The organism is Haloarcula amylolytica JCM 13557 (assembly GCF_000336615.1).
Classification (GTDB): Archaea; Halobacteriota; Halobacteria; order Halobacteriales; family Haloarculaceae; genus Haloarcula; species Haloarcula amylolytica.
The window spans coordinates 55288-108869 of record NZ_AOLW01000010.1 but is presented as its reverse complement, the minus strand read 5'-3'; the positions used below and the strand labels follow the sequence as shown (position 1 = coordinate 108869).

Here is a 53582-nt window from a genome sequence, read left to right as displayed (position 1 = left end):
GATGGCCCAGACGACTCGGGAGGGCAACAGGATGGCTAAGACGGCCGATAGCCCGATCCTGGAGGTCGAGAACCTCACGAAATACTACGAGTCTGGCGGGACCATCGTTGACACCCTGCTGGGCCGGAGTCAGGAGGTGAAAGCCCTGGACGGCGTCGACCTGGAACTCTACCCCGGTGAGACGCTAGGTATCGTCGGCGAGTCCGGCTGTGGCAAGACGACGCTCGCCCAGACGCTGCTGCGGCTCATCGAACCCACGGCCGGCTCAGTCCGCTACAAGGGCGAGGACTTGACGGGGGCTTCTGACGACCGCCTGCGGGCGCTCCGGAAGGACATCCAGTACATCTTCCAGGACCCCTTCGCCAGCCTCAATCCGCGGCTGACGGTCGGCGACATCGTCGGCGAGCCGCTGGACATCCACGGGATCGCGGACGGTGAGGAGCGAACCGAGCGTGTCAAAGAGTTGCTTGAGACCGTCGGGCTGAGCCCGCGTCACACACACCGCTACCCCCACGAGTTCTCCGGTGGCCAGCGCCAGCGTATCGGCATCGCCCGCGCGCTCGCCGTCGAACCCGAGGTCATCGTCTGTGACGAACCCGTCTCGGCGCTGGACGTGAGCGTGCAGGCCCAGATTCTGAACCTGCTTGCGGACCTGCAGTCGGAGTTCGGCCTCTCCTACGTCGTCATCGCCCACGACCTCTCTGTCGTCGAGCATATCTCCGACCGCGTGGGCGTCCTGTATCTCGGGGAGTTCGCCGAAGTCGGCCCAACCGAGGACGTGTTCCAGCCGCCGTATCACCCCTACGCCGAGGCGCTGCTGTCGGCCATTCCGGAGCCGGACCCCGGCTGGGAAGGGGACCGTATTTTCCTCTCCGGCGACGTTCCGTCGCCGCTGAACCCCCCGTCGGGCTGTCGGTTCCACACCCGCTGTCCGAAGGTCATCCAGCCCGAAGGCACCGACATGGCCCAGTCCGAGTGGCGGTCACTGATGGACCTGAAACAGCGGCTCCGCAAAGCCGACTCGCTCGAGGCCGTCACCGCCGTACAAGAGGGCGTCGAAGACGAAGACCTGAGTCAGCTCTCGCGGTCCGCACTCGAGACCCGGGTCCGCGCCGAGTTCGGCCTCCCGGACACGGTCGGCGACCGGGAGGCCGAGGACGTGCTCGCGGCGGTGCTCGACCACCTTCACGACGAGGCCTTCGAGGACGCGCTGGCGGCGATGAACGACGCCTTCAGCTCCCCCTGTGAGCGGACTGACCCCACGCTGTTCGGTGTCGGTGACGACCACCGCATCGCCTGCCTGTTGCACGACGACGAGCGGCCGGACACGCCGACGCGGACGGGGTAGCACCGAGCAACGCTTTTGCGCACGCCAGCCCACAATCCGACAATGCGTCGCATCTACGACTCGGGGGCGCTCCACCGCGACGACGAGGAGCCACAGGCACCCACCGAGCGCGGGGCGCAGCCACAGGCCGCACGCAGTATCGACGGCGGGGCCTGGAGCGACCGTCTGGTGCCGACGTGGCTCCGCTATCGCGCCGTCTCGGTCGACATCGAGGTGCCACAGACGGAGTATCCGCCGGGAACCGAGGTGCCGTTCGTCGTGACGATACAGAACGCGCTTCCGGTGCCGATAACGCTCCCGACGGACTCGCCGCGGCCGTGGACGTGGTACGTCAACGGAGTGCCCGAGGCATCTCACGTCGACAGCGTGCCCAGCGGGAACGGCAGTCTCCGGTTCGACCGCGGCGAGCGGAAGCAGTTCAGACGTCGGTGGGACCGGATGTTCCGGGTCAGCGACGACGAGTGGGAGCCTGCATCGGCCGGGGAGTACACTATCGGCGCCGGGCTGAGCGTGGCCGACGCTGGCGAGCGTGGCCTGTACAGCGAGACGACAGTCAGCATTCGCGATCAGTAACGACGCGAGCAATCGCGCACCGGACGACGCGGATCAGGATTCGGCAGGGATCGGCGCAGGTGTGGGAGTCGGCTCTGCCGGTGTTTCAGTCGGGGTTACAGCTTCCTCGTCTGTCCCGAAGCCGCCACCGAAGGCACCCCCGGCATTCGGGTCGGGTGCTTCACCGTCGAGCAGGAACGAAAGCAGGTTCCCGATGAACACCTCGTTGTCGGCGTCGTATATCTCGGAACTCCGGATGAACGTCGAGTCGGTGACAAACACCATGTTGTCGTTGCGGACGACTGTCGCGTACGTGCCGGTGCGGCGCGTCTCCAGCGTTCGGGTGCCCTCGGCAGCGGTGAACTTCGTCTCGGCATCGCCGTTCACCACCGCGTAGCCGGCGGTGTCGAACGTGATCGTCTCGACACCGTCGGTCAGTTCGCCGTCGTCGCTCGGCGACGCGTAGATGGCCTTGAAGTTGTTGTCGTTGGCCTCGTCGTCGACGTTGTACAGCTGTTCGGCACCCATCCGGACGCCGTATCGCTCGGTGGCGTTGTTGGCCCCGAACGACACCGTCGTCGTCGACTGGGTGAACCCGGTCGACAGGCGCGTCTGTGTCGGTTCGGCCAGGACGACGACACGCCCGCCGTCGTCCGTGTACTCCTGTAGCGCTTCGCGTTCCGCTTGCGAGTAGCTCCCGAGCGGTTGGACGATGAGCACACCGTCGTACTGGCCCAGTGAATCGGCGAACGAGGCGGTGCCGGACGTGCCGTACTCGATGCTGTGGCCCGCCTCGAACACCGCCTCGGTGATCGGTTCGAGTTCCGATTCGGACACCTGATTGCCGTGGCTCGTGTCGACGAGTATTCGCTTGTCACTCGCCTCGGAGTCGACCGATATTTCCCCGTCTTCGGGGTCGACAGGCGCGTTGACGGCGTCGGGCTGGTACTGCGACGGCGACTGGCCGTCGATCGACTGCCCGTCCGGCGGACCGGACGACCCCGGGTTAGCGACTGCGAGGAGGAACGTCCCGCCCAGTATCGCCACGAGAACGACGATAAACACGGCGAGCGGCTTGACGATACGGCCCTCAGTCATTGCGGATCACCGTTGCGTTGTTGTCCTCTTCAGGGATTCCCCAGACGGCGTAGTACTTCACCGGCTCCCGGAACGTCGTCTCGCTGTCGTCGGGATGGACGAGATAGGTCACGTTGTTCGCGCCCTGTACGGTTTCAGCGCCGGCAGGGACGATGATGGCGTTGAATTGGGCACCGCCGCTTCCCAGATACGCCACGTCGTACCCGTCGCCCTCGATGTCGTTCGAGAGCGCGGCGGCCCGCTCGATGGCCAGTTCGGAGTCACCGATGCGGTCGGCGAAGCCGTTCTCGGTCGCCTGTGCGCCGAGGTACGTGCCCCCGTTGGCGACTTCCTCGCGGGAGACCGCCAGTTGCTCGCCGCGGTGGCGCATGACCGTCCCGACGAAGGACCGCTGGAGCACCTCGATGTCCTCGCGGAGACCGTCCTTGCTTATCTGGGCCTTGTCCGGACCCGAGCGGACGAACGTCTCGCCCTGCTGTTCGGTCTGCTCGATGAGGCTCAGCGGGGCCTGGACGATGACGCCGATACTGCCGACGTTCGAACTCGGCTTGACCACGATCTCGTCGGCCGGAGCGATGCCGTAGTAGCCGCCCGAGGCGGCCGTGCCCTCGACGTAGGCGACGACGGGCATCTCGCTGGCGGTCCGGTTCACGGCGAGGTAGAACTCCTCGCTCGAGTCGACCGGCCCGCCGGGGCTGTCGACCCGGAGGACGACTGCCTCGATTGATCCGTTGTTCCGTGCTTCGCGGAGGTCCTGCGTGACGGCGTTGACGTTAGCGTCGGTTGTGCCGCCGCGAAGGGTGACGACGGCGACGCTCGGGTCGTCGTCGCCACCGCTTGGCACGCCGTTCCAGATGACCGGCGCGAATATCGCGGCGACGACGAGGGCGAGCGTGACTGCGATCACGTACGACGCCGTCATCGCCGAGAACAGTTGTTCTCTCCCAAACATCTATACATCCCGTTCGGACTGCGGGAGTAATAAACCCCGGTCGGCGTCCCCTGTCGCGGTCTGCCGCACTGGACAGGCTGAGAGAGCAGCGACCAACGGTTATTGGGCTCCGGGTCGTGCAACCGGTATGGAAACCCGAGCACTGGGCGACACTGGGCAGGAGAGCACGGTGCTGACGTTCGGCTCGATAGCACTCAACTGGCTCGAACAGGCGGGGGCGAACCAGCTGGTCGAACTTGTACTCGACCACGGCGTCAACCACTTCGACGTGGCACCGACCTACGGCGACGCGGAGCTGAAACTGGGGCCGAAGCTCCGTCAGTACCGCGAGGAGGTCTTCCTGGGCTGCAAGACCCAGGAGCGCGAGTACGAGGGGGCAGCCCGGAAGATCGACCGCTCGCTGAACCGCCTCGGCATCGACACCATCGACCTCTACCAGATTCACGGCCTGGAGTACGAGGAGGAACTGGACACGATCACCGCCGACGGCGGCGCGCTGGACGCGATACGCGAGGCGAAAGACGACGGGAAAATCGACCACATCGGGCTGACGAGCCACGGTGATCCCGAACTCATCCTCGACGCCATCGACCGCATCGACGACCTGGAGACGGTGATGTTCCCGCTGAATCCCGTCGTCGCCGGCAAGGACGGCGACGAGTACGACTACGAGGCCGTGCTGGAACGCTGCGAGGCGGAAGGCATCGGCACGCTGGGCATCAAGGCGTTCGCGAAGGGGTCGTGGCCGCCGACCGACGAACTGGCCGAGGCCGACCGCCCGTACGCGAACTGGTACGAGCCGGTCGACACGCCGGAGGGCATCCGCGAGCGGTTTGACTTCGCCGCCGCCCAGGGCCTCGATACCGTCGTCAGCCCCGGCGACCCGAAGCTCGTGGCGATGGTGCTCGACGCCGCCAGCCGCTCGGAGGGGATGGACGAGGCCCGCCAGCGCGCGCTCATCGAGGAGGCGCGCCACGACGACAGCCCGGTGCCCGAGCAACTGCACCACTGAGCGTGGACGGCGTTCCGGAGACGGTGACGGCCGCCCTCGCCGACCGGCAGGTCGAAGGCCAGGTCTGTCTTGAGGCGGGGGCCGGCGTCGGGAACACGACGGCCGGACTGCTGGCCGCGGGCGCGAAGCGGGTGTACGCGGTGACGAACGACGCCGACCACGCCGCAACGGTCCGCGAGCGCGTCGGGGACGGGAACGCCGACCGCCTCGTGGTCATCGAGGCCGACCTCCGGGCGACGCCGCTTGGGACCGGCAGCGTCGACCTCGTCACCGCCCACGGGCTCTGTAACGTCCTGCCGCCTGCCGACCTGGACGCCGTCGCGGCCGAACTGGCACGGGTGGCGAAACCCGGTGGGCGTCTCGTCGTCGACGACTACGCGGTGCCACCCACCGACGGGGCTGTCAACCGGCTGTTCGCGCTTGAGAACGCCGCCGCGCGGGTGGTCGACGGCCGGCCGGCGCTGACGTTCTACCCCGTCGCCGTGCTGGCTGCGGTGTTTGCCGATCACGGCTGGACTGTCGAACACCGAAAGACGCTGCTCGACCCCGTTCCCTGGACCGAGGCGCATCTGGACGCCCACGCCGACGTGGTGCGTGGATACGCAGACGAGCTTCCGGACGTGATTGGGGAACCGCTGGCCGCGATAGCTGCTGACCTCGTGTCTGCTATCGGCTCCGAGCGAACCGGGACGATGTACAGTCTCGCCTTCCGGCTAGTAGATGTGTGAGACGTTTGGAGACACTGCAGCGCGAGTGCGTAGTCTAACAGCCAGAAAGCCCCGGCTGGCTGAACTCGGGGGACTCGCTGCGGTCCTCGCTCGCTCCGCTCACTGTGGTCCTTACGTCGTCCGCCGTCGTTCAGCCAGCCGCCCCTTTCAGTCCCACCTCGTAGCTGTTTGGCCAGCCGGCAGGGATGGGACTGAAAGGGGCCGCGTTCTCAGCGAACCCCGACGACGCAAGCACCTACTGGAGCGCAGCGAGTCGCGGGAGCTGAGAACGCGGGGGCTTTCTGGTTGTTCAATCACGCAACCACACAAACAGATGCAACTTTTCCTAGCAACCGAACGGCTAAGGACGCCCCGGCCCACGGGCAAATATGACGCTCGACCGCTTGTCCGAGTTCGACGCCGAACCGGAAGAGGGCGAAGTCATCGACGGGGAACTGGCAGTGACCGACGACGTACTGGTGAAGGCGTTCGCGCTGGGGCCGGACGCGACAATCGACCCGCACGAACACGATGACGCGACGAACGTGTTCCACGTCGTCCGCGGCGAGGTGACGGTCCAGCAGGAGGAGAGAGAGGAAGCCATCGCCGCGCCGGGGGTCGTGCTGAACGAGCGGGGGCAGGCCCACGGCGCGCACAATCACACCGATGGCGTCGTCGTGCTGACCGCGAGCCTCTGTCCGCTGCCGGGACAGTAAGGGGCCGCTGTCGGGATACCAGAACTGACCGGCCGTTTCCGCACCACGCTTATCGGTGTTGCAGTTCACTGACAAGACATGGCCGAACCACTGCCGACGAACGGACTCCGCAAGACAGTCGATAGCGGCGGCGTCGCGCTGGGCGTCCTCGATAACACATACAGCCCGACACTGGTAGAGTTCTACGGCGACCTCGGGGTCGATTTCATCTGGCTCGACTTCGAGCACGGCGGGCCGGACCCGTGGGACGCGGCGACAGTCGAGAACCTCCTGCGGGCGGCCGACGGCACCGGGACGGAGCTACTGGTCCGCCTGCCGGATACATCCCCGACGCTGGTGCGGAAGGCGCTGGACCTGGGGGTCAAGAACGTCTTCCTGCCGCGGGTCGAAACTGCCGAGGAGGTGCGCGAAGCGGTTAAATCCGGCCGGTTCCGGTACGACGGCGACCCGGGCGACCGGGGACTGGCAGCGCCCCGAGCGCGCCGCTGGGGCCTGGGCGAGAACTACATCGAGGCCTCGGACGAGGAGACGCTGGTCGGGACCACAATCGAGACGAAGGAGGCCGTCGACAATATTGACGCGATTCTGGACGTACCTGAACTCGGTTTCGTGTTCATCGGGCCGTTCGACCTGTCGGTGTCGCTCGGTTATCCCGGCGAAATCGAGCATCCGGAGGTGCAGGAGGCGGTGGAGACGGTCCGCTCGGCGGCAGTGGAAGCGGACGTCACCGTCGGCGGTCTCGGGTTCGGGATGGACGACGTGAACGAGAAGGCCGAGTCGGGGTACCAGATACTGCACGTCGGGAGCACGACCGGCGCGATAGAGAGCGTCGTCCGCGGATGGCTGGACGATTTCGAGGGACAGCGGGGCTAAGAGAAGATTGGGGTTCCGTGACGGCTTAGGCGCTTGCGCCGGACTCGGCACCGCTCGTCGCGTCGACGGCGCTGTCGTCGAGTTCCGCCTCGGCTTCCAGCAGTTCGCGGTAGCGCTCGCGGATGGTCACGGTGCTGATGTCGGTGGCCTCGCTGACGGTTTCCTGGGTCATCTCCTCGCCCAGTAGCAGGCCGGCGGCGTAGATGGCCGCGGCGGCGAGGCCGACGGGGCTCTTGCCGCTGTGGACGTTCGCTTCCTTCCCCGCCTCGATGAGGGCGCGGGCCTGGCGTTCGAGGGCGTCGTCGGCGTCGAGTTCCGAGATGAACTTGCTGAGGTAGGTCGCGGGGTCCGGCGGGCCGACCTGCAAGGAGAGTTCCCGGTTGAGATAGCGGTACGCACGGGTGAACTCCATCTCATCGACGCGGCTGACGACGGCCATATCGTCGAGCGTCTGCGGGAGGTTCGACTGTCTGATTGCGGCGTACAGCGCGGCAGTCGCCATCCCTTCGATGGAGCGGCCGGGAAGCATCCCCTCATCGAGGGCGCGGCGGTAGATGACGCTGGCCGTCTCGCGGGCGCTCTCGGGGACGCCGAGGGCGCTCCCCATCCGGTCGATCTCGCCCAGCGCCTGCTTGAGGTTTCGCTCGGCGTGGTCGCGGGTTCGGAACCGCTCGTCCCAGGTCCGCAGGCGCTGCATCTTCTCGCGCTGGCGCGTCGACAGGGAGTTGCCGTAGGCGTCCTTGTTCTGCCAGCCGATGTTGGTCGAGAGGCCCTTGTCGTGTTTCATCTCCGTCGTCGGGGCACCGACGCGGCGCTTGTTGTCGCGCTCCTGGCTGTCGAAGGCGCGCCACTCCGGTCCGTGGTCAATCTCGTCCTCGTCGACGACGAGGCCGCAGGATTCACAGACCGTCTCGCCGCGACTGTCGTCGGTGACGAGGCTCCCGCCACAGTCCGGGCAGGCGTGGCCGGTGCTCGCCTCGGACTCGGCCTGTTCGTCCACACTGTCACCGCGTTCGTCGGGGGAATAGATGCTGCGTGTCGTCATAGTGTGCCTCTGCGAGCGCGTGGGACGCCCGCGGTCGTACCCAATTATAGGGGTGCATCCCCCATGACGACTCGTTTGGCACACGCCGAACTTTGGACAGTCGGTGAGTATGTGTGAGATGTTCTACTGCAGTCCGGGACTCTGTTCCCGCTCTGAACCGCTGTGGACGGGGTGATACGCCCCGGTCCGATTCAGGAGCCAGAATGTGACGGCGACGACTACACGCCGGAGCGACCGATGCGGAGCCGTCCGCCCTCGGCGACGTCTTCGTCGGCCTGAACCGGCCCCATCGACCGCGTGACGAACGACCGGACGATCCACGCTTCGGCCCGCTGGAGGCGGTACTGGAGCGTCGACCGCGACACGTCGAGCGTCTCGGCGAGGTCGGTGAGCGAAGTGTCCCGCGGCGTCCGGTAGTAGCCGTGTTCGACGGCAGCCTCGACGGCGGCCTGTTGCTCCGGCGGGAGCTCCGCCAGTGTCACGGCCTCGTCGACCCAGTACGAGGGCGAGCTAAGCTGCCGGAACTCGACGGTGAGCCCCTCGCGGAGCTCGGATTCCATCTCCTCGAACAGCCCGTCGACGCCGGCGTCGCTGCACAGGAGCAGCCGCCACTCACACCGGCTCCCACGGCGTTCGGTCTCGACGAGGACGCCGCGGCCGACGTGGTCGATGGCCAGCCGCGGAATCGAGTGACAGTCACCCGCTTCGGACCGGTAGCTGTACACCGTCCGGGCCCCGGGGTCCGAGCCGATGACCTCGTACGTCCAGTCGGTCTTGCAGTTGCGGGTCCCGATGCACTCGGTACACTGGACCGGGTCGTCGTACACGTCGTCAAGCTGTTCGAGGGCGGTCTCCGGGCCGGCGACCCGTTCGAGCCGCCACATCCCGTCTCGCGTGACGTTGCACGCGATAGTCCGGGAGTGGGTCTCCGGGTAGTCGATGAACACGTCCATCACGGGGTCGACGTTCCGCTCGTAGTCGATAGTGAAGATGAACTCTCGCATATACGTCCCGTTGCGCGTCGAGCGGCTTATACGCACTGTCTCATTCGGCGTATGCCAAACAAGCCGTGATTAACACGCAAGGCCACCGATAGAGTATGTCGTGTCCTCTCTCCTCATCTACTGGCGAGTCGCCCGGTGGCCCGGTCACCGGCGGCACGCCGGACGACTCTTCGTCACGCATTCGCGGATACGAACTGCCGGCACACAACTGGCGACACACCGTCCTCTACGGGGTGGTGTCTTGGGCGGTCGTGGCCGCTGCGTGGCTCGCCGTCCCGGCCGGCCACCCCTTCCAGTTGGGCGTCACGCTTTCGGGACTGTTTGCGGCCCCGCTATTGCCGGTCGCGCTCTGCTGTGATTACCGGCAGGCCAGGCGCGTCGGGACGTGTGACCCCGGGCTTCGCGCGTATCTCTCGAACCTCGTCCGAGATATCAAGACAGCAGTCACGGGTCAGAGCGCCCTCGGCGACCAGCGTCGGGAGTTCATCCGCTGCTGAGCGCGGTCACGCCACTCGCCGACAACCGTTTCGACGGTGTTAGCGGTCAACCCTGGCCGTATATTTACAGCCAGTCCGTCTCGGGGTCGATCCGGTTCGGTGGCGTCTCACCGGCCAGCGCGGCCTCGACGTTCGCAGCGACGGCGGCGTTGAGGTCGTCGCGAGCTTCCTCGGAGTACCACGCCGCGTGTGGCGTGACGATACAGTTGTCGAGGCCGACCAGCGGATGGGCAGCCGTCGGCGGCTCTTCGCCCAGTACGTCGAGGCCGGCGGCCGCAATCGTCCCGTCGTCCAACGCCGCCCGAAGCGCTCTCTCGTCGACGAGGCCGCCGCGGCCGGTGTTGACGAGGACGGCGTGGTCGCGCATCGCCGCGAGCGCGTCAGCGTCTATCATCTCCGCCGTGCTCTCGGTCAACGGCGCGTGGAGGGAGACGTAGTCGGCCCGCTCGTATAGCGTCCCCAGCGTGACTTTCTCGACATCGGCTTCGGCCATCTCCTCGGCGTCGACGTACGGGTCGTACGCGATGACGTCGATGTCGAACCCTCGCAGTTGGTCGCGCACTCGCCGCGCGATGGGGCCGAAGGAGACGAGGCCGAGCGTCCGGTCGCGGACGCGATGGACCGGGCGGGTCCGCTCCCAGCCCCACCCGCCGTCGCGAACATCGCGGTCGTAGGCCGTGAGCGTCCGAACGCAGTCGAGCAGGAGCGTCACCGTGTGGGTCGCGACCTCGTCCGTGCAGTACTCAGGGACGTTCGTGACGGTCACGCCGTTGTCCGCCGCCGCGGACACGTCGATGTTGTCGATACCGACACCCGCTCGCGCGACGATCTGAAGGTCGTCCAGCGCGTCGAGCACCGCGGCGGTGACCGGCGTGTTCACGTCCACGACGAGCGCCGCTGCACCGGCGGCAGCGTCCCGGACCGCGTCCTCGTCATCTGTCTCCGCGACGACGACATCGGCGTCGAGTTCCGCCCGCAGTCGGTCGACAGCTATCATCGGGTCATCGCTTGCGACCACACGTTCCATACGCGGAGTCATGGGCTGGGACGCTAAAACGGGTCGAAGTCGTTCCCATCGGATAGGAATTCGAGGTCCATGATCGATTGAATACAACGAATAAATCAGTTGCTCGTTCGATTCACGCGGTCCGAGCGCTGTGATTTAAGCCACTCGACCGCCAACCCAGCGGTATGCAAATCGAGCTGCGGTTTTTCGCCAACTTCCGGGAAGCCGTGGGGCAGAAAACGGTTCAGCGTGAGTACGAGAGCGGCCTCCAGGCGGGTGACGTGCTCCGGCAGCTCTCCGAGGAGTACACCGAGATGGACCTGTTCGAGGACGGCGAACTGCGGGAGTACCTGACGATTCTCCGGAACGGAACGGATATTGCCCATCTCGACGGGCTGGAGACCGCGCTGGAGGACGGGGACGAGCTCAGCGTGTTCCCGCCAGTCGCCGGGGGGTAGCTCGGTCCGGCGGAGCAGGCGGGACTCGAATCAGCAGCAGAAGATGAACGGGAACATCAGCCCGACGCGGTCGCCGGCTTCCAGTTCCGTATCCAGTCCGTCGAGGTGTTCGTTGAACTCGCCGTTGACCGTCACTCGCGCGTAGCATCTGGTCTGCTCGCCTTCGGGGTTTTTCGCCCAGTCGCCCGGCAGGTCCGCCATCTCCGGGGCCCAGCCCTCGGTGGTGGCGTCAGCTTCGGTTTCCGCGATGAGCATGTCGCTCACGTCGTACTCCCGGAAGAACGCGTCGAGGAAGTCACGCAGCGTGTCCCCTTCGAACGTGTACGACAGCGACGGTTCGCCGACGACCCGGCGAACGTGGCCGGTACACCTGACCTCGACAGTGGTCAGGTCCGGTGCCGACGACTGTCGCTCTACTGTCTCACTGCTCATATGTATTCTACAGCCCGCCGACACAAAGCAGTAGATGCGAACATGTTCGCCTATCGCTGGGATTTATTGGCCGCGAACTCTGTGTGGCGATATGGACGACATCGAACTGGGGATTCCGTCCGGGATTGTCGACTCGCTGCCGCCGGACAGCGAGGACACGAAACGCGACATGGAGCAGGCCGTCGGTGGCTGGGAGCGGGAACTCAACGCGGCCCTCGATTCCGAGGAGCCGGCCAGCGCCGTCGTCGACCACATCGAGCAGTTCGAGAGTCGGTGGGAGGCCTACGACGAGTACGTCGTCGAACTCCGGGCCTGGGGCCAGTCCCCCATCTACGCGATGGCCTGGCGCGACCTCCACGCCGCCGTCATCGCTCAGATTTACGACCACGCCGACCTAGACGAGCGCATCAACCGCGAGCGAAACGCCCGCATCGTCGACGACGGCATCCGGCCAGGATAGAGGGTATCCGTCCGGGAGAGGTGGAGCCATCCGGGATAGCGCTGTTGTGGCAAACGAGCGCCGGACCGCCGATAGGTTTAGACGACCGCACCCGTAACGACCACGTAATGGAGCGTGAACGGAGTTTTCGCGGCATCTCGGTGCGGGCTGCTATCGGCTATCTGGAGAACCTCGGCGGCGAGCAACGCGGCGAAGCGACCGTCGAAGGCGACGGCTGGGCGGCGACACTCTCGGAGGAGAAAGTCGCTATCGGGCCGAGCCTCCAGCTCAACGAGGTGACGATCCAGTTCGACGGCGACCCGGAGACGCTAGAGCCGCTCATCGAGAAGTTCGCACAGAAAGCGATGCGGGCGGGCGGCTGACCGGGGCGCGATGGCCGACCCGTCGTATCCCATCGAGGGGCAGATCGTCCTGCTGGCCGGTACGCAGGCCAGCGTCCCGCTCGATCGACTCCCCGACCTGCTCGGAAAGGTACAGACGTATCTCCGGGCGAACCGGGCGACCTACGACAGGGAGTACGAGCGCATCAGCGGCCCCAGAGAGGCCGATTACGTCTGCGCCGAGTCGGGCCACTGGGACAGTATCGGCACGGAACTCGGACTGAGCGACCGCGAGCGGGACGCGGTTCGGCGGGCCCACGCCACCCAGTTCGAGCGCGACGGCCGGCGGCTGGACAGAAGCGAGGAGTTCGAGACGACGCTGGAAATTAGAGACGTGCTAGCGGTCAGTTCCGAACCGTAATCGTCTCCAGCACGCGCTGGGAGAAGTCCGTCTCCGAGAGGTCGCCGTTTTCGAGGTCGTCGATCCATTCGCTGTCGACCGACCACTCGCCGAGTACGGTGTCGTCGAGGTCCGTCACGGTCGCCTCGATGTCGACCCCGGACCAGTCATCGGCGTGCAGATCCCGGAAGACGTTGATGACGCGGCCGATTTCCCGGTGGGGGATGACAGCCGCCTCGTCGGCCGAAATCGATTCGTAGGTGAGCCGGTACGTCTCGCCCTCGTCGTCGAACTCGGTGACGTAGACGCCGTGGCTGGTCAGTCGGGACTCTACCTGGAATTCGAAGTCGTCGATATCTTCCTTGCGCATTAGAGAACTGAAGTGTGTTCGGCGGTCAGTGCGAATTCAGTCGTCGCTCGGGGCCGCCGCGCCGCCGGAGCTGACGCCGGTTCCGGGGCCGATGTCGATGCCAAGTTCGTCGAGTTTCTCGTCGGGCACGACGCCGTCCTCCCAGTCACGCACCTCGTAGTACTCGTCTTTCATCTTCGAGAGCTCCGCGAGTTCCCCCTCGGAGCCGCCCTGTGCCGGCATCGCGTGCTCGTCGCCCTCGACGAACCGGTTGGGCAGGTCGTCGTCGGCTCCGTCGAAGCCGGCGAGGTTGTTGTAGTACCGTTCGAGGTTGTAGATGCGCTCGCCGGCTTCCATCAGTTCCTCCTCGCTCACGTCCAGCCCGGTCATGCCGTTGTACTGCAGGACGTACTCCTCGATACCTTCCGCGAAGGCGTTGAACTTGCAGATGTCGAAGGAGTCGCTGATGGCGTGGAGGTCCTGGAAGGTGGCACACAGTTCGCCTTTGCCCTCCCACTCTCGCGGATTGACCTTCTCTGGGATACCCAGGATTTCGGCTGCCGGCGTGTAGCCGCGCAGGTGACACGCCCCGCGGTTCGAGGTCGCGTACCCGATTGCCATTCCCTTCATGCACCGCGGGTCGTAGGCGGCCATGGTCTGGCCCTTGACAGCGAGAGAGTTGGTGTGGGCGTCGAACTCCTCGGCGAGGTGGTCCGGCCCCTCGGCGAGGTGGTCCGCGAGTTCCGTCTCGCGGTTGGCGATCATCTCGATCATGTCGATCATCGTGTCGGCGTCGCCCCAGTCCAGGCCGTCGCCGAGCTCGTCGAGCTTGCCCTCCTCGGTCATCTCCATCGCCATCGCCATGGTGTTGCCAACGTCGATGGTGTCGACGCCGACGTCGTTACACCGTTCGAGCATCACGGCGATCTTGTCGCGCTCGACGTGGCCGGAGTTCGGACCGAGCGCCCACGCGGACTCGTACTCGTAGGACTCCGTGCGGACGTTCATCTCCTCGCCCTTGTGCATCGCCTGCACCTCGACTTCCTTCTTGCAGGCGACCGGACAGGAGTGACAGGTCGGCTCGTCGACCAGGATGTTCTCCCGGACGTTTTCGCCGCTCACCTTCTCGGAGTCGATGATGCGTTCGCCGTCGCCCTCCGACTCGGACATCGATCGCGTCGAGGAGTACTTCGCGTTTTTCGTCGGGAGGCCGTCCATCTCCTCGGTGAGGTTCATCAGGACGTTCGTGCCGTACATCGAGAGGCCGCCCTCGTTGGGCGCGGTCACGTCGGACTCCTGAATGACCTGCATCGCCTGCTTGTGACCCTCCTGGAACGTCTCCTGGTCCTTCGGCTTGGGCATCCGGGTGCTGGACTTGACGACGACAGCCTTGAGGTTCTTGTTGCCCATCACGCAGCCGGTGCCGCCGCGGCCCGACGCGCGGTCGTCCTCGTTGATGATACAGGCGTACTTGACCTCGTTTTCACCGCCCTGTCCGATGGCCATCACCGAGAGGTTCTTGCCCAGCGAGCCGCCCTCGATTTCGCCTTCGAGGTCGTCGATGGTGTCGTGGACGCCCTGCCCCCAGAGGTGCGAGGCGTCGCGCAGTTCCACTTCGCCGTCTTCGACGAGCGCATACACCGGCTCGTCGGCCTGGCCCTCGAACAGCAGTCCGTCGAAGCCCGACCATTTCAGCCGCGCTCCGGACCAGCCGCCGTGGTGGGAGTCAGTGACCGTCCCCGTCAGCGGCGACTTCGTACAGATGGCGATCCGGCCGCTCATCGTCACCTGTGTCCCCGTCAGCGGCCCGTTCATGAACGCCAGCAGGTTATCCGGACCCAGCGGGTCCACGTCCGGTCCCTGATCGAAGACGTACTTCACGCCGAGCCCGCGTGCACCGATGTACTTTTTCGCGTCTTCCTCGTCGATACCTTCGTAGGCTACGTCCCCGTCCCCGAGGTCGATTCGCGCCACATGGTCCTGAAAGCCACCAAGGTCTGTCATGGTAATACATGACTCTCCGGCTGGGAACAACTTAACGATTTGTGTTGCTAAACCACAGATATCCGACGTTTTCAGCGGTCGCGTCCCTGCGTGAGCGGGTCACATCCGCGAGTCTGGTCCGAACCGTTTAAGGCTCCGAACGGCAAACTCCGGGTAACTCGCTGGACGACGGGCACCAGCGGGCACCTGCGTGTGCAGGTCGGGATGTGAGTCGCGTCGAGCGCGACTTGAACCACGCAACGCCCGTGGTGAATACATATGGCACGAAGCGCATATTCGTACATTCGAGACGCCTGGAAGAACCCGGGCGACGGACAGCTCGCAGAACTACAGTGGCAGCGCCAGCAGGAGTGGCGCGACGAGGGGGCCGTCGAGCGCATCGAGCGCCCGACCCGCCTCGACAAGGCCCGCTCGCAGGGCTACAAGGCGAAACAGGGCGTCGTCGTCGCCCGCGTCTCCGTCCGCAAGGGCGGCGCACGCAAGCGCCGACACAAGGCCGGCCGTCGGTCCAAGCGCCAGGGCGTCACGCGCATCACCCGCCGGAAGGACATCCAGCGCGTCGCCGAGGAACGCGCCTCCCGCACCTTCCCGAACCTGCGCGTGCTCAACAGCTACTCCGTCGGCCAGGACGGCCGCCAGAAGTGGCACGAAGTCATCCTCATCGACCCGAACCACCCGGCCATCCAGAACGACGACGACCTGTCGTGGATCTGCGCCGACGACCAGGCCGACCGCGTCTTCCGCGGTCTGACCGGTGCCGGCCGCCGCAACCGCGGCCTCAGCGGCAAGGGCAAGGGGAGCGAGAAGACCCGCCCGTCGCTGCGCAGCAACCGCGGCAAGGGCAAGTAACCCACCTTTTTCCGCCTCGGGTGCGCGAAGCGCACCACTCGGCGCAAAAACGTGGTCCTCGTGAGCGAAGCGAGCGAGGTGGTTCGAGACGGCATTGCCGTCTCGTCATGCCGGAAATCTTCGATTTCCGAGCAGCTCGAAAGACGAGCGAGCAACGCGAGTCTTTCGGTGGCGAAAAAGGCCGAACGCTCGCTCCACTCGCGTTCGGTGAACCGCGCTTGCTTCGCTCGCGCGGATGCCCCTCCGTGATTTTCGACTTCAATTCTTCCAGACATCCGGCCCTAGCGCCATCTATAGAGGTAGCCGACTACACCCAGACGCCCTGTTGGCGGTCCATGATACTGACAACGACGACGTGTGGCAGCGTGACGACGGCGATGAACACCAGATACAGCGCGACCCATTCCGGAACCGACCCGGGCGGGTTCGGGACCAGGAAGTACAGCCCGCCGAGCAGGGCGAGCGAGGCGACGGTCAGGGGTGCGGCGTCGCGGGCGAACCGCGCCAGGGCGGCCGTCGGATCGCGGTTTTCGAGCGCGGCGGTAGCGTCGTCGTCGACCAGCAGCAGGCGGGCGACGTGGCGCAGCGAGTGCCAGAGACAGAAGTAGACGCCGATGGCAAGCACCGGCGGCACGAGGGCGAAGTAGGCAAGGAGTCCCAGCGTCTCACCGGCGTCGAGCAGCCACGGGCGTCGGGCGTCGGCGCGGGTGAACCCGACCGCCAGCGTTGCCACGACGAGCGCGCCGTAGGCGATTGCGAGCGCGGTTCGAACGTCCGTCCGGAACGCCCAGCCGATAGCGGCCACGGCGTCGGGCGCGAACAGCGATACCAGATCCGTCGCCACGCGGCGGTACCAGTCGGGGAAGGCGAGCAACGGGACCAGCATCGGCAGGCCGCCGCGGACGAGGACGGTCCCGACCCGCTGTGGGAGCGACCGGAGGTGATCGGCGTCGGCCAGCGCGCGCAGCGCGTACAGGTCGCCCTGGCCCCAGTGGAACCACGTCACGGCGATGAAGAGGACAAACGCCGCCGCGGGCGCGAGGAACCAGGCGGCTGCGTAGGCTCCGCCGACGACGCCGTAGAGCGCGAACACGCGGGCGATAGCCCGCCAGTCCGGGCGCTCGCCGCGGGTGCGTGCGACCGCGAGGTGGTCGACCGCGCCGTGGGGGAGGCCGAGCAGAACGGCACTGACGACCAGCGGGGCGTACTGGAGCGCGGGCGGTATCGAGACCCCGGCGAGGAACGGAGCAACGACGGCGAGGCTGGCAACCCAGCCGGGGACCAGCGCGACCCGGTAGAGAACCGACGGCTCGACGGTGGTGCGGCGGCTCATTCCCATCTGTCCCGAAGCCAGACGTAGAGCACGACCCCCTGCACGACGAACAGCGTCGTCAGGAAGAAGAACACCGCCTCCTCGATGGGCAGGTCGAGCAGGGGAATCGTGTAGCCGGTCGTGTACTGTTTCGAGAGGGTCCAGACGCCGAGTCGGATGGCGACGCTGTCGATACCACAGAGATAGGCCGTCGGGACCAGTGTCGCGCCGCCGACGGTCCGCCACTTGCCGACGAGGAAGTGCCACCCGAACAGCCACTGGATGGCGAGAATCGGCCCGCTCCAGACCAGCAGGGACCCGAGGTACAGTCCCGAGTCGGAGCGCAGGAGCGCGAGGCCGGACAGAACGACGACGAGCGCGGCGGCGAGTCCGACGAGTCGCGTTCGCATCGGCGTGGTCAGTGGGCGCTCCGTGTCCACCCGAAACCGGGCCACCCACAGCCCGACCATCGCGGTCTGCAGGACGAAAAAGAGGTACTCGCCGAGGGGTATCGACCAGAACCGCGCCAGCACGGTGCCGTCGCCGTACCACCAGACGCCGCGCCGGATGAGCGCGCCGTCCCACGGCGTCGTGTAGACGAGGGCCAGTCCTGCGAGGATTGCCGTCCCCGTGAGTACGTCCCGGCGGCTCCCGAGGCGGTAGGTAGCTGTCAGTGCCAATCCAGCCACGACCGGCACCACGAACAGGGCGTGGAACTGGAGATACGTGAGCGTGGGCAACATTAGTTCAGGTACAACAGGGAGCCAGAAACGATACCCGGTGCGTGGCTGTCATCCACGCCACGCGGGTTGCCCGTGGCCGTGGGCGTCCGTCGGCGTCTCGCCGGGGCCGCGCTCGGAGACAGCGCTCACGGTGTAGAACGTCGCTTCGGGGTCGCCGTTGCGCCGCCAGTGCCACCACGTACGGGCGAGCAACCACAGCCGGCGGCGGCGAGTGAGGTCCGGCGTCTCCGTCAGCACGTCGTAGCCACGGTCACGGATGAGTCGGTGGTGGTCAGCGTACAGGACCGCAGCCAGCAGCACGCCGAACTGGCAGTCCTCCGGGAGGTATCGGATGCCGGCCACGCCCTCGCGGTACAGTTCGTCGGTCCGGGCCAGTTCCTCCTGCATCACGGCACGGAAGGCGTCGTCGACCTCGGCGTCGGCCAGTTGCTCCTCGGTGACGCCGTGACGGTCGAGCGTCTCCTGTGGGAGGTACACCCGGCCGTAGTCGTGGATGTCCTCGCGGACGTCCCGCAGGAAGTTCGAGAGCTGGAACGCTTCGGCCAGCGCCGTCGCGTGGGGCAGGGCCTCCGCCTTCTGTGGCGGGTCCATCACCTCCGTCATCATGTGGCCGACAGCGACGGCAGAGCCGCCCATGTACTCACGGAGGTCCTCGAACGTCTCGTAGCGGGCCTGTGCGATGTCCATCTCCATCGCGTCGATGAAGACGTTGATCGTCTCCTCGGAGATGTCGTGACGCTCGGCCAGGTCCTGAAACGCCGCCATGACCGCCTCGTGGTCGGTTTCGGCCGGGTCGACGTTCCCGAGCGCGGCCTCGCGGATTACCTCCAGTTGCTCGTGCTGGACGGTCGGGGGCGGCCCGTCCGTCTGGTCGACGACCTCGTCCGCGACCCGGAAGAACGCGTACATGACGTAGGTCGGGTGGCGGATACGCTCCGGAAGCAGACGCGTCGCGAGGTGAAACGTCCGTCCGGTCTCCTGCTGTATCGATTTGCTGGTCTGGATGTTATCGGAGTGCATTGAAAGCTATCGGGCGGTCATTCGGCGGGCGATGCGTCGCGCGCTTGTCGGCAGGCTGTCCGTAATAGTTCGGTCGATCCGTGAGTGTGCCGCTGTCACGGGGGACTGTGTCCCGTCGGTTCGCCGGAGACAAACAGGACACTGGTTCTGTATCACTACATGTATATACGGTTGTTATCGGTATAAGCGGACTACCAAACTGCTTCGGGGATCGTGCCAGGAGTCCGCCGCAGGCGTAGGGATTCGCAAGCACTGGTTACCAGTTTTCGAACACTTCTTCCAGTAGCTTTCGCTCACCCGCACGGAGGTGCTGGTGGAACGTCGACGGGCAGATGTCCATCGACTCGGCCAGTTGCTCGCCGGAGACGTCGCGTGGCCAGTCGAAGAAGCCGCCGAGAAACCCCTTCCGAAGCGCCGTTAGCTGGCGGTTGGTCAACCGCTCTTCGACGTTTGCGATGAACGCCTGCCGGGAGACCGGCGGTTCGTCCCGTTCTCGCACGGAGAGCAGTTCCGTCTCCGGATACTGGCTGCGGACCTGCTCGACCACGCTTCGGGTCTCCATCGACGCCGGGAGCGTGACGGTGACTGTCGCCTTCCCTGGTTCGACCAGAATGTCGCCCGTCTGGGCCCCGCGGTCGGCGACGACCGAGACGACCGGCGGGTCCGACACGGTGAATTCGAACAGCGCCGACGAGTCCGCCATCGAGACGTGTGAGACGCCCGATACCTGCGGGTGGTCGGCGGCGACGGCACAGACAGCCGAGGGGTCGTCCGTCTCGACGAGGAAGAACATCACCGTCTCCTCGCCGTCGGGGACGCTCCCGCCGTACTCCATCGAGCAGCCGAGTTCGCTCGCCACGTCGATGTAGAACACGTCGGGGTCGGTGACCTGCAGTTCGAGTTCGGTGACGTTGTCGGCGGTCAACAGCCGGCTGGTCTCGCGGGCGTCGATGGCCGCCGCAGTCGCCCGGCCGATGGTCCCGAGCACGGCCTGTTCTCGGGGATCAAACACGTCGTCGCTGTCGGCGTAGACGGTGAGGACGCCGTACAGCGACTCGCCGGAGACGAGCGGGACTGCCGCGACCGACGCGACGTCGGAGTCGGCGAGTCGGCTGTGTTGCTCGTCGATGTCACCGGTCACGACCTGCATCTCCTCGGTTCGGGCCGCCTCCGCAACCGGGTCGTCGGCGTTAAGCGGGATGGACAGCGTTGTCGGGTGGTCGGCTGAGAGTGCCGTCGACGACAGCGTCTCGTCGCGTAGATCCAGTTCGGACACCCAGGCGAACTGGTAGGAGTCGACCTCGGCCAGCCGGTCACAGACGGTCTGCTGGATGGCCTCGCGCGAGTCGACGGTCAGTACGTCGCCCATCACCGCTTTCAGCAGCCCGTCGACCCGGTCGACGAGCTGTTTGAGGTTCTGGCGCTCGGCTTTGAGCTCCTCGCTGCGGCGCTCGGCCGCCAGTTCGGCGAGCTTCCGCTGGGTGATGTCGATGTGTGCGACGACCGCGCTCCCGGCCTCGTCGTCGGGGAGCGGTGCGACCCGCATCAGAAACCACTGCTTCTCCTCCGGGGAGTGACACGGGTACTCCATCGTGAACAGGTCCTGCTCACCGTCGATGACCGACTCGATGCCGCCGAGTGCCTGCCCGGCGTACTCGTCGGCGTCGATGTCGGTCGTCGCGAAGTAGTTCGTCCCCTCCATCTCCCCATCCTCGTCGCCCGCGAACTCCCGCCAGGCGCGGTTGGTAAACAGAATCGTCCCCTCGTCGTCGAGGACAGCGATATTGATGGGTAGCGTGTCCAACGTCGAGTGAGCGAGTGTCTCTGGTGGCTTCATTCAGTGTCCCTGGCTCCGAATAGCCGATACCCTGTGTAGTGGCGGCGGGTGAATAAACGTGTGGCCCGGAACGGGGAACTGTTGCCTGTGCGGAAAACTCTAAGCGCTGTCAGTCGCAACTGGTTCGTATGTTCGGGTCCCGGAACTCCCGGGCGGAGTCGGTCACCTGTATCGCGTGTGGGGAGTCCGTCTCGCGGTCCGAGGCCCGCGAGTACGACAAACACGGCGACCGGTGGGACCGCCGGAACAAGACGTTCGAACACCTCTGTAAAGCCTGTTTTGCCGACCTGTGCCAGCAGCCGCGGGACGGCCTCGAAACGACGCTCGACGCCGCCGGGGCCGGCGAGGCCGACCAAGAGACCTTCCTGAGACGGTTCCGAGAACTCTCCGAGGGCGACACGCACAGGGAATGAGACGGGGAAGTCACGGCCCAGTCCCACCCCGACAGCCCTAACTACGCCCTGTTCGTACCGGGTGACATGACTACAGAGGACGCGCAAGCGGCCGCCGGGACCGCCGAGGGGCAAGGCCCCGTCGAGATCGACCCGGAGATGGCCCGCCATCTGGAGAACAAGCGCGAGGAACTGTTCGAGAAGTTCGGCATCCCCGACGAATTCCCGCCCGAGGTACTGGAGGAGGCCAAAGAGCGCACGCAGGACGTGCAGGCCGAAATCGAGGACGAGGTCGACGAACGCGAAGACCTCCGTGAGATGACCACCTGGACGACCGACCCTATCGACGCCCAGGACTTCGACGACGCCATCTCCATCGAGGAGCGCGAGGACGAAATCGTCCTCTGGGTCCACATCGCCGACGTGACTCACTACGTCAACCCCGACACGAAGATGTGGGAGCAGGCCGTCGAGCGCGGGAACACTGTCTATCTCCCGGCCTACACCGTCCACATGCTGCCGCCCGTCCTCGCCGAGACCGTCTGCTCGCTGGTCCCCAACGAGGACCGGCTGGCCCACACCGTTGAGATGCACCTCGACAAGGAGAACCTCGGCTACGAGGAGATCAACATCTACAAGTCCGTCATCCGCAGCGACGCCCGGCTGACCTACACCGAGGCCGAGCGCCTGCTGGACGAGCCGGAGACCGCAGAAGACGTGCTGGAAGACCAGAGCGTCGACCTCGCGGAGAAAACCGAGCGCGTCTGGGAACTGGCCGACCGGATGCACGAGCAGCGCAAGGAGGAGGGCTCGCTCGTCCTCAACCCCGCCCGGGACCGCGCCCACACCATCATCGAGGAGTGTATGCTGAAGGCTAACAAGGCCGTCACGCACGAGCTGATGTGGAACCGCGGCGTCGAGGCGATGTACCGCGTCCACCCGCAGCCCAGCCCCGACGAGTGGGACGAGGCGCTGGTCGAGATTCAGGAACTCGACGGCGTCTCTATCCCCGGCGACGCCTGGGACGACCCGCGGAAGGCCGTCAACGCGACACTCGAACAGGCCCCCGGTCGCCAGCTCGACAAGATTCAGTGGGCCGTGATGAAGGTGATGCCGCGCGCGAAGTACATGAACGACCCCTTCGGCGGCCACCACGCCCTGAACTTCGAGATTTACGGTCACTTCACCTCGCCGATTCGCCGCCTCTCGGACCTCATCAACCACTGGATTGTCTACACTAACGACGTGCCCGAGGACCTCATCGCGCTGTGTGACCGCGCCAGCGACCGCCAGAAGGACGCCGAGCAGTGCGAGCGCGAGTACAAGAACTTCCTGCAGGAGGTCGGGCTCGACCCGTCGGCGGTGAACAACCGCGGCATCGAAGTGGTGGAGAATCCTGACGACGATGGCGAGGATGAAGACGCTGAAGCCGATGCCGCCGACGCAGCCGTTGAAGAGTAACGGCTAGCTAAAGTATCGGGTTCTGTTGTGCATGGTTCTGCAGCTACGGCCGTCGGGAGCCAGAAAGCCCCGGCTGGGTGGGACTGAAAGGGGCCGTGCTATCGGCGAACTCCGACGACGCAAGCACGCGAAGCGCGCGCAGCGAGGCGCAGGAGCCGATAGCGCGGGGGCTTTCTGGCTGTTCAAATACCACCACAAAGCCGTAGCAGCACCAAACAACCATCCCAGAGAGTCGCGCATAGCAACAGCAAGACCTTTTCACAATCGGTGCGGCACTGCCCGTATGTGCCCTCCAGCACCCGCAATCGTCACCGAGGGATTGACGAAGCGCTACAGCGGCGTCTCGGCGATAGCGGACCTCGACCTCACAGTCCCGCGCGGGACGGTCTTCGGCTTCCTCGGCCCTAACGGCGCGGGCAAGACCTCGACGATTCGCATCCTGACGACGTTGACGAACCCGACAAGCGGCACCGCCCGAGTCGCGGGCGAGTCGGTCGCCGACCGCGCCGCGGTGGTCGAACACATCGGCTTCCTCCCCGAGGAACCGCCGCTGTACGACGAACTCACCGGCCGGGAGCAACTGGAGTACGTCGCCGGCCTGCGCGGCCACGAGGACTGGGACCGTGTGGAATCGCTGCTCGACCGGTTCGACCTCGACGGGGACGCCGACCGGCGCGTCGAGACGTACTCGAAGGGAATGAAACAGAAGCTCGGCCTCGTCCAGGCGCTGTTGCACGAGCCGGAGGTTCTCTTTCTGGACGAACCCACCTCAGGGCTGGACCCGCGGGCCGCCCGGACAGTGCGTGACACCATCAGCGAAGTCGCGGCCGCTGACACGACGGTCTTTCTCTCGACGCATATCCTGCCCGTCGTCGAGGAGCTGGCCGACACCGTCGGCGTCCTGTACGACGGGGACCTCGTCGCGGAAGGGGCTCCCGACGACCTGACCGGCAGCGTCGAGTCCGGAAGCACGCTCGAAGACGTGTTCCTCGACGTAACCAGCGAGCGCCCGGGAGAGCGATGAGACGGCCGGACGGACGGCGGACGCGGCTGATAGCGCGGACGGAGCTGCGGCGCACCTGGCGCAAGCTCATGGGCACGACGCGCGGGACGCTCCTACTGCTCGGCGGCGGGTTGGGCATCCTCATATACAGTCTCGCTATCGGCGCAGGGGCGTTCTTTCTCGGCGGCTTCCTCGCCGACAGCGACCCCCACACCGTCAGGCTTGCGACGACGGCGGGTATCGTCGGACTGCTCGGCCTCGTCGGCTTCTTCACGCTTCAGCATACGGTGAAGTCGGCCGGCGAGCCCGACGCCGCTGACGGCCTGCTGACGACGGTCCCCTACGAGGACGCGGCGGCCGGGCTGTTGGCCGCTGAGGCTGGTCGCGTGTCGCTCGCGCTCGCCATCCCGATTCTGGCGCTGGTGGGCGGGCTCGCGGCCGGTGATGCCGGGGTGCTCGTCGCAGCCGTGGCCCTCGTCGGGTCGGTCGCGGTCGCCTTGCTGGGGACGGTTCTCGGCTTCGGCCTGGGGCTGGTGACGAAACTGGTGGCGAACCGCTCGGCCTTCGTCGCCAGTCACCGTGCGAGCGTCGGAGCTGCTGTCTCGCTCATCCTGCCGCTTGGCTGGGTCGCAATGACGGCCGTCCCGACAGTACAGCTTCGCGTGCTCCAGTTGGCGACCCAGTCCCCGCTCTCGTGGCCCGCCGATGTCGTCCTGCTCGTACTGGGAACCGGCGGCAATCCGGTCACTGCCGCCGTCGCCACAGCGGGGATTTTCGGCGCGCTCCCGGTCGGCGCGGTTGCGTGTCTGTGGCTGGCCGGGCGGGCCTGGTATACCGATCCGGTCCAGCCCGACCACGAGTTCGACGCCGACGAACGAACGCTTTCAGACCGCCTGCTGGCGGGGCGGGTCCCAACCGCGACCCGTGTAGTCGCACAGAAGTCGTGGCTCCGAGCCAAGCGAGCCCCCGTCACCGTCCAGTTCGCAGTCATGCCGTTCTTCTTTCTGGTGTATCACCTCCAGATTGTCATTCTGGAACGGGTAGTGCCGCCGACGCTCCCGCTCAGCGCCGGCCTCGCCAGCGCGGCGGCGTTCGGGGCCGCGTTCTCGCTCAACCCGCTCGGCGGCGAGGAGGGCGTGCTGCCGCTGACACTGACCGCCAACGTCTCCGGCCGGGCCTTCGTCACCGGACTCGTCCTCGCGGGCGCACTCCCCGGCGTCGTGGTGACGACGCTACTGGTCGTCGGCCTCGGCGTCGCGGCCGGGACACCGCCAGTCACGCTCGCCGCCGGACTCACACTCGCACTCGTGGCAACCCTCGCCGCGCCGGCCATCGCCGTCGGAACCGGCGTCGTGTTTCCGAAGTTCGAGTCGTCGTCAGTACAGGGCCGGGAAGTGGTGGTTCCGAGCGGCTGGGCGTTCGGGCTGTACTTCCTCGTCCTCGGCGTGGCCGTCGTGCCAGGAAGCCTGGCGTACCTGCTCGCCGTTCGCGGCCTGTTCGCGATACCATTCGGTGTGACGTGGCTCCTCAGCGGGGGACTGGTGGCGAGCGTCGGGATCGCCGTCGCTGGCGCTGTCGCCGGGTTCCTCTATGCCGCCAACCGCGTGGCGACCTACCGACTCGACTAGCAGATGGGCTTCGGGTCCAGTCCCATCGCCTCCAGCGTTTCCGCGTAGTCGGCGTACGCCGCGTCGATGGCTTCGGTCGCAGCCGCCGCTGCCGTCTCGCGCTCGGATTCCGGGAGGTTTCCGAGAGCGGCCTCCCCGTCATCGAGCGCTGCCGCTTCCTGTCGAACCTCGCGGAACGTATCGGCCCGCTGTTCGGCCGCCTCGTTGATGAAGAAGCTCACTACCTGCAGGTAGAACCGGTCGGCGACCAGCGGCGCGGCGACGAGGCCGGCCCCGACGCGCCGCGCAGTCCCACTGACGGTTTCGAGGTGATCAATGAACCCATCGGAGTTCCCAGCGTCTGCGTCGATACGGTCCGCCCGCTCGGCCGCGGCCTCGGCGGCTGCCTCGAACTGCGTCGCCACGTCGCTATCAGTCTCGGCAGCCCACCGGTCGAGGATATCTGCGAGTCCTGACTCGCGGGTCGCCGCTGCTGTGAGCACCGCCTCCGTCTCCAGCGTCGCATCTGTCGCTGCGATAAGCACCTTGTCCGAGCCCAGCCTGTCTCGCTCTGTCTCGGTCTGGTCACGGACGGCGTCGATAGTGGCTCCAGCGTCCATACGTCCGCTGGGCGCGGCAGGGGCTTGAAATCCCCGCCCGATTTATCCGCCGGGCAGCGCTACAGTCGGTATGGCCGAGGACTACCCTGACCCGCCGACGGACCCGCCGTCACTATCGGCAGCGGCGTTGCAGGCGAAACTGGACGCCGGCAAGTCGCTCCGGTTGCTCGACGTTCGCAACCGCGACGAGTACGAGCAGTGGCGGATTCGCGGCGCGTCGGTGACGGCGACACAGCTCCCCTTTACGAAGTTCCTCCAGGCGAAGGTGACCGGCGAAGTAGACGACGTCGTCGGCGACGTGGCCGGCACCGGCCCGATAACGGTCGTCTGTGGCCGCGGCGAGGCCAGCGCCTTCGTCGCCGGACTGCTGACTGAACACGGCGTGGAGGCGCAGAACCTCAGCGACGGCATGGAGGGGTGGGCACGGCTCTACGAGGCCCGCGAGATTCCCTGCGACGCCGCAACCGTCCTCCAGTACCGCCGGCCGTCGTCCGGCTGTCTCGGCTACATGGTCGTCAGCGACGGCTCGGCCGCTGTCGTCGACCCGCTGCGGGCGTTCACCGACCGGTACGTCGCCGACGCCGCCGACCACGACGCCTCGCTCACCCACGCTATCGACACGCACGTCCACGCCGACCACGTCAGCGGCGTCCGCCGCCTCGCCGCAGAGACCGGTGCGGAACCGGTTCTCTCCGAGCGGGCAGTCGCCCGCGGCGTCGAGGACGTGACTGCACTGGCCGACGACGAAACGCTCGATGTCGGGTCGGCCACACTGGAGCCTCGCCCCCTGCCTGGCCACACGACCGGCATGACCGGCTTCACTATCGGCGACGTGCTCCTGGCCGGCGACAGCGTCTTCCTCGACAGCGTCGCCCGCCCGGACCTCGAAGCCGGGGCCGACGGCGCTCGCGACCTCGCCCGCGACCTCCATCGCACGCTGACCGACCGACTTGCGGCGCTACCCGATGAGACGCTCGTCGCCCCGGGCCACTACAGCGGACCGACGACACCGGCTGACGACGGTACGTTCACGGCTACCCTGGGTACTCTCCGCGACCGGCTCCCGGGGTTCGCGATGGACCGCGAGTCGTTCGTCGAGTACGTCTGTGACGACATCCCGCCGCGCCCCGCCAACTTCGAGCGGATTATCGCCATCAATCTCGGAACGGAGACGGCCGACGACGACACCGCGTTCGAACTCGAACTCGGCCCGAACAACTGCGCGGCCGCGCCGTCGGACGCGGTGTGACACCGCCGCGAGACAGCAGCTACAACGGGAGTCGCTTGCGGATCTGATCGAGAATCGATTCGTCTTCGTCCGGCTGTGATTCCCCCACCACGCCCTCGCCCGGGAGAATGACGGTTCGCTCCCCGTTGTCCTCGACCTCGATGAGGCCGTCCGCCTTGAGAGCCGCGAGCGCGTCCTCGATACGGTCGATATTCTCTTCCGTCCGCGACCGAAGCTCGAAGACGGTCATCCCCTCATCGCGGCGGTCCGCGAGCGCATCGAGCACCGCAACCTCTGTGTCGTCCCGGTCGCGATACTCCGGCTTCGCTCTCATATGTCCCTCTAAAACCGGCTGGGTCTAATCTTTGTCCCTCGTGAATCTAATCTGGGAACCTGATCCGACGTGTTATAAACTTCTGAACCGGTAAGGTAGACCCCTGATCGAAGCGGTCGTCAGCGACAAACTCGCTGTGACTTATGATTCCGAACCGAGTGATTCGCTACCGTCCCTTTTCATGGTAAGCTGGCCCCTCTTCAGTGGTAGAGCCATACTTTGCCATGAAGACTTGGAGCGACCATTCGTCGGTATAGTACTTGTACGCCCAAATATATTTGATGTGAGTTGTTTCAAACACCCCGCCGTCTTCCGTAACAAACGTTACATTGACCGTATCAGGAATGTACGTGTGGTCCCGGTCTGGAAGGTGGTCATCATTATTGTTATAGTCTTCTACAATGGCATAATACTTCCAGAGCGGGTTTAGCCGGTCATTTCGGGTCTTAGTGAAGTTTGTGGTGTCACGCATTTCAACCGTTATGTGGTATGAGTCATTGTCAGGGAAGGCCTCCATCTCGACAGAACGGTTCTCCTCATCTGCATCGTATAGATACTGCATGTTCTCATCGAATTCCTCAAACTTCTCTGCCTTGCTGAGATCGCCTTCAGTAGTAGATTCGGTTTCCGTTTCAGTTCCTTTGGTAGCTACTGGCGTACTCTCGGTTTCCGTTGGCTCAGGTGTTTGGGTCTCAATACTCTCTGGCGTGGGTTCTGGCGTCTCCGTCGGCGAAACTGTCTCTTCGGCTGGCCCGCTGCCTCCCGCGAACGCAGAGCAGCCGGCAGAGATAATTAAGAGAGCAATGGCGACAGAGCTAACGATAGTTCTAGTCTCACTCATCGTTTTGGGTCTCATTGTTGAGGTCTGTTTCCTTGTTTTCTTTTTCAGTAGGTGGGAGATTCAGAGTTGCAGTCAGGTTTGGCGTTGGTTCTGGTAACGTGCCAGTTGCTGATCCGTCGCCGTCCACTCCCGCAGATGGTGAATCATGTACAGTCTCGCCACCGGCGCTCAAAAATGTGATTCCGCGGACAAGGACGGTGAAGACAGCCACGTAGGCGAACGCAGTCAAGATGCTAACGTACCCCTCTCCGGACTGGATTCCGGGCATCGGTGATTCCTTATTTGCATACCAATGGGCGTCCGTCCACATCATAAGCGGAGTGGTGACTGTGGGTAAGAGAGTGCCTGCAACCGTCGCTAACAGGCAGGCGACTACCTCTTGTGTACTATTCTTTACATAAATCATATTTAGAATTTATTTATTGTCATCTATAAGTTTTAATTCCGAAGTCAGATCTGAAATCTGTTACCAAAAACTCCACCCTCCGCTACCGTCGCCGCCACTGTCATCGTCATCGTCGCTACCGCCTCCGAACCAACTCCCGGTGTCACCGTCGTCATCACCACCGCTGTCCTCATCATCGTCATCACCGCCACCGATTATGCCGTCAAGGAGACCTCCCTGATCATCGTTATCACTGCCACCACTACCATCATCGTTACCGTTGCTATCATCATCGTCACTACTACTGCCGTCATCGTCATCGTATGACCAGTCATATCCACCGTTGTCATCGTCGCCACCGTCCTCATCGTCGTCATCGTCTCCGCTATCTGGGTTCATCAGGTTATTTGGCACGCTGGATGCTGGACGAGTACTACGACTCTCATCGCTGGAATCGTCGTCATTGTAACTGCCGCCATTATCAACATCAATGAAACCGTCCTGATTCTCTTCCTGTTCCTTTATATCGTCTTTTCGTTCATCGACAGTCTCCTTACTGAACGTGCCTCCGTAACCGTCCTCGGAGTACTTGTTCATGTTCTCTTCATCGATGATCTTGGTGAGTTCATTATCCACGTACACCCACAGGCCGTCCCGGCCGTCAGTGTCGACGATGGTGTCGCCGATAGTCATCGCGGCCGAAGTACAGCCCTTGTTCTGCCCGTCGACGTAGTAGCTTCCGCTACCACCCGGGCAATTACTGCCGCCGCCACCGTTGCCGGACGAGTCGGCGACCTGAACCGTTCGATTGGCGACGCCACGCCGTCCAGCGGCATCGTAGGCGACCGCACGGACGGACACGGAGCCGGACTGGTTGAATGTGTGCGTAATGGTCGCGGTCCCGTTCTCACCGGCGAGTCGCGTCTGGTTTTGGGCGGTGCCGTTGACGACCCAGGCGAGCGTTCGGAGGTCGGCATCACCGGCGGTCGCGTTTGCAGTTAGATTCCGCTGGAGGCCAACGGGAACCGCGGGCGGGGCCGACATCGAGACTGACGGCCCACCGGCGGCCACCACATCGACGTGGAGCGTGTCCGAGCGCGACGCTCCGTCGTCATCAGTAACCGTGACAGTGACGTTGTACTGGCCGGTCTCGGCCGGCGAGAACGTCGTCTGAACGCAGGTCTGGCAGTCAGGCGTGCGCGTCGTGCCGTCCGGCGTTTCGATGGACCACTCGACCCTCTCAATTGTGCCGTCGGGGTCGCGCGAGCCGTTGGCGTCCAACTGGACCGTCGTCTCTCGCTCGACGGACTGGTCCAGTCCGGCGTCGGCAAGCGGTGGCTGGTTCTCGGCCGCCACCGCTGTCCCGCCGAGAAGCGCCGAGAGGGCGAGGACCGACACCACGAGTGTCGTCGTCCGCTGCATTGGCGTAGCGTAGGGCCGGTATCGGTTATAAAATTTCACAATTCAGGCTGAAATTAATATAGCAGCGTCGTGAAACAGGTAGCGCTCTGTCACGAATGGTCGAGCTAACGGGCAGGGTTTAAGTACGCCACGGTGGGAAGTTCTGGCAATGGGTCTCAAATGTTCCGTCCTCGGGCACAAGTACGGTGAGACCACCGTCGAGCGCGAGCGCGAAGAGCAGGGTAGCGAAGTCGTCATCACCATCCAGGAACGGGAGACCTGTGAGCGGTGTGGAAATACGCGGATCGTCTCGGAGAACAAGGAGGTCACGGCAATCGAGACGCCGTCGGACATCGCCAGCGATCTCGTCGAAGACGAGTCCGAATCCGAAACGTCCGAATCCGAGTCACCGCCGGAAGACGAACCTGCTGACAGCGTGGCCGAACCCACAGACGAGGAATCGGAGCGCTCGGGTGGCTGGGATAGCGTCGACGACCCGGTCGAAGCACCGGACGATGCAGGAATCGGCGACGAAAGCGTAGACGCCGGGGAACCGGTCGATCCGTCGGCTGACGACGCTGAGATTATCGACGACAGTGACGATGGCGAGGAGGAAAGCGGCGACGTGGAACTGGACGAGCCGACGACGACGGTCGACGTCCCGGACGCCGAAGGCGAGGAACCGGTGACCGAGGACGAGACCGACCCGGAGAAAGACGACGGGCTCATTCTCGGCGAGGAAGAGGAATCGGAGTCGGCCGGCGACGACCGCCAGCCCGGTGAGTGGCCCGATGAACCGGGGGACGACGGGGACGGCTGGTCGCCGGAGACGATGCCGGTCGATACCGGAACGGACGACGATTCGAGCGTCGAACCGACCAGCGACAGCGCCGTGACGGTTCCGGAAGGCGAGTTCGCCTGTCCGGAGTGTGGATTCACCACCGAGGTGGAATCGACGTCGTTGCGCGCTGGGGACTTCTGTCCGGAGTGTCACAAGGGGTCACTTATCACCCGGGACGAGGAGTGAACGCAAAGGGTAAGACAGCCCCTCGCAAAAACTCGCCCATGCGAGAGTACAAGATGCGACGGGGCGAGCATCTCGAAGACCGCGTCCCAGACATGGAAGCGTTCGTCGAGGAATACTTCGGCGAAGTAACGGATACAGAAGAGTACGAAGGCAACGACTTGCTGGTCGTCGACGACCCCGACAACCCCGTGTTCGACCGGGTCGTCGCGGGCCGCGTCGAGTACGGCTCGAAGAAAGACAAGATCGCACTCCACATCGACGAGCGACCGGCAGAGGACGTCATCGCCGAGGGCAACGTTGACGCGGCCGAGGACGCCGTCGCTATCAAGAACGATTTCCTGGAGGAGGCAACCGACCGCGACGCGAAGGCGCGGCGCGACTCGCTGAAGCGCTCGGTCGAGGACGACGCCGACGCCCCGGACAACGTCTAACGACGGGCGTCGGGCGCACGCAGTCCGTGAGTACCGGCAGGCTGGTACTGCGTATCGGTTCGACACGGCCCGCGTAGCCATCCGGGAGTTCTTCGATATCGACACTGAGTACCGCCAGTATCACGCAGCGTCAGACGGGCGTCACATCTAAATACGCTTGTGGCATAGGTTCACATACGCCTCACCCGGAGGCGCGCACAAGTATCCGGGGCACGAGACACCCCTCGTGTTGCCACGGAGCCAGCTCCGGGGCAGCCTGTCATAGTTTGTCCGCCCGCCGGAGCGGACCCAATCCGGCATTCGAGCGCGGCCAGGCCAGTTACCGAGCCGGCATTCCCGTTTTATCGGCGCGATATCGACGACAAAATGCAGCCGTTGATCGGAAAGATTCGAGAGTCAGAACGGCGCTACTCGGCGAGCCCGTAACCGCGCTTGAACAGCACGTAGTCGATTGACAGCACGACCACGGTCGTCCCGGTCAGGACGGCCAGCGACGTGTTCGGGTCGATTTCGGTGACGCCGATCATGCCGTAGCGAACGCCGTTGACCATGTACACCATGGGATTGAGCAGCGAGACGTTCCGCCAGAACGCCGGCAGGACTTCGAGCGAGTAGAACACCGCGCCGAAAAAGACCAGCGGCCGGAGGATGAACTGGTTCATCACCGTGAGGTAGTCGAAGTCGCTCGCCCAGAGGCCGCCGATGACGCCGAGGCCGCCGAACAGCGTGGTAATCACCAGCAGGAACGAAACGAGATACACGGGGTTGGCGACAGGGACGGAGGTGAACACCAGTCCCACGCCGACGATCAGCAGCGACGTGACGACCCCCCGGAGTGCGCTGGCCGAGACATAGGCGGCCACCATGCTCCGGTTCGACATCGGGGAGGTGAGGACCGCCTGGATGTAGTCGTTCCAGCGCCCGTGGAAGATAGTGAAGGAGGCGTTCTCGAAACTGTCCGAGATGGCCCCGAGTACGACCAGTCCGGGCAGGACGAACTGGAGGTAGCTCACGCCCGCAATTTCCCCAATCCGGCTCCCCAGAATCACGCCGAACACGGAGAAATACAGCGCGTTCGTGATAATCGGCGGGAGGAACGTGTTGTACGGCCGGCGGACGAACCGGAGTATCTCCCGGCGGACCAGCGTCAGGAACTGGGTCGCGTTCGCGTTCATGCGGACACCTCCGCGTACTCGCGGTCGTCGCGGGTCATGTCGACAAACACCTCTTCGAGCGACGCGCGGCGGATCTCCAGCGAGGTGACGGTGTGGCCCTGTGCTTCGAGTTCGCGCATTATCGCCGGCGCGGTCTGGCTCCCGCCCATCGCGGTGACGGCCAGCCCTTCGTCGGTCAGTTCGACGTCGGTGATCCCCTCCACGTCGAGTCGCGGGGCCGTCCGCGGCATCTCGGCGAGTTCGAGGACGATAGTGTCGGTGCCACGGGCCATCAGGTCGTCGGGAGTCGCCACCTCGACCTTCTGTCCGTCGTCCATGATCGCGACCCGGTCACAGAGGCGTTCGGCCTCCTCGATGTAGTGCGTCGTCAGCAGAATCGTTGTCCCGGCGTCGTTCATTCGGTTGATAATCTCCCAGAGGTCGTGGCGGAGCTGGACGTCCACGCCCGCCGTCGGCTCGTCGAGGATGAGCAGATCCGGATCGGAAACCAGCGCACGCGCAAGGACGAACCGGCGTTTCATCCCGCCGGAGAGCCAGTCGAAGCGCGTGTCGCGTTTGTCCCAGATCCCGACCGTCTTCAGCGCGTCTTCGGCGCGCTCTTGGGCCTCGGCCCGACCGATTCCGTGGTAGCCGGCCTTGTGTTCCAGCACCTCGATGATGGGGAAGAAACGGTCGACGTTGAACTCCTGTGGCGCGACGCCGATGCGGTCGCGGGCCTCCCGGTAGTCCTCTTCCACGTCGAAGCCGAACACTTCGGCGGTCCCCTGGTCCTTGTGGACGAGGCCGACCAGCGTGTTGATGAACGTTGTCTTGCCGGCCCCGTTCGGCCCGAGCAGCCCGAAGAACTCGCCTTGCTCTACTGTCAATTCTAGGTCGTCGAGCGCCTGGACGTCGCCGTAACGCTTCTGTAATCCACTGGCGCGTATCGCCGGTTCAGTCATTGCCGCTCTTAACGTGGCGACACCGAAAAACGCATTGAAGCCCCCGAAAACCGGCAGTTAGACTGATACAAGCTGACAAGATCGACCGAACGGCGAGGTCCCGTCGGCCGGGCTGTCACAATCCTACTGACCGAGGCGTTCCCGGGAGATGCCGACGCCAGCCGGCGTGATGATGAGCTGGTCGTCGTCCTTCTGGACGATGTCGCCGCCGACCTCGTTGGCGACCTGCTTGAGTTCGTCGCTGATGTGTTCCATCGTGCGGTCCTGCGTGGAGTGGCGCGTGATGTCCGCGACGACCACGTCACCGTCGTAGACGGCGTCTTTGATGTCGATGACGTCCTGCTTGTCGCTGATACGGGCGATCCGGACCTGGCGTTCGAGTTCCGTCCCGGTCATCTCGAATTCGTTCGCGTCCAGTTCGACGTAATCCTCGGTGTTCCGAGAGGATCCAGACTCCCCGAGGATCTTGCTCATCAGTCCCATGTCACTCACGGCGTGCGCTACCCGTTTCAACTTTTCGTCCATCGAACGTATCGCCACAGCACACCCTGATCAGCCGTGGTGACGATCAGGAACAGCGTGTACTGCACAAGACGTTATTCAGTGGCGGAACAAACACCGGAAACGATGCGCCCGCCCTCCATCAGGAAAACTCCCCTCACCGTCACGGCAGTCGGTGGTGTCCTTTATGCCGTCGCTGTGCTGTCGTGGCTGTTTGCGAACGGCGTCCACTTCGCGTCGCAGGACCCGACGACATTCGCGTTCGGGGCCGGCTACGCCGCCGTTGGGATGGTCCTCGTAGCCGCTGTCCCGCTGTATCTCTGTAGCCGCCTCTCACTCGTCACGCCGGTGCTCATGACACTCTGGCTGCTCGGCAACACTGTGTCTCAGTGGCTGTACGGGACGCATCTCCACCCGCTGTCGTCGTATCTCACCGTCTGGCCCCTGCTGCTCGGGGTGGCCGTGGGCGCTGGCGTGGTCGAAGCGGTGGTCAGAATCGGCATAGACCGTACCCTCGACCGGTCCGGGCTTCGGCCGCTGGTGTGACTGGAGTGCGATATCGGTGGACTGCGCTACACCGAGAACTCGAACAGGTCGTCGCCGACGTGGTGGAGCGACTTGACGACTTTCCCGCTGTCGCCGACCATGTCGTCGCCGCTGGTCTGTGCGCGGCCGACGGCGAGGAACTTCCCGTGGGACTCCTCGTTGATGACGACCAGATCGCCCTCGCTGATGTCGTCGTCGGCCTCGGTGATGCCCGGCCGCATGATGTCAGCGCCGTCCGAGACAAAGGAGACGGCCCCGGCGTCGACGGTGACGACGTGTTTCTGTGGCGGATGCTGATTGGCACCTTGTACTGTGAGGAACGGTTCTTTCTCGGCGGCTTCGCCGCCTCCATCCGAGGGACGGGGTCCCTCGCGATCCAGATAAAGCACGAGCGGGTCGCCATCGACGAGGACGACGTCCCAGTCGCTGTCGTCGAACTCGACCTTCTCGAAGCTGTCCGCATCGAGTTCGACACCGAGGTTGTCCGACAGCGCCGTCGTGATGGTGTCGACCTCGTCCGAACGGAGGTGGTGTCGCGACTTGACTTCCATACCCGCGTCTCCTCGGCGACAGAGGGTAAGCGTAACGAACCGTGCGGACGGTGTGGCGGACGCAGGTTTTTGTCCGCGCGGGCCAAGGTCGGGGTATGCGAGTCGTCACGCTGCTGCCCTCGGCGACGGAAATCGTCTACGCGCTCGGCGTGGAGCCGGTCGGTGTCTCACACGAGTGCGACTATCCGCCGGCGGCCCGCGAGAAGCCGTCGGTCAATCGCTCGCGCGTCGACCCGACGGCGTCGAGCGGCGAGATCAACGAGCAAGTCGCGGCTGCCGAGGAGAGCGGCGGCGTCTACGCTATCGACCGCGAGACGCTCGCGGAACTGGACCCCGACCTCGTCGTCACCCAGGGCGTCTGTGACGTCTGCGCCGTCGACCACGTCATCGTCGCCGAGGCCGTCGAGGAACTGGGACTGGACGCCGACGTGCTGACGCTGGACGTCCACAGTCTCGACGACCTGTTCGAGTCCATCCACCGAGTCGGTGCGGCGGTCGGGCGCGACGACCGCGCCGCAGACCTCGTCGCGGACCTCCGGGACCGCGTCGCGGCGGTCGAAACCACGGCGGCGCGAGCCGAGACGACGCCCCGCGTAGCGGTGCTCGACTGGCTCGACCCGGTGATGGTCGGCGGGCACTGGGTGCCCGAAATGGTCCGGAAAGCCGGCGGCACCTACGGCATGGAAGAGGCGGGCGCTCACTCCCGGCCCCGCGAGTGGGAGGAGGTCGTCGACTACGACCCCGAGGTGCTGGTGGCCGCGCCCTGTGGCTTCGACGTGGCACAGACCCGCGAGAACCTCGCCGACCTGACTGAGCGGCCCGGGTTCGACGACCTGACCGCGGTCCGGGACGGCCGGGCGTACGTAATGGATGGCCACCACTACGTGAATCGGTCGGGGCCGCGCCTCGTGGACACGCTTGAGTTCCTGGCGGCGCTGTGTCACCCGGACCTGTTCGAAACGCCGCCGAAAGATGTGGTTGTAGACCTGCCGGCGCTCCGGGCGTAAACTGTCAGGGCACCGAACGCGGCATCAGCGGTCGGGGAGGAACGAGCGAACCGCCGCGCCGGCCTTTTCCAGGGCTCGCCAGACGCCGACATGGCCGACATCGGATAGTTCGACGACCGAGGCAGCGCTCATCGCGCCGTCGATTGCCCGAATCCCGTCGCGGAGATATGCCGGACTCTCGGACCCAGCAAGGAGTAGCGTGGATGCATCGACCGTGAGCGAGTCCGGGAGTTCGTAGGACCCGACGACTGCGCTCTCTCGGACGACCGTCTCGGCCAGCGGCGCACGCTCGGCGGTAGGCCACTGCGAGGGGTCGCCGCTGGTGCTCGTCTCGCGGAAGAACGCCTCGATGACGGCTTCGCGGTCGCCCGCGTCGAGGTGGTCCCGGAGCCGTGGCGTGAGCGGAGTCCCGTCGCGGTGCTGGCCGACCAGTATCGCCGGTTCGTACAGAATTAGCTGCGCGATATCGGACTCTCTGGCGGCTTCCAGCGCACAGAGCCCCCCGAAGGAGTGGCCGAACAGCACTGGGTCATCCGGGAGCGAATCGACCAGCGCGACCACGTCGTCGACCTCGCGGGCGAGCGAGTGGTCGTCGCCGTCGCCGCTCTCGCCTCGGCCCCGTCGGTCCATCGCGACGGGCGTGTAGCCGTCAGGTAACTGAGAGCGAAACCGGTCCCAGACCGCCGACGTTCCGGTCGTTCCATGCACCAGCACGACCGGCGTGCCGTCACCGGGGCGGTCGTACGCGATGGCGGTCCCGTCGGGTGCCGTGAGCGTATCCATCGGACCGCATACTCCGTACGGCGGTTGATAAAGCGTTGTGAATCGACAGAACGGAGGCGTTCCCGCGTCACACTACCGCTGCGACCAGCCCGACGTAGGTGTTGCCGAGGACGACAACTGCGCCCAGCGCGACGATTGACAGAAGCCAGGCCCGCCACAGCGGGACCCGCTCGACCACGTCACGACACTCAAGCAGGACGACGCCGACGTAGAGAACCACAGCCATCTTCAAAGCGATTACGAGCAGCGGTTCGTGGATAAGGAGGGTCCGTATCCAGGGGTTAGCTTCCAGTCCCGGCCCGGCAAACCGGGCGGCAAACAGCGTCGACAGCGCGTCGCCAAAGCCCCAGACGAGCACCAGCGAGAACACCAGTTCGACGTAGCTGGGCATCTGGAGACGAACCGAGAGGGGGTGAGACGCGTGGTCAGGGTGGGACATGTGAGTGGCTACCGTTACTCGCGGCTATCAGCGCATAAAACTCGGTTCCGCAGTATCAGCCGTGAAAACTGGCGCAAGTACAGAGCGAGCCGGCCAGTACAAAGCGAGCCGGTCAGTCCTCGGCGAGCGAACAGCGACCCTCGTAGCTGGCGTCGGCGACGCTCGCGATGGCCGGGTCGTCGCCACACACCGGGCAGTCGGGGTTGGCGGCGACGGGGATTTCCTCGAAGGACATCTCGGCGGCGTCGTAGGCGATGAGTCGGCCGTCCAGCGTCTCGCCGTAGTCCATCGCGAGCTTGACGACTTCGGTCGCCTGCATGCATCCGATGGTACCCGGTAGCACGCCTAAAACGCCCGCAGTCGCGCAATCAGGGACAGTTCCCTCCGGCGGCGCTTCGGGGAACAGACAGCGGTAACACGGGCTGTCGCCCGAGAACGTCGTCACCTGTCCCTCGAACTGGAAGATAGCGCCGTGTGAAAAGGGCGTGCCCGAGAGCGTGCAGGCGTCGTTGACGAGGAACCGCGTGGCGAAGTTGTCGGAGGCGTCGACGACGATGTCGTAGTCGGCCACCAGGTCGGTCGCGTTCTCCCGCGCCAGTCGCAGTTCGTGGCGGTCGACGGTCACGTCGGGATTGAGGCCGGTGACGAACTCGGCAGCGCTGTCGACCTTCGGCCGGCCAACGTCGTCGTCGCCGTGGATGACCTGCCGCTGGAGGTTCGACCGCTCGACGGTATCGTCGTCGACGATTCCGAGCCGGCCGATACCCGCAGCCGCGAGGTACTGGAGGACCGGTGCGCCGAGGCCACCGGCCCCGACGACCAACACCTCAGTGTCGAGCAGCGCGGCCTGGCCCTCCGGCCCCACGTCGTTCATGATGATATGCCGGGAGTACCGGTCAAGCTGTTCTGGGTCCAGATCCGGTCGCATAGCGAGGCTTGGCAGCCCGGAGAAATAAACGCCGGGTTCGTCGTGGATGCAGTTCGGGACGGAGCGCCGAGACGCACAGCCAGAACAGCCGGCCGCTCAGTTGTTTCGCTCGAGGTCCGCAACGAGGTCGTCTATCGCCTGATTGATATCGCTGAGAAGGTCGGTTTGCTCATCGGATTCCTCGGCGATGTCGGCCGTACCGTCGGCGATATCCTCGGCTGCGTCCGTGGACTGGTCGATCATGCTGGCCACTTCCTCGGTCGAGGCGGCCTGCTGGTCTGTGGCGGTGGCGACCTCCTCGATACCGTTGTTGACCTCGCGGACAGTGTCGTCGATCTCTTCGAGGATTTCGGTCGACTCCTCGACAGTGTCGATACCTTCGTCGATCTCGTCGTTGCTCTCTTCGAGGCTCTCGACGGCGTTTTCGGTGTCGTCCTGAATGCCGTCGATCATCTGCTCGATGGTCGTCGCCTGCTCCTGTGACTCCTCGGCGAGGCTCTTGACCTCGTTTGCGACGACGGCGAACCCTTCACCTGCCTCGCCGGCGCGGGCGGCCTCGATAGACGCGTTCAGCGCCAACATGTTGGTCTGGTCGGCGATGTCGTTGATGACGTCGACGATCTCGTCGATCTCCTCGACGCTCTCCTGAATCGTCTTGACGTCCTCGGCGACGCTGTCGGCCGCCTGCTGGATGTTCTCCATCGCCTCGTGGACGTCGTCAGCGTTCCCCTGCCCGCGTTCGGCGAGTTCCTTCGCTTCGCGGGAGGCCGCGGACACCTCCTCGGACGACGAGGCGATCTGCTCGACCGACGCCGAGAGGTTCGACACCTCGTTTGCGATGTCTGTCAGTCCCTCGTACTGCTCGGCGGCCTGTTCGCGGATCTCGGCAGTTTCCTCCGCGATTCCGACCGACGAGTCCTCCAGCTCGGCCAGCATCGTCTGGACCTCGCTCGCTGCAGTGTGGCTGTAGCCGGCCTCCGTGTCGATATTCTCCGTGACGTCGTCCTCGATGTCCGTGTCGATCCCCGTCCCTGTTTGGTTCGGTACATTTTCCGTCGGTCTCTCAGCCATAGTAGTCGTCACAATGGGAGGGGAATATAAAACGAGTTGCCCGATAATATCAGAGTCGATATCTGGAACGGAGTCCGTCGACCGTCGTGTCAGCAGTCGTACAGCGCACGGTACTTCTCGTCGGCGTAGTCGAGGAAGTGTTCGGCAGTGAAGGACTCACCCGTCGCTTCTTCGACGAGGTCGTCAGTCCGATAGCGTGCGCCGTGCTGGTGGACGTTCTCGGTGAGCCAGTCGTGGATGGGGCCGAACTCGCCGGCGCGGACGTGGTCGTCGAAGCCGTCGATATCCTGCCGAGCGTGGTGGTCCAGTTGCGCGGCCAGCACCGACCCGAGCGTGTAGGTGGGGAAGTAGCCGAATGCGCCGTTGGTCCAGTGGATGTCCTGCAGGCAGCCCTCGGCGTCGGTGTCGGGGCGGATACCGAGATACTCTTCCATCTTGTCGTTCCAGACCGCCGGTACGTCTTCGACGTCGAGGTCCCCGCGGATGAGGTCCCGTTCGATTTCGAAGCGGACGATGATGTGCATGTGATACGTTAGCTCGTCCGCCTCGACCCGGATGAGGTTGTCGTCGTACACCTCGTTGAACGCTTCGTAGAACTGCTGGGCGGTGGCGTCGGTCCCGAGATGGTCGTTGGCCGTCTCGGTGAAGAAGTCCCAGAACGGGCGCGAACGGCCGACGTGGTTCTCCCAGAAGCGGGACTGTGACTCGTGAACGGAGAGGTCGCGATTGTCGCCCAGCGGCGTGCCGTACGCTTCCTGTGGCAGGCCGAGCGTGTACGTCGCGTGGCCGAACTCGTGGATGGTCGAGCCGAGCGCGTCAAGCGGGTCCTCGGGGGTGAAGCGAGTGGTGACGCGGGCGTCGAACTGCGTCCCCATCGAGAACGGGTGGGGTGCAGTGTCGAGGCGGCCGCGGTCCCAGTCGTAGCCAAGCGTGTCAAGCGCCGTCTCGACGAGGTCGTGCTGGGTGTCGTCGTCGTAGGTGCCCTCGAATGGGTCGGCAAGCGTCACGTCGCTGTCGGCGATGTCGTCGATGAGCGGAACGAGCGCGTCACGGAGGTTCGTGAGTACTTCCTCGGCAGTGTCGATGCCGAGATACGGCTCGTACTCCTCGAACAGCACCTCGTAGGGGTCGCGGTCGGGGTCGATGGCGGCGGCGTACTCCCGGCGGAGTTCGACCAGTTCTTCGAGCGTGTCGGCGAAGGCGTCGAAGTCGTCCTCGGCCTTGGCCTCCTTCCAGACCGGTAGGGCGTTCGAAGACGCTTCGGAGAGGCGTTCGACCAGATCTGCGGGGACCTTCGTGGCTCGCTCGTGGTCCCGCCGGACCTCCCGAACGACGGCCTTCTGGTCGGGGTCGAGGTCGGCGTCGTCGAGTTCGTCCAGCCAGTCGGCCAGGGCGTCGTCGGTAAGCAGATCGTGATGGAGCGTCGAAATGGCGGAGGTCTGTTTCGCCCGGGCCGGCGTGCCGGCGTCGGGCATCATCACCTGCTGGTCCCAGTTGAGGACGCCCCCGGCGTCCTCGATGTAGTGGAGGCGGCGGACGTGATCCAGGAACTGCTCGTACGTGGACTCGCTGTCCTCGCTCGCTGTTGCCATACAGCGGCGTTAGGCCGGGGTCCCTAAAGAACCGATGCCGCCGGTAAGGAGTGTGGTGGTTGGCATGACGGTTCAACGAAATCTGTTGGATTGGAGCACTGTCTTCAAACAGCCAGAAAGCCCCGCCATGTCGGCGGGCTAAACAGCGACCGGATGGGATTTCAGGCGCACTGAATTTGGTGAGAAGACGAATACGACACGCGGCCACACACTCACAGCCGAGACTGTGGCCACGACTCGGCAACACGCTCGTAGATGTCCTGACACCGTTCCAACACAGCCAGCGACACGCTCTCATCACCAGTGTGGGCCTCGCCGGGTTCGGCCGCGCCGACGATTACACACTCGGTCCCGGCCTGGGCGAGCCAGCCGGCGTCGGTCGCGTGCGGTTTGACGACGTGTTCGGGTGTAGCGTCCTGCGCGGCGGTAGCGGCGTCCAGTGCCGCGTTGGCGAAGTCGGCGTCGCCACAGGCCATCGGCGGGAGGTCCTGGTCGACGCGCCAGGAGACGCCGTCGATGGCCTCGACCCTGTCAAGCGGCGCGCGCTCGCCGGGGACCGTCCGCTCGTCGACCGTGACCGCACAGCGCTCGGGGATGACGTTCCAGGCCGAGCCGCCGTCGATTTCGGTGACGGCGACACTCCCGCTCATCTCGTGACCGAGCACGGTTGTCGACGGGAAGTCGAGGTCCCGGACCACGTCGACGGCGTCAGTCGCACGGTAGATGGCGTTCGCGCCGGCCTCGGGTTCGCTGGCGTGGGCCGCGGCACCCTCGGTGACGATAGTCGACCCCCGCCGGCCCTTGTGGGCGACGGCCACGTCCGTCGTTCCGGGTGCGGAGTAGCCGGTCGACCCCTCGCCGACGACAGCGTAGTCGGGGGCGAAGCCGTCCTCGATGGCGGCCTGACAGCCGAGACCGCCCTGTTCCTCGCCAGCGAAGGAGGCGAAGACCAGTTCGCCGGCGGGATCGGCGTCCCGGAAGGCCAGCATCGCCGCGGCGACGCACCCCTTCATGTCCGCAGCGCCCCGACCGTAGAGGCGGCCGTCGTGTTCCTCGAGGACGTACTCGCCGCCGGCGTCAACCTGCGACCCGTCCGGCGGGACCACGTCGTGGTGGCCGACGAGGGCGAGCGACGTATCGCCCTGGCCCTTGCGGGCGATGACGTTCCCGTGGTCGTCGCGGGTGACCTGTGCGTCGGTGTGGTCCCGGAGCCACGCTGTGATGTGCTCTCCGGCAGCCGCTTCGTCGTCGTGACTGGGGATCGAAACGAGGTCGCGAGTCAGCGACGGCAGCGTCTCCATACCGTGGCTCGGGAGCGCGGGCAGCAAAAAATCCGCGACGGGCTCGGGGGGCTGTGTCTCGCCGAACAGAGAACTACGGGACAGCCCTAAACAGTTCGGTAGTGCCCAAATACATACCAAATACGTATATTGAGGTGATGCGTTCTGAAATAGCGGTCGAAGCGGCCACAGCCGAGGAAGTCAGCGAACTGCGGCGGGCACTGCGGGGCAACCAGCGCGTTGACCTCGTTGCGACGAACGCCGAAACAGTCGAACTCAGCGGTGAGCGGCGCGGCCTCCGAGAGCTGACCCGGACGCTCCTAGTTCGCGAACGTAGCGCTCGGGAGTTCGGACAGGCGGCGCTCGCCGCAGCCGACCGGAGTGTCCGAACGCGGTTGCAAAAGGCCGTCTAGGTCGGCTGCGCTACAGCGTCTGTCCCGTTTTCCCAGTTGTGGTGCACAGAGACAGCGTACGGACTCCACACCCTTATCAACGGCAGTCTCCAACTGCCGATATGGAAATCGTACCGGACACGAGCGTGGTCATCGACGGCCGCGTGTCCGACCAAGTGAAGGCCGATGCCGACCCCGACACCGACGTCGACGGCATGGGCTTTGCCGGCGCGACGGTCGTCGTTCCCGAAGCCGTCGTCGGCGAACTCGAAGCACAGGCGAACGACGGCCGAGAGACGGGCTGGGAGGGGCTCGAAGAGCTCCAGACGCTCGTCGACCTGGCCGAGGAAGGCACCATCGACGTGGAGTACGTCGGCCGGCGGCCAGACGCTATCGAGAAACGAGAGGCCGGCGAGGGGCAGATTGACGCGCTCATCCGGGACATCGCCGGTGACCGCGGTGCCACGCTCGTGACCAGCGACGACGTGCAGGCCCAGGTGGCCCGCGCGAAAGGGCTCGCAGTGGAGTTCGTCGAGCCGGTCAAGCGGACGGTCGACCGCCTGCAGATCGAGAACTTCTTCGACGAGGGGACGATGAGCGTCCACCTCAAGGTCGGCGTCCAGCCCTACGCCAAGAAAGGCTCTATCGGCGACATGCAGTACACGCCGATCCGCGACGACCCTGCAACCGAAAGTGAGCTACGGGAGTACGCCGCCGACATCGAGGAGAGCGCGCGCGCCTCGCCGGACGGCTTCCTCGAACTCGACGAACCCGGGATGACCATCACACAGTTCCGGGACTTCCGGATCGCCATCGCGCGGCCGCCCTTTTCCGACGCACTGGAAATCACGGCGGTCCGGCCCATCGTCAAGACCGAGCTGGACGATTACGAGTACGCGGACCAGCTCCGCGACCGCTTCACCGAACACCAGCGCGGCGTCCTCATCTCCGGCTCGCCCGGGGCCGGGAAGTCCACGTTCGCACAGGCGGTCGGGGAGTTCCTCGTCGACGCCGACTACGCAGTCAAGACGATGGAGAAGCCGCGGGACCTTCAGGTCGGCCCGAACATCACGCAGTACACCGAACTCGGCGGCTCGATGGAGAAAACGGCCGACTCGCTGCTGATGGTCCGGCCGGACTACACCATCTACGACGAGGTGCGCAAGACCGATGACTTCGAAGTGTTCGCTGATATGCGACTGGCCGGCGTCGGCATGGTCGGCGTCGTCCATGCGACCCGCGCCATCGACGCGCTTCAGCGGCTCATCGGCCGCGTCGAACTCGGGCTCATCCCACAGATCGTCGACACCGTCGTTTACATCGAAGCCGGGGAGGTCGACACGGTCTACGACGTGACGACGGAGGTCAAGGTCCCGCAGGGACTCATGGAGGAAGACCTCGCGCGACCGGTCATCATGGTCAAGGACTTCGAGACCAACCGACCGGAGTTCGAGATCTACACCTTCAACAACCAGGTCGTCACGGTCCCGCTGGGCGACGACGAGGACGAGCAGGACTCCGGCGTCGACCGCCTCGCCAAGCAGGAGGTCGAGCGCGAGATTCGCTCTATCGCCCGCGGCCACGTCGAGGTCGAACTGCGCGGGCCTAACACCGCCGTCGTCTGGGTCGAGGACGACGACATCTCGCAGGTCATCGGCAAGGGCGGCGGCCGCATCTCCGACGTGGAGAACCGCCTCGGCATCGACATCGACGTGCGGACCTTCGAGGAACGGCCGTCAGGTCCCTCCGGCGGCCCCCAGACCGAGTCCGGCGGCAAGGAGGGCGAAATCGTCCAGCCGGAAGTCACGTCCCGGCACGTCATCGTCCCGCTCGACGGTCACGCTGGCGATACGGTCGAACTGCAGGCCGACGGCGAGTACCTCTTCACCGCGACGGTCTCCCGCAGCGGCGAGATTCAGGTCTCGCGCGGGTCGGGCATCGCCGAGGAACTAGAGCGAGCGATCGACCGCGGCAGCATGATTACTGTCGTCCCGTCGTAGAATATTGTAGCGGTCGCAAACGGTTTTGGTCCCTGTACGCCGAGCGGAGCGAGGCGTTTCACCGACGTGAGGCCGGAGGCCGAACCGTCGGCCTTTTTCATCGACGTTTTTCAAGGAGTGGTTCCTACAGTGAGCGAAGCGAACGAAGCAACCCGACGCTGAAAAAGGTCGTAGAGCGAGCCATCGACCGCGGCAGCACGATTACTGTCGTCCCGTCGTAGACTCGGCGAGCAGGACAGCCGCACAGGAGTTTGACTAGCGCTCTGTCGAATCGTCCAGCAGGATACGACATCGGTAACTAATCGTGTCGGATTCGACAGTCGAACTGCCGAAAACGACAGCTAAATTCCGGTGGAGCACGACCGACTAGCCATGACCGACGCAGTCGTCAGGAGCTTACAAGACCAGGCGACGCTGGCCGCCCGAGTGGAGCGCGGTGACGCACCGGAGTGGGTCGGGGCCCACTGGCGGACGTTCCGCGAGGGGCTGACCGGTGAGCGGAACGGCTCCCCGTTCCCCTGTTTCTTCGGGGCGGAGTCGGTTCGCGACGGCGATCCGCTGTACACAGCGGTCCCGTCGATGAGTGACCCGGACGCGCTGTTCGACCTCGGCCAAACGCTGCTCACGTATCTGGAGACCTATCAGGACCACAGCGAGCGGGCCTCACTGGTCACCTTCTTCCGGCCGCCCGAACGACCGCTAACGGAGGCCGAGTACCATGACCGGCTCTGGCATATCCTCCAGTTCCTCCACGTCCACGACCCGGAGCCGTGGCCCGAGGACATCCCGACCGATCCGGATGACCCGCACTGGGAGTTCTGCTTCGGCGGCGAGCCGATGTTCCCGACCTGCCGCGCGCCGTTCTACGACACGCGAAAGAGCCGCTACTGTCCGGTCGGGCTGGAGATCACGTTCCAGCCCCGGGCGCTGTTCGAGGACCTGAACGTCACGGCCGATGCCGAGGCTGGCCAGCACGCCCGCGATATCATCCAGGGACGGCTGGAGGAGTACGACGGCGTCTGTCCTCACGCCGACCTAGGCGATTGGGGTGTCGAGGGCGACCGAGAGTGGCCCCAGTATATGCTGTCGTCGGACGAGGACGCGTCGCCGGACGAGTGTCCGATAACCGTGACGCGCGAGCACCCGAAATCGAAGTGGCTTATCGAGACGCCCGCCCCGGAGCCGGCCGACTGACATGGTCGACCTTCCCGAGACGCCGGTGCTCGTGCTGGTGGACTTCCAGCAGGGATTCGACGACCCGGCGTGGGGGACGCGGAGCAACCCCGACGCCGAGGCGAACGCGACGCGCCTGCTTACCGAATGGCGAGAGCGTGGGCTTCCGGTCGTCCACGTCCGGCACAACTCGACGGAGCCGGATTCGCCGCTCCGGCGCGGCGAACCGGGGTTCGCGTTCAAGCCGGAACTGGAGCCCGAACCGGGAGAACCGACGGTCGAGAAGCGCGTCAACGGCGCGTTTGTCGACACCGAACTGGAGGCGTGGCTCCGCGAACGGGACCACGAGACGCTCGTCGTCTGCGGGCTGACGACTGACCACTGCGTGTCGACGACGACGCGGATGGCCGAAAACCGCGGGTTTGAGGTTGTCGTCCCGGACGATGCGACGGCGACGTTCGACCGAACGCTCGACGGCGAACGCTTCGACCCGTCGCTCGTTCACCGGACTGCATTGGCGCAGCTACGCGGTGAGTTCGCGGAGATCGCGACGACGGACGACGTAGTCGCGTCGCTGTAACCAGCGGCTGCGTGAACGCGTCGCGAAACAGCCAAGCGAGAAGGCGTGTCAGTCCGAGACGGCGGCGTCCGCTTCCGCCGGTTGGTCGATAATCTCGTAGAGATTCTGTCGCGCGTCGGCGAAGTACACGTCTTCTTCGATGACACCGACTTCGTCGAGTCGTTCCAGAGCGTAGCGAACGGTCCGTGCCGAGAGCATCGACTCCTCGACGATGCCTTTCTGTGTCAGCGGGCCGTCGTACTCCAGAACCTTGTATACGAGCTTTGCGCTCGGCGGAAGGTCTGCGATGGCCTCCCCATCAGAGTCCGTCATTACCCGTAATCACAAGCGCCGGGCGCATAAAGATTGAGGAGTCCATCTCGCCGCCGCACGCATTCGCGGCCGCGTCACAGTACTGAACCGCGCACCTTTTGGTTGCGGGTAGTGGAACGTGTGGTATGGCTACGGAAACGGCGGACGGAATGAGCTCCCATATGCGGGGGCTCACTGTCACGACGCTGACAGCCGTCGCTGGCATCGCCGCCGCGTTCGGTTCCAACGAGTTAGCGGCCACGCCGGACGCCCCGCAAGGGATACTTGTCCTCGCGGTCGCTATCGCAGCACAGTTCCCGATTCTGCGGGTGATCGGCATCGACACGGACGACCTCTCGGCGAAGGACGTGCTCTACATCGGCTTCATGACCTTCTCGCTGTGGTTCGTCTCGTGGGGCATTCTCCTCACGACGGGAGCGTAACGATGGCTGAAGACAGTATCGCCGTCGTCGACCTAGAGCGGTGTCAACCCGACCGCTGTAACTACGAGTGCATGAACTACTGCCCGCCAAACCGCAGCGGGAAAGAGTGCATCGTCAAGCGGGAGGACGAGTACGAGGAGGACGAGCCCTTCGAAGGCCAGCCCGACCAGGTCCGCATCTCCGAGGAGATCTGTCTGGGTGAGTCCTGCGGTATCTGCGTCAACAAGTGCCCGTTCGACGCTATCGAGATCATCAATCTCCCACAGGAGCTGACCGACGACCCGGTCCACCGCTACGGGGAGAACGCCTTCGCGCTGTACGGGCTTCCGAGTCCCGCCGAGGGCCAGGTCACCGGGATTCTCGGCCCGAACGGCATCGGGAAGACCACCGCCGTCCGCATCCTCGCCGACGAGATGCAACCCAACCTGGGCCGGTACGGCGAGGAACCGAACTGGGACGAAATTCTCGACGAGTACCGCGGGACCGCCCTGCAAGAGTACCTCGAACAGATGCGCGACGGCGACGTGAGCGTCGCTCGCAAGCCCCAGTACGTCGACCGGATTCCGGACCAGTTCGACGGCAAAGCCATCGAGCTGCTGGACCAGACCGACGAACGCGGCGACCTCGACTACCTCATCGAGCAGACGGGTATCGAGCCGGTCGTCGACAACCACATCGACGACCTCTCCGGCGGGGAACTCCAGCGGGTCGCGCTCGTCGCCACGCTGGCGCGGGACGCCGATTTCTACTTCCTCGACGAGATCACGCCGTATCTGGACATCGGCCAGCGGATGACCGCCGCACGGCTCATCCGGGAACTCGCCGAGGAGGAGGACCGCTCGATGCTCGTCGTCGAGCACGACCTCGCCATCCTGGACCTGCTCGCGGACAATATCAACGTCGCCTACGGGACCCCCGGCGCGTTCGGTGTCATCACGCCCCCAAAATCGACGAAGAAGGGCATCAACGAGTACCTCTCGGGCTACCTCGAAAACGAGAACATGCGCATCCGCCAGACGGACATCGAGTTCGAGGAGCACGCGCCACGGAGCGCTTCCACCGGCGACGTGGTTATCGAGTACCCCAAGCTCCAGAAGAGCTACGGCAGCGGCGAGTTCTCGCTGGACGTCGAGGCCGGCACCATCCGCGAGAGTGAAGTGCTGGGCGTCGTCGGCCCGAACGGTATCGGGAAGTCGACGTTCGCAAAGATGCTCGCCGGCCGGCTCGAACCGACCGCGGGCGACATCGACACCAGCCTCGACATCGCCTACAAGCCCCAGTACATCGAGATAGACCAGCCGATGCGCGTCGACGCCTTCCTCGCGTCGATTACGGACGACTTCGGGAGTTCCTACTGGAACACCGAAATCGCACAGCCGCTCCAACTGGAGTCGGTGATGGAACAGCAGCTCACCGACCTCTCGGGCGGGGAGCGCCAGCGGGTCGCCATCGCGGCCTGCCTCTCGAAGGACGCCGACCTCTACCTGCTGGACGAGCCTTCTGCCCATCTGGACGTGGAGCAGCGCGTCATGGCGACCTCTGCCATCCGGCGCTACGCGGAGAACCACGACGCGACGGCGATGGTCATCGACCACGACATCTATATGATCGACCTGCTGGCCGACCGCCTGCTCGTCTTCGACGGCGAGCCGGCCCGGAACGGCCACGCCGCGCCGCCACAGGGCATGCGCGAGGGGATGAACGAGTTCCTGAAGAACCTCGATATCACCTTCCGCCGCGACGAGCGGACCTCACGGCCCCGCATCAACAAGCCCGACTCGCAACTGGACCGCGAACAGAAGAACGCCGGCGAGTACTACTACGCGCCGTAGGCTCAGGGCGGAGCGAGGTCGGCGAGAGCCAGACGGCGACTGTCTCGTCATCGGAAATCTACGGGTGGAGGGAGCTCAGCCGGAGCCGTTTTTGCGAGAACAGCTGTGCTCAAGCGGTTTCGTCGACGGAGGTCGCTGCTCGACGGTCGCGCCTGCCGAACCGCGCTCGGCGTGCTGTTGAATCCACAGATCATCTCGGGAGTTAGCTGGTGAGACTACGTCACAGGTGGTAGTACAGCCGCTACTCGCAAAGGGGAGACGCAGGAATAGTCCGCGGCGTTACGCCGCTGGATCACTGTCACTGCTCGTCTCGGACCCTGCGACTGCATCGTCAAGACCGTCGGCGACTTCTGCCGGGTCGAACTCCTCATCGGGGTCGAGTTCGCGGTCGGTCTGCTCGTCTGTCTGGGGTTCAGTGACTGATTCGTCACCGGTGACCGTCACGAAGATGTCTCGCAGTTCCGCAACGCGCTCGGGGGACTGACTCTTGCTCATCGCGTATGTGTACAAGTATCACAGGAGTGTAGGCGCTATACCGAATCAGTTTGGTATCTGTTCGCAAACTACAGGACGTTTCGCTGGCAAGAGCCACACAGCGAGACTTCCTTCACGTCGACTTGTCGGACAGTGGGGGAGAAGTTCATCACGCAGCGCTTGTTGTCACAGTGCTCCAGCCCGAGGGTATGGCCGACTTCGTGGACGACCTCCTTGCGAACCCGCTGTGAGAAGATCTCGCCGGCCGAGCGGTTCGAGAAGCCGCCATCGGAGGAGGTCTGGAGCCGATACGTGGAGATGACGCTGCCGGAGCCGCCGAGGTACGCGAGACCGAAAACGTAGTTCCGACGGCGGTAGAAGAGGTCTTTCGGCGTGATAGCGATGTTTTTGCCGCCGGAGCCGACCCGGCGGGCGAGGTCGATAAACTCCTCTGCGCGGTACTGGTCGCGGTCCCCATCGTACGCGCCGGCGGGAATGGACTGTGGCTCGTGCATCGAGACCTCACAGTCGTAGACGGAGCGAAGTCCGTCCGAGGCCTCGCGTTTGACCTGGGCCGAGACCTCGCCCACCGGCACGATGTCGACGTGCATGGGAACGCATATGCGCCCGCATCTCATAAATTGTACGACGTGACCGACACCACCGACCCGCTCGTCGACCGACTGGCGTCCGTCGATTCGGTCGTCGAGGTCGGCGTCGGAAACCACCCTGACGTAGCCGGGGCCCTGGCCGAGCGGGGCGTGGACGTGACCGCAACGGACATCGTCGAACGGGCGGTCCCCGAGGATGTGCGGTTCGTTGTCGACGATATTCTCGACCCCGACGAGTCTGTCTATGCGGGGTGTGATATCGTGTTCGCCCGGAATTTACCACCGGAACTGCACCGGCCGACGCTAGCCGTCGCCAACGCCGTCGGGGCGGCGTTCTGGTTCACCACGCTGGGTGGCGACCAGCCGACGGTCGCCGTCGAGCGCGAACAGCTCCCGGGCGGGGAGACGCTGTACCGGGCGAAAGATAGCAAGGCGCTTGAGTGAGGACCGCCTTCGCTCGCTCATGCAAATCGACGCGGTCGTCCTCGACATCGACGGCGTGCTGGTGGACGTGGCCGACTCCTACCGCCGAGCAATCGTCGAATCCATCGACCGGGTGTACGGCGATACAATCGAGAAGTCGGCGGTCCAGCAGTTCAAGGACGCCGGCGGGTTCAACAACGACTGGGAACTGACCTACGCAGCGGCGCTGTTCGTCCTCGCCGGCCGCGAGTCGGCTGTCTCCGACCTGGCGGCGTTTACCGACGCCATCGCCGAGCGCGGCGGCGGCCTCGACGCGGCCGAGGCAGTGGTTCGTGACCTGCTGGACGAACCGGCCGAAGACCGAGTCTTCGACGCCTGGGACCGCGAACAGCTCCGGGACGTGTTCCAGACGCTGTATCTCGGCACTGACCTCTACCGGGACATCGAGGGCGGCGAGCCGCCGTTTGCCGCGCCCGGCTACATCCACGACGAGCCGCTCCTGGTCGACGACGAGACGCTGTCGGCCCTGCAGGCCCGCTTCGCCGTCGGCGTCGTCACCGGCCGACCGGCCGCCGAGGCCGACATCGCGCTGGAGCGCGTCGGTCTCGACCTGCCCACAGAGCACCGCTTCACCATGGATGACTGGGAGGAGGGCAAGCCCCACCCCGCCGCCCTGCGGACGCTCGCCGAGCGGTTCGACGCCGAACGGGTCTCCTTCGTTGGGGATACCCTCGACGACGTGGCGACGGCGGTCAACGCCGACGAAGCCGACGACGACCGCGTGTACTACGGCATCGGCGTCCTCACCGGCGGGCTGACCGGCGACGCCGGCCGCCGGACGTTCGCCAACAACGGCGCGAGCGCCGTCGTCGAATCGGTCACCGACCTCCCGGAACTTCTCGACGCGGCGTAGCCCGCGTCACCGGCAGCGCCCCTCGACCGCAAACAGCAACGGTTTCACCGGCGGGACAGAGACCTCGGGTATGCGACGACTGCCGACGTTTGGCTGGGCATTCCTGGTGAGCATCTGGGCCGGGCTCGTCGGGGGCGCGGTCATCCGTGAGCCGTCGGTCGATCTGGTGCCGCTGTACGCCGTCACCTGCCAGCTAATCGGCCTCGTCGCGGCCTACTGGACGATGCGCGAACGCGACGACATCCTCGAATCCGTCCACCGGCCGGGCCGTGTCGGGATGTTCATCATCGTCCTCTTTTTCGTGATGGTCCCGCTCTCGACGATATTTGCTCTCTGGCTCGGGGCCACCTCGGTCCCCGGCGTCGCGACACAGTGGCTCAGCTATCTGGTGGGCCTCGGGAGCGCGCTGTACGTCGCCTTCGCCGGCGGGTTCGACCGGGCCTGGGAAGAGTACACCTGATACTGTCGGCTGTACATCTGTGAAGAATTTCGCCACACGGGGTGGCGAATATCGGACACTAGGGACAGCCAACAGTATGACCGAACCTGTCACACAACGTTTATTCAGTGGTCGGCCTACGCCGTAAGTATGGACATCGCGTTGCTTGGCGGTACTGGAGACATCGGCCAAGGTCTCGCCCTCCGCTGGGCTGACGACACCAACCACACGATCATCATCGGCTCCCGGAAAGCCCAGAAGGCGGCGAACAAAGCGGAGGAGTACGAGACAGAACTGGCCAGCCGCGGCCACGACGACGTGGCAATCGCCGGCCTGGGTAACGAGGACGCCGCCGCCCGCGCCGACGTAGTGGTCGCCGCCGTCCCCGCCTACCACCTCACGGACACCATCGACGCCGTCGCCGACGAACTCGACGACGCCACGCTCGTTTCCCCCGCCGTCGGGATGCAACGCGACGAGGACGGCTTCCACTACAACCGCCCCGGTGCCGGCAGCGTCACGCAACTGGCCGCCAACGCCGCCCCCGACGACACGCCTGTTGTCGGCGCGTTCCACAACCTCGCGGCCGGTCGCCTCGCCAACCTCGACGCCGACCTCGACTGGGACACCATCGTCGTCGGCGACGACACCGACGCCAAGGACACCGTCTGTGAACTCGCCGAGGGCATCGAGGGGATTCGCGCCCTCGATGGCGGTCCGCTCGCCAACGCCGCCGAAATCGAGGGGCTGACGCCGCTGCTCATCAACGTCGCCCGCCACAACGACGGCCTGCACGACCTGGGCGTCCGCTTCCAATAGTACCTTTTTACGTCACCCCCTCTCCTCGCGCGCTCACAGAGCGCGCTGTGGGGAGCGGGTTCGCAAAAATCTACGCTAAAAACGACCTTCTCGCTCCCGCTGGTCGCGAGAAGTGAAACCGCTCGCCGCTGGCGAGCGGTATGTTTTGCTGCACTCACTCGGCTACCGCAACGGCGGCGCTACTACTAGTCCTGCTTCGGCGGCAGCCCTACCCTTCCCCGACGCCAGCGACGAGACGCTGGCGCGGCCGCTATCGGGGTGACGAACCACAAAAAACGACTGAGTTACGCTGAGGCCTGCTGCAGCGCGTCGTCGATGTCGTCAGCCTGCGTGACGCCGACGAAGCGCTCAACGATGCCGTCGTCGTTCTCGATGATGAGCGTCGGGAGGGAGCGCACCTGGTACTCGTTGGCAACGTCCTGTTCCTCGTCGACGTTGATCTTCTCGAACTCGACGTCCGTCCAGTCCTCCTCGAGGTCTTCGAGGATCGGGTCCTGCGTTTTGCAAGGGCCGCACCAGTCCGCGTAGAAGTCCTTCAGTGTAACCGTCATAGTACTCTGTTCGTGTTAGCCCGCGGTATCTGATAAGGGTTATCCATGTGTACCGGAGGCACGCAATCGCGGGCGACCCGAAAGGCTTAGTGTTGGTGATACA

63 protein-coding genes (1 of these 63 running past the window's edge) are annotated in these 53582 nt (G+C 65.1%); 32 read left to right on the top strand and 31 right to left on the bottom strand.

Translation table 11 applies throughout. The features are described 5' to 3' along the window. The 3 genes in view from C442_RS04130 to C442_RS04120 are tightly spaced (at most 42 nt apart) and all read left to right on the top strand, a layout consistent with a single transcriptional unit that may run on beyond the window. Positions 1-39, top strand: the final stretch of a protein-coding gene (locus C442_RS04130) for an ABC transporter ATP-binding protein (protein WP_008308063.1). 1140 nt of this gene lie to the left of the window's left edge; 39 of the gene's 1179 nt are visible here — the last part of the coding sequence; its start codon lies off the left edge, out of view; its stop codon occupies positions 37-39. Then, positions 32-1348, top strand: a complete 1317-nt coding sequence (locus C442_RS04125; RefSeq protein ID WP_008308062.1) for an ABC transporter ATP-binding protein — start codon at positions 32-34, stop codon at positions 1346-1348. The genes C442_RS04130 and C442_RS04125 overlap by 8 nt, the downstream gene beginning before the upstream one ends. A 42-nt stretch (positions 1349-1390) precedes the next feature. Beyond that, the gene (locus C442_RS04120) at positions 1391-1921 is read left to right on the top strand and encodes a hypothetical protein (protein WP_008308061.1); all 531 of its coding nucleotides are present in this window, start codon (positions 1391-1393) and stop codon (positions 1919-1921) included. 33 nt (positions 1922-1954) lie between these two features. Here C442_RS04120 and C442_RS04115 read toward each other — a convergent pair whose 3' ends face one another. Both C442_RS04115 and C442_RS04110 read right to left on the bottom strand, forming a co-directional pair. Further along, the gene (locus tag C442_RS04115; RefSeq protein WP_008308060.1) at positions 1955-2998 is read right to left on the bottom strand and encodes a DUF4350 domain-containing protein; all 1044 of its coding nucleotides are present in this window, start codon (positions 2996-2998) and stop codon (positions 1955-1957) included. Continuing rightward, positions 2991-3950 (bottom strand): S49 family peptidase, encoded by a 960-nt coding sequence (locus C442_RS04110; protein ID WP_008308059.1) that lies wholly within the window; start codon positions 3948-3950, stop codon positions 2991-2993. The genes C442_RS04115 and C442_RS04110 overlap by 8 nt, the downstream gene beginning before the upstream one ends. 127 nt (positions 3951-4077) lie before the next feature. Between C442_RS04110 and C442_RS04105 the strand changes: the two genes are divergently transcribed. The 4 genes from C442_RS04105 to C442_RS04090 all read left to right on the top strand — a co-directional run bounded on the left by C442_RS04105 (position 4078) and on the right by C442_RS04090 (position 7258). Beyond that, positions 4078-4962: an aldo/keto reductase gene (locus C442_RS04105; RefSeq protein ID WP_008308058.1), complete on the top strand. Its 885-nt coding sequence runs from the start codon at positions 4078-4080 to the stop codon at positions 4960-4962. Continuing rightward, positions 4959-5690 (top strand): class I SAM-dependent methyltransferase, encoded by a 732-nt coding sequence (locus C442_RS04100; protein ID WP_049942812.1) that lies wholly within the window; start codon positions 4959-4961, stop codon positions 5688-5690. The genes C442_RS04105 and C442_RS04100 overlap by 4 nt, the downstream gene beginning before the upstream one ends. Positions 5691-6058: 368 nt before the next feature. Beyond that, positions 6059-6385, top strand: a complete 327-nt coding sequence (locus C442_RS04095) for a cupin domain-containing protein (RefSeq protein WP_008308055.1) — start codon at positions 6059-6061, stop codon at positions 6383-6385. A 78-nt stretch (positions 6386-6463) separates the two neighbouring features. Continuing rightward, a complete protein-coding gene (locus tag C442_RS04090; protein WP_008308054.1) occupies positions 6464-7258 on the top strand; it encodes an HpcH/HpaI aldolase family protein in 795 nt (264 codons plus the stop codon). A 25-nt stretch (positions 7259-7283) separates the two neighbouring features. Here the strand turns inward: C442_RS04090 and C442_RS04085 are convergent, their stop codons facing one another. Beyond that, positions 7284-8303: a transcription initiation factor IIB gene (locus tag C442_RS04085; RefSeq protein ID WP_008308052.1), complete on the bottom strand. Its 1020-nt coding sequence runs from the start codon at positions 8301-8303 to the stop codon at positions 7284-7286. 218 nt (positions 8304-8521) lie between these two features. Further along, entirely contained in the window at positions 8522-9307 is a 786-nt protein-coding gene (locus tag C442_RS04080; RefSeq protein ID WP_008308050.1) for a helix-turn-helix domain-containing protein, read from the bottom strand. 95 nt (positions 9308-9402) lie between these two features. Between C442_RS04080 and C442_RS04075 the strand changes: the two genes are divergently transcribed. After that, the gene (locus C442_RS04075; protein ID WP_008308049.1) at positions 9403-9804 is read left to right on the top strand and encodes a hypothetical protein; all 402 of its coding nucleotides are present in this window, start codon (positions 9403-9405) and stop codon (positions 9802-9804) included. A gap of 64 nt (positions 9805-9868) precedes the next feature. Here the strand turns inward: C442_RS04075 and C442_RS04070 are convergent, their stop codons facing one another. Then, positions 9869-10831, bottom strand: a complete 963-nt coding sequence (locus tag C442_RS04070; RefSeq protein WP_008308046.1) for a C-terminal binding protein — start codon at positions 10829-10831, stop codon at positions 9869-9871. Between the two features lie 164 nt (positions 10832-10995). Here C442_RS04070 and C442_RS04065 point away from each other — a divergent pair, with 164 nt between their 5' ends. Continuing rightward, positions 10996-11268: a ubiquitin-like small modifier protein 1 gene (locus tag C442_RS04065; RefSeq protein WP_008308044.1), complete on the top strand. Its 273-nt coding sequence runs from the start codon at positions 10996-10998 to the stop codon at positions 11266-11268. Positions 11269-11298: 30 nt separating this feature from the next. On the opposite strand, the gene C442_RS04060 is transcribed toward C442_RS04065, so the two are convergent. After that, entirely contained in the window at positions 11299-11700 is a 402-nt protein-coding gene (locus C442_RS04060; protein WP_008308042.1) for a ubiquitin family protein, read from the bottom strand. A gap of 91 nt (positions 11701-11791) precedes the next feature. Here C442_RS04060 and C442_RS04055 point away from each other — a divergent pair, with 91 nt between their 5' ends. From C442_RS04055 to C442_RS04045, 3 genes are all read left to right on the top strand, one after another. Then, on the top strand, positions 11792-12160 hold the full coding sequence (locus C442_RS04055; RefSeq protein WP_008308040.1) for a hypothetical protein: 369 nt from the start codon (positions 11792-11794) through the stop codon (positions 12158-12160). Positions 12161-12267: 107 nt separating this feature from the next. Then, entirely contained in the window at positions 12268-12522 is a 255-nt protein-coding gene (locus C442_RS04050; protein ID WP_004958362.1) for a hypothetical protein, read from the top strand. Positions 12523-12532: 10 nt separating this feature from the next. After that, positions 12533-12901, top strand: coding sequence for a hypothetical protein (locus C442_RS04045; RefSeq protein ID WP_008308037.1), 369 nt, complete (start codon positions 12533-12535; stop codon positions 12899-12901). On the opposite strand, the gene C442_RS04040 is transcribed toward C442_RS04045, so the two are convergent. Beyond that, positions 12885-13250 (bottom strand): hypothetical protein, encoded by a 366-nt coding sequence (locus C442_RS04040; protein WP_008308036.1) that lies wholly within the window; start codon positions 13248-13250, stop codon positions 12885-12887. The genes C442_RS04045 and C442_RS04040 overlap by 17 nt on opposite strands. Positions 13251-13286: 36 nt before the next feature. Further along, positions 13287-15233 carry an aldehyde ferredoxin oxidoreductase family protein gene (locus tag C442_RS04035; RefSeq protein ID WP_008308035.1) on the bottom strand — a complete coding sequence of 649 codons (1947 nt, stop codon included), beginning with the start codon at positions 15231-15233 and terminating at the stop codon, positions 13287-13289. Positions 15234-15491: 258 nt separating this feature from the next. Between C442_RS04035 and C442_RS04030 the strand changes: the two genes are divergently transcribed. Next, positions 15492-16082: a 50S ribosomal protein L15e gene (locus tag C442_RS04030; RefSeq protein ID WP_008308034.1), complete on the top strand. Its 591-nt coding sequence runs from the start codon at positions 15492-15494 to the stop codon at positions 16080-16082. Between the two features lie 307 nt (positions 16083-16389). On the opposite strand, the gene C442_RS04025 is transcribed toward C442_RS04030, so the two are convergent. The 4 genes from C442_RS04025 to C442_RS04010 all read right to left on the bottom strand — a co-directional run bounded on the left by C442_RS04025 (position 16390) and on the right by C442_RS04010 (position 20994). Continuing rightward, on the bottom strand, positions 16390-17415 hold the full coding sequence (locus C442_RS04025) for a Brp/Blh family beta-carotene 15,15'-dioxygenase (RefSeq protein ID WP_008308033.1): 1026 nt from the start codon (positions 17413-17415) through the stop codon (positions 16390-16392). Next, positions 17412-18137, bottom strand: a complete 726-nt coding sequence (locus tag C442_RS04020) for a lycopene cyclase domain-containing protein (protein WP_008308032.1) — start codon at positions 18135-18137, stop codon at positions 17412-17414. The genes C442_RS04025 and C442_RS04020 overlap by 4 nt, the downstream gene beginning before the upstream one ends. Before the next feature lie 48 nt (positions 18138-18185). Next, the gene (locus tag C442_RS04015; protein ID WP_008308030.1) at positions 18186-19157 is read right to left on the bottom strand and encodes a phytoene/squalene synthase family protein; all 972 of its coding nucleotides are present in this window, start codon (positions 19155-19157) and stop codon (positions 18186-18188) included. A 256-nt stretch (positions 19158-19413) separates the two neighbouring features. Then, a complete protein-coding gene (locus tag C442_RS04010) occupies positions 19414-20994 on the bottom strand; it encodes a bacterio-opsin activator domain-containing protein (protein WP_008308028.1) in 1581 nt (526 codons plus the stop codon). 128 nt (positions 20995-21122) lie between these two features. Between C442_RS04010 and C442_RS04005 the strand changes: the two genes are divergently transcribed. The 4 genes from C442_RS04005 to C442_RS03990 all read left to right on the top strand — a co-directional run bounded on the left by C442_RS04005 (position 21123) and on the right by C442_RS03990 (position 25478). Then, positions 21123-21407 (top strand): DUF7562 family protein, encoded by a 285-nt coding sequence (locus tag C442_RS04005; RefSeq protein ID WP_008308025.1) that lies wholly within the window; start codon positions 21123-21125, stop codon positions 21405-21407. A gap of 66 nt (positions 21408-21473) precedes the next feature. Next, the gene (locus tag C442_RS04000) at positions 21474-22847 is read left to right on the top strand and encodes an RNB domain-containing ribonuclease (RefSeq protein ID WP_008308023.1); all 1374 of its coding nucleotides are present in this window, start codon (positions 21474-21476) and stop codon (positions 22845-22847) included. Positions 22848-23130: 283 nt separating this feature from the next. Then, positions 23131-23871, top strand: a complete 741-nt coding sequence (locus tag C442_RS03995; protein WP_049942809.1) for an ABC transporter ATP-binding protein — start codon at positions 23131-23133, stop codon at positions 23869-23871. Continuing rightward, on the top strand, positions 23868-25478 hold the full coding sequence (locus C442_RS03990) for a hypothetical protein (protein WP_008308019.1): 1611 nt from the start codon (positions 23868-23870) through the stop codon (positions 25476-25478). Before C442_RS03995 ends, C442_RS03990 begins: the two co-directional genes overlap by 4 nt. Here C442_RS03990 and C442_RS03985 read toward each other — a convergent pair. Continuing rightward, positions 25475-26077 (bottom strand): hypothetical protein, encoded by a 603-nt coding sequence (locus tag C442_RS03985; protein WP_008308017.1) that lies wholly within the window; start codon positions 26075-26077, stop codon positions 25475-25477. The genes C442_RS03990 and C442_RS03985 overlap by 4 nt on opposite strands. A 70-nt stretch (positions 26078-26147) precedes the next feature. Here C442_RS03985 and C442_RS03980 point away from each other — a divergent pair, with 70 nt between their 5' ends. Further along, positions 26148-27326: an MBL fold metallo-hydrolase gene (locus C442_RS03980; protein WP_008308016.1), complete on the top strand. Its 1179-nt coding sequence runs from the start codon at positions 26148-26150 to the stop codon at positions 27324-27326. A gap of 19 nt (positions 27327-27345) precedes the next feature. Here C442_RS03980 and C442_RS03975 read toward each other — a convergent pair whose 3' ends face one another. The 4 genes from C442_RS03975 to C442_RS03960 all read right to left on the bottom strand — a co-directional run bounded on the left by C442_RS03975 (position 27346) and on the right by C442_RS03960 (position 30287). Further along, entirely contained in the window at positions 27346-27639 is a 294-nt protein-coding gene (locus C442_RS03975) for a DUF6432 family protein (RefSeq protein ID WP_008308015.1), read from the bottom strand. A gap of 166 nt (positions 27640-27805) precedes the next feature. Continuing rightward, positions 27806-28480 carry a hypothetical protein gene (locus C442_RS03970; RefSeq protein ID WP_049942808.1) on the bottom strand — a complete coding sequence of 225 codons (675 nt, stop codon included), beginning with the start codon at positions 28478-28480 and terminating at the stop codon, positions 27806-27808. After that, positions 28473-28886, bottom strand: a complete 414-nt coding sequence (locus C442_RS03965; RefSeq protein ID WP_049942807.1) for a hypothetical protein — start codon at positions 28884-28886, stop codon at positions 28473-28475. Before C442_RS03965 ends, C442_RS03970 begins: the two co-directional genes overlap by 8 nt. A gap of 60 nt (positions 28887-28946) precedes the next feature. Next, positions 28947-30287: a PKD domain-containing protein gene (locus tag C442_RS03960; protein ID WP_008308013.1), complete on the bottom strand. Its 1341-nt coding sequence runs from the start codon at positions 30285-30287 to the stop codon at positions 28947-28949. Positions 30288-30435: 148 nt separating this feature from the next. Between C442_RS03960 and C442_RS03955 the strand changes: the two genes are divergently transcribed. Then, positions 30436-31293 (top strand): DUF7093 family protein, encoded by an 858-nt coding sequence (locus C442_RS03955; protein WP_008308011.1) that lies wholly within the window; start codon positions 30436-30438, stop codon positions 31291-31293. Positions 31294-31331: 38 nt separating this feature from the next. Further along, positions 31332-31724 (top strand): DUF5611 family protein, encoded by a 393-nt coding sequence (locus C442_RS03950; RefSeq protein ID WP_008308010.1) that lies wholly within the window; start codon positions 31332-31334, stop codon positions 31722-31724. 407 nt (positions 31725-32131) lie between these two features. On the opposite strand, the gene C442_RS03945 is transcribed toward C442_RS03950, so the two are convergent. The 3 genes from C442_RS03945 to C442_RS03935 all read right to left on the bottom strand — a co-directional run bounded on the left by C442_RS03945 (position 32132) and on the right by C442_RS03935 (position 34323). Beyond that, positions 32132-32899 (bottom strand): ABC transporter permease, encoded by a 768-nt coding sequence (locus C442_RS03945; protein WP_008308008.1) that lies wholly within the window; start codon positions 32897-32899, stop codon positions 32132-32134. Next, entirely contained in the window at positions 32896-33840 is a 945-nt protein-coding gene (locus tag C442_RS03940) for an ABC transporter ATP-binding protein (protein WP_008308007.1), read from the bottom strand. The genes C442_RS03945 and C442_RS03940 overlap by 4 nt, the downstream gene beginning before the upstream one ends. Positions 33841-33963: 123 nt before the next feature. Next, positions 33964-34323 (bottom strand): cell division protein SepF, encoded by a 360-nt coding sequence (locus tag C442_RS03935; RefSeq protein ID WP_008308005.1) that lies wholly within the window; start codon positions 34321-34323, stop codon positions 33964-33966. 144 nt (positions 34324-34467) lie between these two features. On the opposite strand from C442_RS03935, the gene C442_RS03930 reads away from it, so the two are divergent. Next, complete coding sequence (locus tag C442_RS03930; protein WP_008308003.1) at positions 34468-34887, top strand: hypothetical protein; 420 nt, start codon at positions 34468-34470, stop codon at positions 34885-34887. 26 nt (positions 34888-34913) lie between these two features. Here the strand turns inward: C442_RS03930 and C442_RS03925 are convergent, their stop codons facing one another. Next, positions 34914-35438 (bottom strand): RNA-binding protein, encoded by a 525-nt coding sequence (locus tag C442_RS03925; protein WP_008308000.1) that lies wholly within the window; start codon positions 35436-35438, stop codon positions 34914-34916. A gap of 95 nt (positions 35439-35533) precedes the next feature. Between C442_RS03925 and C442_RS03920 the strand changes: the two genes are divergently transcribed. Further along, a complete protein-coding gene (locus C442_RS03920) occupies positions 35534-36445 on the top strand; it encodes a cobalamin-binding protein (protein WP_008307998.1) in 912 nt (303 codons plus the stop codon). Positions 36446-36469: 24 nt separating this feature from the next. On the opposite strand, the gene C442_RS03915 is transcribed toward C442_RS03920, so the two are convergent. The 6 genes from C442_RS03915 to C442_RS03890 all read right to left on the bottom strand — a co-directional run bounded on the left by C442_RS03915 (position 36470) and on the right by C442_RS03890 (position 42559). Beyond that, complete coding sequence (locus C442_RS03915; protein ID WP_008307997.1) at positions 36470-37228, bottom strand: alpha/beta fold hydrolase; 759 nt, start codon at positions 37226-37228, stop codon at positions 36470-36472. Between the two features lie 67 nt (positions 37229-37295). Beyond that, positions 37296-37667, bottom strand: coding sequence for a DUF5658 family protein (locus C442_RS03910; RefSeq protein ID WP_049942806.1), 372 nt, complete (start codon positions 37665-37667; stop codon positions 37296-37298). A gap of 112 nt (positions 37668-37779) precedes the next feature. After that, positions 37780-38595: an SAMP-activating enzyme E1 gene (gene ubaA, locus C442_RS03905; RefSeq protein ID WP_008307995.1), complete on the bottom strand. Its 816-nt coding sequence runs from the start codon at positions 38593-38595 to the stop codon at positions 37780-37782. Between the two features lie 96 nt (positions 38596-38691). Further along, positions 38692-39666: a methyl-accepting chemotaxis protein gene (locus C442_RS03900; protein WP_008307994.1), complete on the bottom strand. Its 975-nt coding sequence runs from the start codon at positions 39664-39666 to the stop codon at positions 38692-38694. A gap of 89 nt (positions 39667-39755) precedes the next feature. Next, positions 39756-41258 carry a carboxypeptidase M32 gene (locus C442_RS03895; protein ID WP_008307992.1) on the bottom strand — a complete coding sequence of 501 codons (1503 nt, stop codon included), beginning with the start codon at positions 41256-41258 and terminating at the stop codon, positions 39756-39758. 212 nt (positions 41259-41470) lie between these two features. Next, positions 41471-42559 (bottom strand): M20 family metallopeptidase, encoded by a 1089-nt coding sequence (locus tag C442_RS03890; protein ID WP_008307991.1) that lies wholly within the window; start codon positions 42557-42559, stop codon positions 41471-41473. A 137-nt stretch (positions 42560-42696) separates the two neighbouring features. On the opposite strand from C442_RS03890, the gene C442_RS03885 reads away from it, so the two are divergent. From C442_RS03885 to C442_RS03870, 4 genes are all read left to right on the top strand, one after another. Continuing rightward, entirely contained in the window at positions 42697-42951 is a 255-nt protein-coding gene (locus tag C442_RS03885; RefSeq protein WP_008307988.1) for a hypothetical protein, read from the top strand. Positions 42952-43052: 101 nt separating this feature from the next. After that, complete coding sequence (locus C442_RS03880) at positions 43053-44930, top strand: PINc/VapC family ATPase (RefSeq protein WP_008307987.1); 1878 nt, start codon at positions 43053-43055, stop codon at positions 44928-44930. A 372-nt stretch (positions 44931-45302) separates the two neighbouring features. Then, positions 45303-46124 carry a YqcI/YcgG family protein gene (locus C442_RS03875; protein ID WP_008307985.1) on the top strand — a complete coding sequence of 274 codons (822 nt, stop codon included), beginning with the start codon at positions 45303-45305 and terminating at the stop codon, positions 46122-46124. Between the two features lies 1 nt (position 46125). Beyond that, the gene (locus C442_RS03870; RefSeq protein WP_008307983.1) at positions 46126-46683 is read left to right on the top strand and encodes a cysteine hydrolase family protein; all 558 of its coding nucleotides are present in this window, start codon (positions 46126-46128) and stop codon (positions 46681-46683) included. Positions 46684-46731: 48 nt separating this feature from the next. On the opposite strand, the gene C442_RS03865 is transcribed toward C442_RS03870, so the two are convergent. Continuing rightward, positions 46732-46995, bottom strand: coding sequence for a winged helix-turn-helix domain-containing protein (locus C442_RS03865; protein WP_004514919.1), 264 nt, complete (start codon positions 46993-46995; stop codon positions 46732-46734). A gap of 125 nt (positions 46996-47120) precedes the next feature. On the opposite strand from C442_RS03865, the gene C442_RS03860 reads away from it, so the two are divergent. Next, on the top strand, positions 47121-47417 hold the full coding sequence (locus tag C442_RS03860; RefSeq protein ID WP_023843411.1) for an EMC6-like membrane protein: 297 nt from the start codon (positions 47121-47123) through the stop codon (positions 47415-47417). 2 nt (positions 47418-47419) lie between these two features. Further along, complete coding sequence (locus C442_RS03855; protein WP_008307979.1) at positions 47420-49249, top strand: ribosome biogenesis/translation initiation ATPase RLI; 1830 nt, start codon at positions 47420-47422, stop codon at positions 49247-49249. Between the two features lie 279 nt (positions 49250-49528). Here C442_RS03855 and C442_RS03850 read toward each other — a convergent pair whose 3' ends face one another. After that, on the bottom strand, positions 49529-49744 hold the full coding sequence (locus tag C442_RS03850) for a hypothetical protein (protein WP_008307977.1): 216 nt from the start codon (positions 49742-49744) through the stop codon (positions 49529-49531). 68 nt (positions 49745-49812) lie between these two features. Further along, positions 49813-50334 carry an archaemetzincin family Zn-dependent metalloprotease gene (locus C442_RS03845; protein WP_004514915.1) on the bottom strand — a complete coding sequence of 174 codons (522 nt, stop codon included), beginning with the start codon at positions 50332-50334 and terminating at the stop codon, positions 49813-49815. Between the two features lie 30 nt (positions 50335-50364). Between C442_RS03845 and C442_RS03840 the strand changes: the two genes are divergently transcribed. From C442_RS03840 to npdG, 4 genes are all read left to right on the top strand, one after another. Beyond that, complete coding sequence (locus C442_RS03840) at positions 50365-50778, top strand: UPF0146 family protein (RefSeq protein WP_008307974.1); 414 nt, start codon at positions 50365-50367, stop codon at positions 50776-50778. A 19-nt stretch (positions 50779-50797) separates the two neighbouring features. Then, positions 50798-51670: a TIGR01548 family HAD-type hydrolase gene (locus tag C442_RS03835; protein ID WP_008307973.1), complete on the top strand. Its 873-nt coding sequence runs from the start codon at positions 50798-50800 to the stop codon at positions 51668-51670. Between the two features lie 70 nt (positions 51671-51740). Continuing rightward, positions 51741-52130 carry a hypothetical protein gene (locus C442_RS03830; protein ID WP_008307972.1) on the top strand — a complete coding sequence of 130 codons (390 nt, stop codon included), beginning with the start codon at positions 51741-51743 and terminating at the stop codon, positions 52128-52130. Between the two features lie 129 nt (positions 52131-52259). Further along, on the top strand, positions 52260-52928 hold the full coding sequence (npdG, locus tag C442_RS03825; protein ID WP_008307971.1) for an NADPH-dependent F420 reductase: 669 nt from the start codon (positions 52260-52262) through the stop codon (positions 52926-52928). Positions 52929-53212: 284 nt separating this feature from the next. On the opposite strand, the gene C442_RS03820 is transcribed toward npdG, so the two are convergent. Further along, on the bottom strand, positions 53213-53479 hold the full coding sequence (locus C442_RS03820) for a thioredoxin family protein (RefSeq protein WP_008307970.1): 267 nt from the start codon (positions 53477-53479) through the stop codon (positions 53213-53215). Positions 53480-53582: the final 103 nt, after the last annotated feature.

Bases quoted from the DNA above. Each gene is read 5' to 3' on its own strand.
- C442_RS03945 (WP_008308008.1), bottom strand. From the start codon at position 32,899: ATGAACGCGAACGCGACCCAGTTCCTGACGCTGGTCCGCCGGGAGATA.
- C442_RS04095 (WP_008308055.1), top strand. From the start codon at position 6,059: ATGACGCTCGACCGCTTGTCCGAGTTCGACGCCGAACCGGAAGAGGGC.
- C442_RS04075 (WP_008308049.1), top strand. From the start codon at position 9,403: ATGTCGTGTCCTCTCTCCTCATCTACTGGCGAGTCGCCCGGTGGCCCG.
- C442_RS03965 (WP_049942807.1), bottom strand. From the start codon at position 28,886: ATGATTTATGTAAAGAATAGTACACAAGAGGTAGTCGCCTGCCTGTTA.
- npdG (WP_008307971.1), top strand. From the start codon at position 52,260: ATGGACATCGCGTTGCTTGGCGGTACTGGAGACATCGGCCAAGGTCTC.
- C442_RS03865 (WP_004514919.1), bottom strand. From the start codon at position 46,995: ATGACGGACTCTGATGGGGAGGCCATCGCAGACCTTCCGCCGAGCGCA.
- C442_RS03890 (WP_008307991.1), bottom strand. From the start codon at position 42,559: ATGGAGACGCTGCCGTCGCTGACTCGCGACCTCGTTTCGATCCCCAGT.
- ubaA (WP_008307995.1), bottom strand. From the start codon at position 38,595: ATGCGACCGGATCTGGACCCAGAACAGCTTGACCGGTACTCCCGGCAT.
- C442_RS04090 (WP_008308054.1), top strand. From the start codon at position 6,464: ATGGCCGAACCACTGCCGACGAACGGACTCCGCAAGACAGTCGATAGC.
- C442_RS04065 (WP_008308044.1), top strand. From the start codon at position 10,996: ATGCAAATCGAGCTGCGGTTTTTCGCCAACTTCCGGGAAGCCGTGGGG.
- C442_RS04120 (WP_008308061.1), top strand. From the start codon at position 1,391: ATGCGTCGCATCTACGACTCGGGGGCGCTCCACCGCGACGACGAGGAG.
- C442_RS04050 (WP_004958362.1), top strand. From the start codon at position 12,268: ATGGAGCGTGAACGGAGTTTTCGCGGCATCTCGGTGCGGGCTGCTATC.
- C442_RS03900 (WP_008307994.1), bottom strand. From the start codon at position 39,666: ATGGCTGAGAGACCGACGGAAAATGTACCGAACCAAACAGGGACGGGG.
- C442_RS04025 (WP_008308033.1), bottom strand. From the start codon at position 17,415: ATGAGCCGCCGCACCACCGTCGAGCCGTCGGTTCTCTACCGGGTCGCG.
- C442_RS03870 (WP_008307983.1), top strand. From the start codon at position 46,126: ATGGTCGACCTTCCCGAGACGCCGGTGCTCGTGCTGGTGGACTTCCAG.
- C442_RS03920 (WP_008307998.1), top strand. From the start codon at position 35,534: ATGCGAGTCGTCACGCTGCTGCCCTCGGCGACGGAAATCGTCTACGCG.
- C442_RS03960 (WP_008308013.1), bottom strand. From the start codon at position 30,287: ATGCAGCGGACGACGACACTCGTGGTGTCGGTCCTCGCCCTCTCGGCG.
- C442_RS03980 (WP_008308016.1), top strand. From the start codon at position 26,148: ATGGCCGAGGACTACCCTGACCCGCCGACGGACCCGCCGTCACTATCG.
- C442_RS04040 (WP_008308036.1), bottom strand. From the start codon at position 13,250: ATGCGCAAGGAAGATATCGACGACTTCGAATTCCAGGTAGAGTCCCGA.
- C442_RS03845 (WP_004514915.1), bottom strand. From the start codon at position 50,334: ATGCACGTCGACATCGTGCCGGTGGGCGAGGTCTCGGCCCAGGTCAAA.
- C442_RS03880 (WP_008307987.1), top strand. From the start codon at position 43,053: ATGGAAATCGTACCGGACACGAGCGTGGTCATCGACGGCCGCGTGTCC.
- C442_RS03970 (WP_049942808.1), bottom strand. From the start codon at position 28,480: ATGAGTGAGACTAGAACTATCGTTAGCTCTGTCGCCATTGCTCTCTTA.
- C442_RS03930 (WP_008308003.1), top strand. From the start codon at position 34,468: ATGCGCCCGCCCTCCATCAGGAAAACTCCCCTCACCGTCACGGCAGTC.
- C442_RS04055 (WP_008308040.1), top strand. From the start codon at position 11,792: ATGGACGACATCGAACTGGGGATTCCGTCCGGGATTGTCGACTCGCTG.
- C442_RS03895 (WP_008307992.1), bottom strand. From the start codon at position 41,258: ATGGCAACAGCGAGCGAGGACAGCGAGTCCACGTACGAGCAGTTCCTG.
- C442_RS04070 (WP_008308046.1), bottom strand. From the start codon at position 10,831: ATGGAACGTGTGGTCGCAAGCGATGACCCGATGATAGCTGTCGACCGA.
- C442_RS03830 (WP_008307972.1), top strand. From the start codon at position 51,741: ATGCGACGACTGCCGACGTTTGGCTGGGCATTCCTGGTGAGCATCTGG.
- C442_RS03985 (WP_008308017.1), bottom strand. From the start codon at position 26,077: ATGGACGCTGGAGCCACTATCGACGCCGTCCGTGACCAGACCGAGACA.
- C442_RS03885 (WP_008307988.1), top strand. From the start codon at position 42,697: ATGCGTTCTGAAATAGCGGTCGAAGCGGCCACAGCCGAGGAAGTCAGC.
- C442_RS03935 (WP_008308005.1), bottom strand. From the start codon at position 34,323: ATGGGACTGATGAGCAAGATCCTCGGGGAGTCTGGATCCTCTCGGAAC.
- C442_RS03835 (WP_008307973.1), top strand. From the start codon at position 50,798: ATGCAAATCGACGCGGTCGTCCTCGACATCGACGGCGTGCTGGTGGAC.
- C442_RS04105 (WP_008308058.1), top strand. From the start codon at position 4,078: ATGGAAACCCGAGCACTGGGCGACACTGGGCAGGAGAGCACGGTGCTG.
- C442_RS03955 (WP_008308011.1), top strand. From the start codon at position 30,436: ATGGGTCTCAAATGTTCCGTCCTCGGGCACAAGTACGGTGAGACCACC.
- C442_RS04080 (WP_008308050.1), bottom strand. From the start codon at position 9,307: ATGCGAGAGTTCATCTTCACTATCGACTACGAGCGGAACGTCGACCCC.
- C442_RS03860 (WP_023843411.1), top strand. From the start codon at position 47,121: ATGGCTACGGAAACGGCGGACGGAATGAGCTCCCATATGCGGGGGCTC.
- C442_RS03875 (WP_008307985.1), top strand. From the start codon at position 45,303: ATGACCGACGCAGTCGTCAGGAGCTTACAAGACCAGGCGACGCTGGCC.
- C442_RS03995 (WP_049942809.1), top strand. From the start codon at position 23,131: ATGTGCCCTCCAGCACCCGCAATCGTCACCGAGGGATTGACGAAGCGC.
- C442_RS04030 (WP_008308034.1), top strand. From the start codon at position 15,492: ATGGCACGAAGCGCATATTCGTACATTCGAGACGCCTGGAAGAACCCG.
- C442_RS03925 (WP_008308000.1), bottom strand. From the start codon at position 35,438: ATGGAAGTCAAGTCGCGACACCACCTCCGTTCGGACGAGGTCGACACC.
- C442_RS04085 (WP_008308052.1), bottom strand. From the start codon at position 8,303: ATGACGACACGCAGCATCTATTCCCCCGACGAACGCGGTGACAGTGTG.
- C442_RS04015 (WP_008308030.1), bottom strand. From the start codon at position 19,157: ATGCACTCCGATAACATCCAGACCAGCAAATCGATACAGCAGGAGACC.
- C442_RS03950 (WP_008308010.1), top strand. From the start codon at position 31,332: ATGCGAGAGTACAAGATGCGACGGGGCGAGCATCTCGAAGACCGCGTC.
- C442_RS04060 (WP_008308042.1), bottom strand. From the start codon at position 11,700: ATGAGCAGTGAGACAGTAGAGCGACAGTCGTCGGCACCGGACCTGACC.
- C442_RS03975 (WP_008308015.1), bottom strand. From the start codon at position 27,639: ATGAGAGCGAAGCCGGAGTATCGCGACCGGGACGACACAGAGGTTGCG.
- C442_RS03910 (WP_049942806.1), bottom strand. From the start codon at position 37,667: ATGTCCCACCCTGACCACGCGTCTCACCCCCTCTCGGTTCGTCTCCAG.
- C442_RS04035 (WP_008308035.1), bottom strand. From the start codon at position 15,233: ATGACAGACCTTGGTGGCTTTCAGGACCATGTGGCGCGAATCGACCTC.
- C442_RS04000 (WP_008308023.1), top strand. From the start codon at position 21,474: ATGACTACAGAGGACGCGCAAGCGGCCGCCGGGACCGCCGAGGGGCAA.
- C442_RS03915 (WP_008307997.1), bottom strand. From the start codon at position 37,228: ATGGATACGCTCACGGCACCCGACGGGACCGCCATCGCGTACGACCGC.
- C442_RS03855 (WP_008307979.1), top strand. From the start codon at position 47,420: ATGGCTGAAGACAGTATCGCCGTCGTCGACCTAGAGCGGTGTCAACCC.
- C442_RS04125 (WP_008308062.1), top strand. From the start codon at position 32: ATGGCTAAGACGGCCGATAGCCCGATCCTGGAGGTCGAGAACCTCACG.
- C442_RS04045 (WP_008308037.1), top strand. From the start codon at position 12,533: ATGGCCGACCCGTCGTATCCCATCGAGGGGCAGATCGTCCTGCTGGCC.
- C442_RS03820 (WP_008307970.1), bottom strand. From the start codon at position 53,479: ATGACGGTTACACTGAAGGACTTCTACGCGGACTGGTGCGGCCCTTGC.
- C442_RS04110 (WP_008308059.1), bottom strand. From the start codon at position 3,950: ATGTTTGGGAGAGAACAACTGTTCTCGGCGATGACGGCGTCGTACGTG.
- C442_RS04010 (WP_008308028.1), bottom strand. From the start codon at position 20,994: ATGAAGCCACCAGAGACACTCGCTCACTCGACGTTGGACACGCTACCC.
- C442_RS03940 (WP_008308007.1), bottom strand. From the start codon at position 33,840: ATGACTGAACCGGCGATACGCGCCAGTGGATTACAGAAGCGTTACGGC.
- C442_RS04115 (WP_008308060.1), bottom strand. From the start codon at position 2,998: ATGACTGAGGGCCGTATCGTCAAGCCGCTCGCCGTGTTTATCGTCGTT.
- C442_RS03990 (WP_008308019.1), top strand. From the start codon at position 23,868: ATGAGACGGCCGGACGGACGGCGGACGCGGCTGATAGCGCGGACGGAG.
- C442_RS04020 (WP_008308032.1), bottom strand. From the start codon at position 18,137: ATGTTGCCCACGCTCACGTATCTCCAGTTCCACGCCCTGTTCGTGGTG.
- C442_RS03850 (WP_008307977.1), bottom strand. From the start codon at position 49,744: ATGAGCAAGAGTCAGTCCCCCGAGCGCGTTGCGGAACTGCGAGACATC.
- C442_RS04005 (WP_008308025.1), top strand. From the start codon at position 21,123: ATGTTCGGGTCCCGGAACTCCCGGGCGGAGTCGGTCACCTGTATCGCG.